This is a genomic window from Amycolatopsis cynarae, from assembly GCF_026802195.1.
Taxonomy (GTDB): domain Bacteria; phylum Actinomycetota; class Actinomycetes; order Mycobacteriales; family Pseudonocardiaceae; genus Amycolatopsis_E; species Amycolatopsis_E rhizosphaerae.
The window spans coordinates 5,939,467-5,993,407 of record NZ_CP113836.1; the positions used below are offsets into that span (position 1 = coordinate 5,939,467).

At 70.5% G+C, this 53,941-nt stretch carries 61 protein-coding genes (2 of these 61 running past the window's edge); 20 read left to right on the forward strand and 41 right to left on the reverse strand.

Features of this window, described 5'->3' with window-relative positions:
* Together ORV05_RS28490 and ORV05_RS28495 are read right to left on the reverse strand one after the other, a co-directional pair.
* Positions 1-548, reverse strand: the 5' portion of a protein-coding gene (locus tag ORV05_RS28490) for an alpha/beta fold hydrolase (RefSeq protein WP_268755067.1). The gene continues 376 nt to the left of window position 1, outside the view; 548 of the gene's 924 nt are visible here — the first part of the coding sequence; its start codon is at positions 546-548; the stop codon falls past the left edge of the window.
* On the reverse strand, positions 545-1,450 hold the full coding sequence (locus ORV05_RS28495) for an AurF N-oxygenase family protein (protein WP_268755068.1): 906 nt from the start codon (positions 1,448-1,450) through the stop codon (positions 545-547). The genes ORV05_RS28490 and ORV05_RS28495 overlap by 4 nt, the downstream gene beginning before the upstream one ends.
* Positions 1,451-1,499: 49 nt before the next feature.
* Between ORV05_RS28495 and ORV05_RS28500 the strand changes: the two genes are divergently transcribed.
* Together ORV05_RS28500 and ORV05_RS28505 are read left to right on the forward strand one after the other, a co-directional pair.
* Positions 1,500-2,261 (forward strand): TetR/AcrR family transcriptional regulator, encoded by a 762-nt coding sequence (locus ORV05_RS28500; RefSeq protein WP_268755069.1) that lies wholly within the window; start codon positions 1,500-1,502, stop codon positions 2,259-2,261.
* Positions 2,251-2,571 (forward strand): DUF4873 domain-containing protein, encoded by a 321-nt coding sequence (locus ORV05_RS28505; protein WP_268755071.1) that lies wholly within the window; start codon positions 2,251-2,253, stop codon positions 2,569-2,571. Before ORV05_RS28500 ends, ORV05_RS28505 begins: the two co-directional genes overlap by 11 nt.
* Before the next feature lie 138 nt (positions 2,572-2,709).
* Here the strand turns inward: ORV05_RS28505 and ORV05_RS28510 are convergent, their stop codons facing one another.
* Positions 2,710-2,940, reverse strand: a complete 231-nt coding sequence (locus ORV05_RS28510; RefSeq protein ID WP_144589421.1) for a DUF3107 domain-containing protein — start codon at positions 2,938-2,940, stop codon at positions 2,710-2,712.
* A 47-nt stretch (positions 2,941-2,987) separates the two neighbouring features.
* Positions 2,988-3,635 carry a ferritin-like fold-containing protein gene (locus ORV05_RS28515; RefSeq protein WP_268755072.1) on the reverse strand — a complete coding sequence of 216 codons (648 nt, stop codon included), beginning with the start codon at positions 3,633-3,635 and terminating at the stop codon, positions 2,988-2,990.
* Between the two features lie 407 nt (positions 3,636-4,042).
* On the opposite strand from ORV05_RS28515, the gene ORV05_RS28520 reads away from it, so the two are divergent.
* Genes ORV05_RS28520 through ORV05_RS28530 form a run of 3 tightly spaced genes read left to right on the forward strand, consistent with a single transcriptional unit; the run spans position 4,043 to position 7,954 of the window.
* Positions 4,043-5,641, forward strand: a complete 1,599-nt coding sequence (locus tag ORV05_RS28520; protein WP_268755073.1) for a DEAD/DEAH box helicase — start codon at positions 4,043-4,045, stop codon at positions 5,639-5,641.
* 31 nt (positions 5,642-5,672) lie between these two features.
* Positions 5,673-7,082: an Rv3212 family protein gene (locus ORV05_RS28525; protein ID WP_268755074.1), complete on the forward strand. Its 1,410-nt coding sequence runs from the start codon at positions 5,673-5,675 to the stop codon at positions 7,080-7,082.
* On the forward strand, positions 7,079-7,954 hold the full coding sequence (locus tag ORV05_RS28530) for an alpha/beta fold hydrolase (protein ID WP_268755075.1): 876 nt from the start codon (positions 7,079-7,081) through the stop codon (positions 7,952-7,954). The genes ORV05_RS28525 and ORV05_RS28530 overlap by 4 nt, the downstream gene beginning before the upstream one ends.
* A 9-nt stretch (positions 7,955-7,963) precedes the next feature.
* Here the strand turns inward: ORV05_RS28530 and ORV05_RS28535 are convergent, their stop codons facing one another.
* The 6 genes from ORV05_RS28535 to ORV05_RS28560 all read right to left on the reverse strand — a co-directional run bounded on the left by ORV05_RS28535 (position 7,964) and on the right by ORV05_RS28560 (position 11,504).
* The gene (locus ORV05_RS28535; RefSeq protein ID WP_326938095.1) at positions 7,964-8,311 is read right to left on the reverse strand and encodes a hypothetical protein; all 348 of its coding nucleotides are present in this window, start codon (positions 8,309-8,311) and stop codon (positions 7,964-7,966) included.
* Positions 8,308-9,165: a RecB family exonuclease gene (locus ORV05_RS28540; RefSeq protein ID WP_268759938.1), complete on the reverse strand. Its 858-nt coding sequence runs from the start codon at positions 9,163-9,165 to the stop codon at positions 8,308-8,310. The genes ORV05_RS28535 and ORV05_RS28540 overlap by 4 nt, the downstream gene beginning before the upstream one ends.
* A gap of 19 nt (positions 9,166-9,184) precedes the next feature.
* On the reverse strand, positions 9,185-9,775 hold the full coding sequence (locus ORV05_RS28545; RefSeq protein WP_268759939.1) for a MarC family protein: 591 nt from the start codon (positions 9,773-9,775) through the stop codon (positions 9,185-9,187).
* Between the two features lie 34 nt (positions 9,776-9,809).
* The gene (locus ORV05_RS28550) at positions 9,810-10,670 is read right to left on the reverse strand and encodes a PHP domain-containing protein (RefSeq protein WP_456062011.1); all 861 of its coding nucleotides are present in this window, start codon (positions 10,668-10,670) and stop codon (positions 9,810-9,812) included.
* A gap of 99 nt (positions 10,671-10,769) precedes the next feature.
* Positions 10,770-11,330 (reverse strand): PH domain-containing protein, encoded by a 561-nt coding sequence (locus tag ORV05_RS28555; protein ID WP_144589412.1) that lies wholly within the window; start codon positions 11,328-11,330, stop codon positions 10,770-10,772.
* A 9-nt stretch (positions 11,331-11,339) separates the two neighbouring features.
* Entirely contained in the window at positions 11,340-11,504 is a 165-nt protein-coding gene (locus tag ORV05_RS28560; RefSeq protein WP_268755077.1) for a hypothetical protein, read from the reverse strand.
* A 183-nt stretch (positions 11,505-11,687) separates the two neighbouring features.
* Here ORV05_RS28560 and ORV05_RS28565 point away from each other — a divergent pair, with 183 nt between their 5' ends.
* Positions 11,688-12,089, forward strand: coding sequence for an NUDIX hydrolase (locus ORV05_RS28565; RefSeq protein WP_268755078.1), 402 nt, complete (start codon positions 11,688-11,690; stop codon positions 12,087-12,089).
* Positions 12,090-12,116: 27 nt separating this feature from the next.
* On the opposite strand, the gene ORV05_RS28570 is transcribed toward ORV05_RS28565, so the two are convergent.
* The 3 genes from ORV05_RS28570 to ORV05_RS28580 are packed head-to-tail and all read right to left on the reverse strand — an operon-like array spanning position 12,117 to position 15,408.
* Positions 12,117-13,736, reverse strand: a complete 1,620-nt coding sequence (locus ORV05_RS28570; protein ID WP_268755079.1) for an acyl--CoA ligase family protein — start codon at positions 13,734-13,736, stop codon at positions 12,117-12,119.
* 39 nt (positions 13,737-13,775) lie between these two features.
* Positions 13,776-14,885: a DUF2332 domain-containing protein gene (locus tag ORV05_RS28575; protein WP_268755080.1), complete on the reverse strand. Its 1,110-nt coding sequence runs from the start codon at positions 14,883-14,885 to the stop codon at positions 13,776-13,778.
* Positions 14,886-14,904: 19 nt separating this feature from the next.
* Complete coding sequence (locus ORV05_RS28580; RefSeq protein WP_144593021.1) at positions 14,905-15,408, reverse strand: MaoC family dehydratase; 504 nt, start codon at positions 15,406-15,408, stop codon at positions 14,905-14,907.
* Between the two features lie 307 nt (positions 15,409-15,715).
* Between ORV05_RS28580 and corA the strand changes: the two genes are divergently transcribed.
* The gene (gene corA / locus ORV05_RS28585) at positions 15,716-16,822 is read left to right on the forward strand and encodes a magnesium/cobalt transporter CorA (protein WP_268755081.1); all 1,107 of its coding nucleotides are present in this window, start codon (positions 15,716-15,718) and stop codon (positions 16,820-16,822) included.
* 234 nt (positions 16,823-17,056) lie between these two features.
* On the opposite strand, the gene ORV05_RS28590 is transcribed toward corA, so the two are convergent.
* The 3 genes from ORV05_RS28590 to ORV05_RS28600 all read right to left on the reverse strand — a co-directional run bounded on the left by ORV05_RS28590 (position 17,057) and on the right by ORV05_RS28600 (position 20,889).
* Positions 17,057-17,881, reverse strand: a complete 825-nt coding sequence (locus ORV05_RS28590; RefSeq protein WP_268755082.1) for an alpha/beta fold hydrolase — start codon at positions 17,879-17,881, stop codon at positions 17,057-17,059.
* Between the two features lie 117 nt (positions 17,882-17,998).
* A complete protein-coding gene (locus ORV05_RS28595; RefSeq protein ID WP_268755083.1) occupies positions 17,999-19,276 on the reverse strand; it encodes an alpha/beta hydrolase family protein in 1,278 nt (425 codons plus the stop codon).
* Between the two features lie 116 nt (positions 19,277-19,392).
* On the reverse strand, positions 19,393-20,889 hold the full coding sequence (locus ORV05_RS28600) for an MFS transporter (protein ID WP_268755084.1): 1,497 nt from the start codon (positions 20,887-20,889) through the stop codon (positions 19,393-19,395).
* A 99-nt stretch (positions 20,890-20,988) separates the two neighbouring features.
* On the opposite strand from ORV05_RS28600, the gene ORV05_RS28605 reads away from it, so the two are divergent.
* Positions 20,989-21,666, forward strand: coding sequence for a TetR/AcrR family transcriptional regulator (locus ORV05_RS28605; protein ID WP_407652582.1), 678 nt, complete (start codon positions 20,989-20,991; stop codon positions 21,664-21,666).
* Positions 21,667-21,729: 63 nt separating this feature from the next.
* Here the strand turns inward: ORV05_RS28605 and ORV05_RS28610 are convergent, their stop codons facing one another.
* The 7 genes from ORV05_RS28610 to ORV05_RS28640 form a co-directional block, all read right to left on the reverse strand.
* Positions 21,730-22,911, reverse strand: a complete 1,182-nt coding sequence (locus ORV05_RS28610) for an ABC transporter ATP-binding protein (protein WP_268755086.1) — start codon at positions 22,909-22,911, stop codon at positions 21,730-21,732.
* 4 nt (positions 22,912-22,915) lie between these two features.
* Positions 22,916-23,758: a carbohydrate ABC transporter permease gene (locus ORV05_RS28615; RefSeq protein ID WP_268755087.1), complete on the reverse strand. Its 843-nt coding sequence runs from the start codon at positions 23,756-23,758 to the stop codon at positions 22,916-22,918.
* On the reverse strand, positions 23,758-24,708 hold the full coding sequence (locus tag ORV05_RS28620) for a carbohydrate ABC transporter permease (protein ID WP_407652802.1): 951 nt from the start codon (positions 24,706-24,708) through the stop codon (positions 23,758-23,760). The genes ORV05_RS28615 and ORV05_RS28620 overlap by 1 nt, the downstream gene beginning before the upstream one ends.
* Positions 24,709-24,713: 5 nt before the next feature.
* Positions 24,714-26,024, reverse strand: coding sequence for an ABC transporter substrate-binding protein (locus ORV05_RS28625; RefSeq protein WP_407652584.1), 1,311 nt, complete (start codon positions 26,022-26,024; stop codon positions 24,714-24,716).
* 125 nt (positions 26,025-26,149) lie between these two features.
* Positions 26,150-26,683, reverse strand: coding sequence for a general stress protein (locus tag ORV05_RS28630; protein WP_144589954.1), 534 nt, complete (start codon positions 26,681-26,683; stop codon positions 26,150-26,152).
* Between the two features lie 134 nt (positions 26,684-26,817).
* Positions 26,818-28,014: an acyl-CoA dehydrogenase family protein gene (locus tag ORV05_RS28635; protein WP_144589949.1), complete on the reverse strand. Its 1,197-nt coding sequence runs from the start codon at positions 28,012-28,014 to the stop codon at positions 26,818-26,820.
* 79 nt (positions 28,015-28,093) lie between these two features.
* The gene (locus ORV05_RS28640) at positions 28,094-28,954 is read right to left on the reverse strand and encodes an SPFH domain-containing protein (RefSeq protein ID WP_268755089.1); all 861 of its coding nucleotides are present in this window, start codon (positions 28,952-28,954) and stop codon (positions 28,094-28,096) included.
* 209 nt (positions 28,955-29,163) lie between these two features.
* Here ORV05_RS28640 and ORV05_RS28645 point away from each other — a divergent pair, with 209 nt between their 5' ends.
* Genes ORV05_RS28645 through ORV05_RS28655 form a run of 3 tightly spaced genes read left to right on the forward strand, consistent with a single transcriptional unit; the run spans position 29,164 to position 32,185 of the window.
* Positions 29,164-30,444 (forward strand): magnesium transporter MgtE N-terminal domain-containing protein, encoded by a 1,281-nt coding sequence (locus ORV05_RS28645; RefSeq protein WP_268755090.1) that lies wholly within the window; start codon positions 29,164-29,166, stop codon positions 30,442-30,444.
* Between the two features lie 18 nt (positions 30,445-30,462).
* Complete coding sequence (locus tag ORV05_RS28650) at positions 30,463-30,984, forward strand: DUF1003 domain-containing protein (protein WP_268755091.1); 522 nt, start codon at positions 30,463-30,465, stop codon at positions 30,982-30,984.
* 55 nt (positions 30,985-31,039) lie between these two features.
* The gene (locus ORV05_RS28655; RefSeq protein ID WP_268755093.1) at positions 31,040-32,185 is read left to right on the forward strand and encodes an Mrp/NBP35 family ATP-binding protein; all 1,146 of its coding nucleotides are present in this window, start codon (positions 31,040-31,042) and stop codon (positions 32,183-32,185) included.
* 26 nt (positions 32,186-32,211) lie between these two features.
* On the opposite strand, the gene ORV05_RS28660 is transcribed toward ORV05_RS28655, so the two are convergent.
* The 6 genes from ORV05_RS28660 to sigE form a co-directional block, all read right to left on the reverse strand.
* Positions 32,212-32,775 (reverse strand): signal peptidase I, encoded by a 564-nt coding sequence (locus ORV05_RS28660; RefSeq protein ID WP_268755094.1) that lies wholly within the window; start codon positions 32,773-32,775, stop codon positions 32,212-32,214.
* Positions 32,772-33,359 carry a hypothetical protein gene (locus ORV05_RS28665; RefSeq protein ID WP_268755095.1) on the reverse strand — a complete coding sequence of 196 codons (588 nt, stop codon included), beginning with the start codon at positions 33,357-33,359 and terminating at the stop codon, positions 32,772-32,774. The genes ORV05_RS28660 and ORV05_RS28665 overlap by 4 nt, the downstream gene beginning before the upstream one ends.
* Positions 33,360-33,519: 160 nt before the next feature.
* Positions 33,520-33,921: a Sec-independent protein translocase protein TatB gene (gene tatB / locus ORV05_RS28670; RefSeq protein ID WP_268755096.1), complete on the reverse strand. Its 402-nt coding sequence runs from the start codon at positions 33,919-33,921 to the stop codon at positions 33,520-33,522.
* Positions 33,922-33,968: 47 nt separating this feature from the next.
* Positions 33,969-35,498 carry a S1C family serine protease gene (locus tag ORV05_RS28675; protein WP_268755097.1) on the reverse strand — a complete coding sequence of 510 codons (1,530 nt, stop codon included), beginning with the start codon at positions 35,496-35,498 and terminating at the stop codon, positions 33,969-33,971.
* Between the two features lie 81 nt (positions 35,499-35,579).
* Entirely contained in the window at positions 35,580-36,236 is a 657-nt protein-coding gene (locus ORV05_RS28680) for a zf-HC2 domain-containing protein (RefSeq protein WP_268755098.1), read from the reverse strand.
* The gene (gene sigE, locus ORV05_RS28685) at positions 36,233-36,856 is read right to left on the reverse strand and encodes an RNA polymerase sigma factor SigE (RefSeq protein WP_144592877.1); all 624 of its coding nucleotides are present in this window, start codon (positions 36,854-36,856) and stop codon (positions 36,233-36,235) included. The genes ORV05_RS28680 and sigE overlap by 4 nt, the downstream gene beginning before the upstream one ends.
* Before the next feature lie 177 nt (positions 36,857-37,033).
* Between sigE and ORV05_RS28690 the strand changes: the two genes are divergently transcribed.
* Positions 37,034-37,687: an O-methyltransferase gene (locus tag ORV05_RS28690; protein ID WP_268755099.1), complete on the forward strand. Its 654-nt coding sequence runs from the start codon at positions 37,034-37,036 to the stop codon at positions 37,685-37,687.
* A 27-nt stretch (positions 37,688-37,714) separates the two neighbouring features.
* A complete protein-coding gene (locus ORV05_RS28695; RefSeq protein ID WP_268755100.1) occupies positions 37,715-38,503 on the forward strand; it encodes a helix-turn-helix transcriptional regulator in 789 nt (262 codons plus the stop codon).
* Between the two features lie 34 nt (positions 38,504-38,537).
* Here ORV05_RS28695 and ORV05_RS28700 read toward each other — a convergent pair whose 3' ends face one another.
* Entirely contained in the window at positions 38,538-39,797 is a 1,260-nt protein-coding gene (locus ORV05_RS28700) for an MFS transporter (RefSeq protein WP_268755101.1), read from the reverse strand.
* Between the two features lie 63 nt (positions 39,798-39,860).
* Between ORV05_RS28700 and ORV05_RS28705 the strand changes: the two genes are divergently transcribed.
* Positions 39,861-40,796 carry a LysR family transcriptional regulator gene (locus ORV05_RS28705; RefSeq protein ID WP_268755102.1) on the forward strand — a complete coding sequence of 312 codons (936 nt, stop codon included), beginning with the start codon at positions 39,861-39,863 and terminating at the stop codon, positions 40,794-40,796.
* On the opposite strand, the gene ORV05_RS28710 is transcribed toward ORV05_RS28705, so the two are convergent.
* Positions 40,787-42,223, reverse strand: a complete 1,437-nt coding sequence (locus ORV05_RS28710) for a leucyl aminopeptidase family protein (RefSeq protein ID WP_268755103.1) — start codon at positions 42,221-42,223, stop codon at positions 40,787-40,789. The genes ORV05_RS28705 and ORV05_RS28710 overlap by 10 nt on opposite strands.
* Positions 42,224-42,317: 94 nt before the next feature.
* Positions 42,318-42,485 carry a DUF3117 domain-containing protein gene (locus tag ORV05_RS28715; RefSeq protein ID WP_081617745.1) on the reverse strand — a complete coding sequence of 56 codons (168 nt, stop codon included), beginning with the start codon at positions 42,483-42,485 and terminating at the stop codon, positions 42,318-42,320.
* 173 nt (positions 42,486-42,658) lie between these two features.
* Between ORV05_RS28715 and ORV05_RS28720 the strand changes: the two genes are divergently transcribed.
* Positions 42,659-43,453, forward strand: coding sequence for an enoyl-CoA hydratase-related protein (locus tag ORV05_RS28720; RefSeq protein ID WP_268755104.1), 795 nt, complete (start codon positions 42,659-42,661; stop codon positions 43,451-43,453).
* 1 nt (position 43,454) lies between these two features.
* On the opposite strand, the gene ORV05_RS28725 is transcribed toward ORV05_RS28720, so the two are convergent.
* Positions 43,455-44,063, reverse strand: coding sequence for a response regulator transcription factor (locus ORV05_RS28725; RefSeq protein ID WP_268755105.1), 609 nt, complete (start codon positions 44,061-44,063; stop codon positions 43,455-43,457).
* A gap of 23 nt (positions 44,064-44,086) precedes the next feature.
* Between ORV05_RS28725 and ORV05_RS28730 the strand changes: the two genes are divergently transcribed.
* The gene (locus ORV05_RS28730; RefSeq protein ID WP_268755106.1) at positions 44,087-45,091 is read left to right on the forward strand and encodes a sensor histidine kinase; all 1,005 of its coding nucleotides are present in this window, start codon (positions 44,087-44,089) and stop codon (positions 45,089-45,091) included.
* On the opposite strand, the gene ORV05_RS28735 is transcribed toward ORV05_RS28730, so the two are convergent.
* The 4 genes from ORV05_RS28735 to ORV05_RS28750 all read right to left on the reverse strand — a co-directional run bounded on the left by ORV05_RS28735 (position 45,027) and on the right by ORV05_RS28750 (position 47,168).
* Positions 45,027-45,776, reverse strand: a complete 750-nt coding sequence (locus tag ORV05_RS28735) for a polysaccharide deacetylase family protein (RefSeq protein WP_268755107.1) — start codon at positions 45,774-45,776, stop codon at positions 45,027-45,029. The genes ORV05_RS28730 and ORV05_RS28735 overlap by 65 nt on opposite strands.
* Before the next feature lie 74 nt (positions 45,777-45,850).
* Positions 45,851-46,417 (reverse strand): DNA-3-methyladenine glycosylase I, encoded by a 567-nt coding sequence (locus ORV05_RS28740; protein WP_268755108.1) that lies wholly within the window; start codon positions 46,415-46,417, stop codon positions 45,851-45,853.
* On the reverse strand, positions 46,414-46,869 hold the full coding sequence (locus ORV05_RS28745; protein WP_268755109.1) for an SRPBCC family protein: 456 nt from the start codon (positions 46,867-46,869) through the stop codon (positions 46,414-46,416). Before ORV05_RS28745 ends, ORV05_RS28740 begins: the two co-directional genes overlap by 4 nt.
* Positions 46,866-47,168: a DivIVA domain-containing protein gene (locus ORV05_RS28750; RefSeq protein WP_144591120.1), complete on the reverse strand. Its 303-nt coding sequence runs from the start codon at positions 47,166-47,168 to the stop codon at positions 46,866-46,868. Before ORV05_RS28750 ends, ORV05_RS28745 begins: the two co-directional genes overlap by 4 nt.
* Positions 47,169-47,389: 221 nt before the next feature.
* Here ORV05_RS28750 and ORV05_RS28755 point away from each other — a divergent pair, with 221 nt between their 5' ends.
* Positions 47,390-48,061, forward strand: a complete 672-nt coding sequence (locus ORV05_RS28755) for a lysophospholipid acyltransferase family protein (RefSeq protein WP_268755110.1) — start codon at positions 47,390-47,392, stop codon at positions 48,059-48,061.
* 42 nt (positions 48,062-48,103) lie between these two features.
* Here the strand turns inward: ORV05_RS28755 and ORV05_RS28760 are convergent, their stop codons facing one another.
* The 3 genes from ORV05_RS28760 to dapE are packed head-to-tail and all read right to left on the reverse strand — an operon-like array spanning position 48,104 to position 50,530.
* Positions 48,104-48,673 (reverse strand): LOG family protein, encoded by a 570-nt coding sequence (locus tag ORV05_RS28760; RefSeq protein WP_268755111.1) that lies wholly within the window; start codon positions 48,671-48,673, stop codon positions 48,104-48,106.
* Entirely contained in the window at positions 48,673-49,452 is a 780-nt protein-coding gene (locus tag ORV05_RS28765) for an LOG family protein (protein ID WP_144591278.1), read from the reverse strand. The genes ORV05_RS28760 and ORV05_RS28765 overlap by 1 nt, the downstream gene beginning before the upstream one ends.
* Positions 49,453-49,468: 16 nt before the next feature.
* Positions 49,469-50,530 carry a succinyl-diaminopimelate desuccinylase gene (gene dapE / locus ORV05_RS28770; protein ID WP_268755112.1) on the reverse strand — a complete coding sequence of 354 codons (1,062 nt, stop codon included), beginning with the start codon at positions 50,528-50,530 and terminating at the stop codon, positions 49,469-49,471.
* A 56-nt stretch (positions 50,531-50,586) separates the two neighbouring features.
* Between dapE and ORV05_RS28775 the strand changes: the two genes are divergently transcribed.
* Together ORV05_RS28775 and dapD are read left to right on the forward strand one after the other, a co-directional pair.
* Positions 50,587-51,015 carry a hypothetical protein gene (locus ORV05_RS28775; RefSeq protein WP_268755113.1) on the forward strand — a complete coding sequence of 143 codons (429 nt, stop codon included), beginning with the start codon at positions 50,587-50,589 and terminating at the stop codon, positions 51,013-51,015.
* Between the two features lie 27 nt (positions 51,016-51,042).
* Complete coding sequence (dapD, locus tag ORV05_RS28780) at positions 51,043-52,026, forward strand: 2,3,4,5-tetrahydropyridine-2,6-dicarboxylate N-succinyltransferase (RefSeq protein WP_268755114.1); 984 nt, start codon at positions 51,043-51,045, stop codon at positions 52,024-52,026.
* On the opposite strand, the gene ORV05_RS28785 is transcribed toward dapD, so the two are convergent.
* Positions 51,998-53,404 carry an FAD-dependent monooxygenase gene (locus tag ORV05_RS28785; RefSeq protein WP_268755115.1) on the reverse strand — a complete coding sequence of 469 codons (1,407 nt, stop codon included), beginning with the start codon at positions 53,402-53,404 and terminating at the stop codon, positions 51,998-52,000. The genes dapD and ORV05_RS28785 overlap by 29 nt on opposite strands.
* Before the next feature lie 68 nt (positions 53,405-53,472).
* On the opposite strand from ORV05_RS28785, the gene ORV05_RS28790 reads away from it, so the two are divergent.
* A protein-coding gene (locus tag ORV05_RS28790; RefSeq protein ID WP_268755116.1) for a TetR/AcrR family transcriptional regulator crosses the window boundary here: on the forward strand, positions 53,473-53,941 show its 5' portion. 107 nt of this gene lie beyond the right edge of the window; the window shows 469 of its 576 coding nt (coding positions 1-469); it begins with the start codon at positions 53,473-53,475; the stop codon falls past the right edge of the window.

Here is a 53,941-nt window from a genome sequence, read left to right on the forward strand (position 1 = left end):
AATTCCTTGGCGTAACGGGACAGCCGCCGGGCCAGCGCGCGGTCCACGCGCGCCGCGACCCGGCCCGCCACCCCCGGCAGCCCCAGCGTGAGCCGGTCCATGTCGGAACACGACGTGGCGATGAGGGCCACCCCGGCCACCCGCAGGCGCACCAGCTCCGGATGCCGTTCGGCGAGGGCCATCACCGTCATCCCGCCCATCGAGTGCCCGGCCAGCACCACGCGCCCGGACGGCACCCGCTCGGCGATCAGCTCGGCGAGGTCGTCGGCGAGCTGCGCGACGGTGGCCGTGCCCGGGCGGGCCGGGGCCGACCCGCCGTGGCCGCGGTGGTCGTAGCGCAGCACCCTGACCTGCGGCGGGAGCAGCGGCAGCACCGGATCCCATTCCGTGTGGTCCTGGGTCCAGGCATGCGCCAGCACCAGGGTGACGGCCGCGTCCTCGGGCCCGGTGGCCCGCACGTGCAGCGCGGTGCCGTCACCGGTGAGGAAACGGTGACCGAACCCCCTGCGGCCGGTCACCGTCGTCCGGCCGCGCACCTGGCTGGTCACCGCCGCGCCACCAGGAACGAGCGGCGCCACAGCTGCATACCCGGCGCCCCGACCAGCCCGGCCTCGTCCAGGAAGGCCATGATCCGCTCGCCGGACCAGCGGATGGTCTCCTGGAAGTGCGGGTTGTTCATCGCCGTCTTCCAGGCTTCCAACGGGTTGAGCCCCACCGCGCGGTAGACCCGGGGGTTGATCAGGCTGCGGGTGATACCGAGGCTCACCGAGGCCAGCAGCCACCGCTGGTAGACCAGTTCGGCCTTCGACAGCTTCGCCACCCCCCGGGTGACCTCCTCGCGGGCGAAGGTGACGTGCCGTGCCTCCTCCAGCACGTGGATGCGGTTGACCATGCGCACGAGCGGCTGGATGTCCTCGTCGGCCATGCTTTCGCGCTGGAGCCGGTCGAGGATCTCTTCGGCCACCAGGATCGAGCCGTACAGCGCCGGGCCGTAGCCGATCACCGGCAGCAGTTTGCCGAGCGCGTGCACGATCTTGACCGGACCGTAGGCGGGGGCGCCCACGCGTTCGACGAATCGCGCGAACATCGTCGAGTGCCGGCACTCGTCGGCGATCTCGGTGAGCGCGTACTGGACGTGGCGCGTGGTCGGATCGGTGTTGTAGACCACCTTGAGCAGCATCTGCATCAGGAGCACCTCGAAGAAGATGCCGTTGCTGGCGATGCTGGCGATCTCGTGCTTGCCCAGCTCGATCCGCTGTTCGGGAGTCAGCCGGTCCCACAGGTGCGTGCCGTACAGCGAGGACCGGTGTTCGGGCAGGTAGGGATGGCCATCAGGCAGCGGTGCCGACCAGTCGATGTCGACTTCGGGGTCGTAGAACTTGCTCGCCGACGATTTGAGCAGCCGTTCCGCGGTCTTCTCCCGGCCCGGCTCCCTGAGTGTCCGCGTCATCTCGCCTCCCAGTTGTGTGTAACCTGCGGTAACAGTTACCTTTGGTAGCATGAGGCGCGTGACGGATCGTGTCAAGCAGCATCCGAAGGCCGGTGAGGCCGCGACGGGTGACGCGCGCCGGGACCGCTGGCGCAAGCACCGGGTCGCGCGGCGAGCCGAGTTCGTGGAGGCCGCCCTGCGCGCCCTCGACGAGCACGGGCCCGACCTCGCGATGGAAGACGTGGCCACGGCCGCCGGGGTCACCAAACCGGTGCTCTACCGGCATTTCGCGGACAAGGCGGACCTCTACCTCGCGCTCGGCCAGCGCGGCACGGAACTGCTGTTCTCGCGGCTCGTGCCCGCCATCAACGCCGAACTCGCACCGGTCCCCCGCATCCGGACGGCGCTCGACGCGTTCTTCGGCGTGATCGAGGAGCACCCGAACCTCTACCGGCTGCTGGCCCGCCGCTCGTTCAGCGGAAAACCGGTCCAGGCGGACGTGGTCGCCGAGGACAAGGAGCTCATCGCCACCGCGCTCACCGCGCTGCTCGGGGACTACATGCGGATGCTCGGCCTCGATTCCGGGGCGGCCGAGCCCTGGGCGTACGGGATCGTCGGCATGGTGCAGAACACCGGCGAATGGTGGCTGGAACGGCGCTCGATGAGCCGCGACAGCGTGGTGGAGTACCTGACCCGGATCATCTGGGCCGCGATCGACGGGCTGACCCGCCAGCAGGGGGTCGTGATCGACCCCGACCAGCCACTGGAAGCGAACAAGGTCGTCCGGCTCGCGGCGGCCTCGAACAGGGAGGAGATCTCGGATGCCGGTTGACGGCGAAGACGGCTACCGCGGCCCGGCCACCCTCGTGGTCGACGGCACCGAACTGACGGTGGAGGTGGAACTGCGCGGACACTTCCAGCCGATCGACGGCTACTACCGCTGGTACGGCCGCATCACCCGGGACGAACGCCTCCACACGCTGCTCGGGGGACGCAAGAAGCCCGGGGAGCTGCGCACGCCCGAAGGCGAGGCGCGCTGCGAGGTGTCCGACCCGGACCCGTGGGGCCGCTACCGCCTCCTCGGCACCAGCACACCCCCGTTCACCGTGCCGAAGACCCTGGCCGGGCTCGCCGCGGAGTGAGCCGGGGATCCGTAGCAAACATTCATTGCTCCACCCCCGCGGTGCCGTGAGGGGACCCCTCACAGCCCGGAACCAGCCCCGCGCCCGGAAAGACGAAGGGAGCCCCGGTCCGCGACCGGGGCTCCCTTCGAACAGGTCTCACGCGCCGACGGCGAAACCGACCTTGCGCACATCGGAGGGGGCGATCTCGACGTAGGCGATCCGGTCGGAGGGCACCAGGAACTTGCGGCCCTTTTCGTCGGTGAGGCGGAACACGCCGTCATCACTCTTCAGCGCTTCGGTGACCAGCTTCTCGACCTCATCGGCAGACTGGCCACTGGACACCACCAGTTCCCGAGGGGTGTCCTTGATGCCGATCTTGACCTCCACAGGTGACCTCCGCCTAGTTTCTTCTCACGTTGTCCTGCGCTTTCAGGCTAGCCGAGTCCGAGCCTCTGCATCCGCCTGGCGTGCCCCTGCTGCAACCTCCGGAAGAGCGCCGCGATTCCCGACAGATCCCCCGAGCCGGAAATGATCAATTCGGCCAGCCCGTCCCGCTCGGCCACCACGTACTGGGCCTGCGTGAGCGCCTCGCCCAGCAGCCGCCGCCCCCACAGGGCGAGCCGGTCGCGGGTCTTCGGGTCGGCCTCGATCCCCGCGGCGACTTCGCGTTCGGCGAACGCGGAGTGGCCGGTGTCGGCGAGCACGGTGAGTACGAGGTCCTTGGTCTCCGGGTCCAGCCAGGTACCGACCTCGCGGTACAGATCGGCCGCCAGCCCGTCCCCGACATAGGCCTTGACCAGCGATTCCAGCCAGGACTTGGGTGCGGTCGAGGCGTGCCAGGCGTTGATGTGGTCGACGAAGGGTGCCATCGCGTCCTCTACGGCGACCCCGCGCGCGGCCAGGAAGGCCGACAACTGCTGGTAGTGCCCGATCTCCGCGGCGGCCATCGATGCGAGCGCCGCGCGCCCTGCCAGCGTGGGGGCGCTGCGGGCGTCCTCGGCCATCCGGTCGAACGCGGAAAGCTCCCCGTAGGCGAGGACGCCGAGCAGGTCCACCACGCCTTCACTGATCTCTCGTGTCACAGCCGTGAGCGTAGCCGCTACGAGAAAGAGACCAATCCCACGCGGACACGCCGAGGGGAAATGCCGAGGCCAGGCCGGGTGCCGTTACACTGGAAAACGTATCGACGAAAGCTTCCGCTCCGTTGACAGTGCGTCCCACCCTGAGGCACAGTGCCTCTCACCTGGGAGAACGGAAAGATCCGGACGCCGCTGAAGGGGCGGATGACGAGCCGGACGGGAATTCCCGGCACGGTTCGCGAACCGACACAGTGTGCGTGCACGCCTTTGCGGCATTCCCGCGACAGCGATTCCGCGGTCGAGTGCCGAGAACGGACCAGGCCGTGCGCGCTGGTACGAGAGAGGCGATCACACTGACCGCAAGCACTTCCGACAACCGAACAGAAACCCTCGAACACAGCGAAAGCGGCGTGCCCGGCACGGACACGTCGCATCCGTTGCAGGCCGACACCCCGGCCAAGCCGGAAAACCCGACCTTCGCCGAGTGCGAGGTGCGCCCCGAGATCGTGCGGGCGCTGGGCGAGGCCGGTATCGAGCGGACCTTCGCCATCCAGGCGCTGACCCTGCCGCTCGCGCTGGCCGGGGAGGACGTCATCGGCCAGGCTCGCACCGGGACCGGCAAGACACTGGGCTTCGGCGTCCCGCTGCTCCAGCGTCTCACCGTACCGGGTGACGGCACCCCGCAGGCCCTGGTGGTCGTGCCCACCCGCGAACTGTGCCTTCAGGTGGCCCACGACCTGACCGAAGCGGGTAAGTACCTCGGCGTGCGCACGCTGGCCATCTACGGCGGCCGCCCCTACGAGCAGCAGATCGAGTCCCTGCGCGCCGGGGTGGACCTGGTCATCGGCACCCCGGGCCGCCTGCTGGACCTGGCCGAGCAGCGCCACCTGGTGCTGGGCAAGGTCGGCGCGCTGGTGCTCGACGAGGCCGACGAGATGCTCGACCTCGGCTTCCTGCCCGACATCGAGCGCATCCTCGGCATGGTGCCCGAGCAGCGCCAGACCATGCTGTTCTCGGCGACCATGCCCGGGCCGATCATCACGCTGGCCCGCACCTTCCTGAACCGGCCCACGCACATCCGGGCCGAGGAGAACGACGCGGGCGCGATCCACGAGCGCACCAGGCAGCTGGTCTACCGGGCCCATTCGCTGGACAAGCCCGAGCTGCTCGCCCGCGCACTGCAGGCTCGCGACCGCGGGCTGACCATGATCTTCGCCCGCACCAAGCGCACGGTGCAGAAGGTCGCCGACGATCTCGCCGAGCGCGGCTTCGCCGCCGCCGCCGTCCACGGCGACCTGGGCCAGGGCGCCCGTGAGCAGGCGCTGCGCGCCTTCCGCTCCGGCAAGATCGACGTGCTGGTCGCCACCGACGTGGCCGCCCGCGGGATCGACGTGGACGACGTCACGCACGTGATCAACTACCAGACCCCCGAGGACGAGAAGACCTACGTCCACCGCATCGGCCGCACCGGCCGCGCGGGCAAGACCGGGGTGGCCATCACCCTGGTCGACTGGGACGAGGAAGCGCGCTGGCGGTTCATCTCCGACACGCTGGGCCTGGACATCCCGGAGCCCGTCGAGACGTACTCGACCTCCCGCCACCTGTTCGCCGATCTGGACATCCCCGAGGACGCGACCGGCAGGCTTCCGCTGAGCCAGCGGACCAGGGCCGGGCTGGCCGCCGAGCCCGAGGAGAAGATGGGCGGCCGGCGTCGTCGTGGCGACACGGCGGCGGCCAAGCCGGCCCGCAAGCGCCGCCGCACGCGGGGTGGCGCCGCGGCAGCCGAGGCGATCGAAGCGGCGGACGCCGCGGTGAAGGCCGCCCCCAGGGCCGGGGCCGAAGCCGCAGGCGACGAGGAGCGTCCGCGCCGCCGCCGCACCCGCGGCGGGGAGACCGCTCCCCCCGCCGAACGCGAGAACGGGGAGAACCCGGAGCGTCCGGCACGCCGCCGGAGGCGTCGCAGGCTGAACACCGCCAACATTTCTGATACACCCGCTTCGGCAGACTGAGCGCGAAACAGCCGAATCTCGGGGAGCACAGGTGAGCGAGCCCGTCCAGGGAGCGTCGGACAGCAACGAGGGCCCGGAGCCGCCCGTTCACGGCCGGCACCGGCGCCCCGCCGCGGGCGACCCCGAGGCCACCCAGGTCATCGGGGTCGAGGACGTGCTGGCGGGGACCGTGCTGCACGAGCATCCGCCCCGCAGGCACACCCCGACCCGCCGCGACCGTCCGTCGCCCTGGAAGCACCCCCGCGACCGGGTCATCGCGGCGGCCATCGCCGTGGTGACGGTGGCCGCGGGCGTGCTGGTGTGGGCCGGAAGCGAAAGCCACGCCACGGTGTCGGAGATCGCCACGTCCCCACCCGCGCTCCCCGCCGCCCCGGAGAACGTGCCGGGCAGCCTGACCGAACTGTGGCAGGCCCCCAGCGGAGCCGCCCCGGTTCCGCTCGCCGAGGGCTCCACCGCGATCACCGCCTCCGGGGGCGAGGTCGCCGGCCGCGACCCCCTCACCGGCCAGGTGCGCTGGCGCTACTCCCGCGACCTGACACTCTGCACCGTGGGCAAGGCGTGGTCCCGTGCCGTGGCGGTCTACCGCAAGGACGGCGTCAACAACGAGAGCGGGTGCAGCGAGGTCGTCGCGCTCGACCCGGACAGCGGGCACCGGGCGGCGCAGCGCACCGGCAACGCCCAGCTCGGCACGCGCCTGGTCACCGACGGCTCCTACGTCACCGCCTTCGGCCCCACCCTGCTCACTACCTGGCGCGACGATCTGGTCCAGACCGTCGAGTACGGCCGGGTGCCCGCACTGGTCAACCCGGACAAGCAGCCGCGCACGAACTGCACCTACGGTTCGGTGGCGGCGGCGTCGAGCCGGATCGGCGTGATCGAGCGGTGCCCCGGCGATCCCGGCGACCGGCTCAGCGTGTACCGGGCGGTGCCCAAGGACGCGGACCAGCCCCAGGTGTCCTACAGCCAGATCCTGCCCGGCGTGACGGGCCGGATGGTGGCGATGTCCGGCGAGTACGCGGCCGTCGCGCTGGCCGACCAGCACCAGCTCGTCTGCTACGGCAGCGACGGCGACGTCGCCGCCACCTATCCCCTCGACCTGCCCGCGAACGACCTCGCGCACGATCCGGCGGGCGGGGTGCCCGCCACCTCGTCCACCGGGTCGGGCATCTACTGGTTCACCGGTTCCCGGCTGATGGCCCTCTCTCGCGACACGCTCGCTCCGAAGTGGACACTGAACACCGCGCTCGGCCCCGGGGTGGAGTTCGACCACCAGTTCGTGGTCCCCATCGACGGGGGTTTGGCCGTGCTGAACGAGGACAACGGCTCGGCCATCCGCACCATCGCGGTGAACCGGCACGGCTACACCGGTCCGGTGCGGCTGACCGCACTCGGCCCGGTTCTGCTTGAACAGCGTGGGGACACGGTGGTGGCGCTGCGATGATCGCCCAGCTGACCGCCCATTCGGCCACACGAATCGACCTGCCCGGCCCGTTCAGCCCCCTCGCCGCGCTCGGCACCGCCGGCCCGGCCGAGAAGGTGGTGCTGCTCGTCCCCGGCTACACCGGGTCCAAAGAGGACTTCGCGCCGTTGCTCGACGGCATCGCCGCCGCGGGTTTCCGCGCGGTGGCGGTCGACCTGCCCGGCCAGTTCGAATCGCCGGGCCCGGACGACCAGTCGGCCTACCTGCCCGCCGCACTGGGCAAGATCGTCGCCGATCTCGCGGTTTTCCTTGCCGAGCAAGGAAAACCGGTTCTGCTGCTCGGGCATTCCTATGGTGGTCTCGTCGCCCGCGCCGCGGTGCTGGCCGGAGCACCGGTGGCCGGGCTGACACTGCTCGGCAGCGGGCCCGGTGCCCTGCCGGAGGGTCCACGGCGGGAGGCGCTCGGCCTCGGTGAACCGCTGCTGCGCGACGGGGGCGTCGTCGCGGCCTACGCGGTCCGCGAGGCGATGAACGCCCGGTTCCCGTCGTGGGTGGCGCTGCCCGCCGAGCTGAAGGACTTCTACCGGCACCGGTTCACCTCGTCCAGCCCCTTCGCCCTGCTCGGCATGGCCGAGGGGTTGCGGTCGGAACCGGATCTGGTGCCGGACCTGGCCGACACCCTGCGGCAACGTCGGGTGCCCTCACTGGTGGTGGCGGGCGAAGGCGACGACGCGTGGAGTGTGCCCTCCCAGCGGGAAATGGCCGGACGGCTGGGCGCGCCCTTCGTGACCGTGCCGCACGCCGGTCATTCCCCGAACACCGAGAACCCCACCGCCCTGCTCGACGTCCTGCTGCCCGCTTGGCACTCCTGGGGGGATCGCACTTTCAGGTAGAAGTGCGGCCTACGACCACCAGAGGAGCCACAGGGTGGCGGCCACGTCCACCAGCACCACGGCGCCGGCGAGGACGGCGGGCCGCCCCTGGCGGCGGTCGGCGACCCGCTGCGCGGCCAGCGCGACGACGGCGGCGACCGGATGCCCGATCAGCGAAGCGGCCCCCGGCCCGGGGGCGTGGACGATCAGCGACAGCACGCCCGCGCCCAGCACGATGACGGCGAGGCCGGCCATCCCGGCCGCGAACGAGCCGGTCACCCCGCGCCACCAGCGGCCGCGCCGCACCCGCATCTCCACCGGCGCGGGGCGCGGCAGCTCCTCGGTCGCCCCTTCGGCGTTCCCTGTTTCCGGACTCACGGTGCCAGCAACTCCCACGGCTTGGCTTCCGGCGATGCCTGCTTCCCCTGTGCACAGCTTGGGCGGAAATCGCACCACGCGCACCTCGGCCCGACCCGCGCCGGGAAGAGTTCCTCGCTGTCTCCACCCGCGGCCAGGGAATCGGTCGCGGTGCGCAGGTCCTCGGCCGTCTCTTCGGCACGGGTCAGATGCCGCCGCAGGCTGTCTTCGGTGTGGTCGGCGGCGGCGACCGTGCCGGTGGGCAGGTGGTGCAGCTCGACCCGGTGGCAGGGGCGGCGGAGTGTTCGCGACGCAGCCACCGCGTACAGGGCGAGCGCCTGGGACCCGCGTGCCTCGTCCTCACCGGGCGCGCGGCGGCCCGTCTTGTAGTCCACGATCACCAGTTCGCCGTCACGCTCGTCGATGCGGTCCGCCCGGCCCTCGATGATCATCGACGCGGGGCGGCCCGGCTCGGTACTCACCGTCGCCGAGACCCACCGCTCCAGCCCGACGGGGAAACCGGACACGTCGTGGTGCTCGACGTAGTCCATCACCCACCCCGTCGCGCGTTCCCGGTAGACGGCGGCCTGCGCGGCGTCGGCGAACCCCCCGCTCTGCCACTGCTCCGCCAGCAGTGCGGCCGCGCGCACGGGCGTGCGACGCTGCGGCGGCAGGTCGAACAGTGCGCGCAGGGCGTTGTGCACCACCGCGCCGAGGGTGCTGTGAGCCCACGGCCCGGTCCGCGTCGGCGTCGGCCGGTCGAGATAGCTCATCCGGTAGCGGCGCGGGCAGTCCGCGAAGGTCGCCAGCCGCGCCGGGCTCACCTTCGTCAGCCGCTTCGGCTGGACCTCGAACTCGAACCCCAGTTGTTCCACCACGCCCCCACCGTACGCATCATCCGCCCGCGATGAATCCGCGCACCGAGTTGGCGACGAGTTCGACCGCGATGGCGGCGAGCAGCAGACCGGCGATCTTCGCGAGCAGCGTGATGCCACTTTCCCTGATCAGCCGGATGACCAGGCCCGAATACCGCATGGACAGGTAGATGAGCAGGTGCACGACGATGATCGCGGCCGCCAGCGCGGTGTAGGCGCCGAAGTGGCCGGACGCCTCGCGCACGAACACGATGGTCGCCGCGATCGCCCCCGGCCCGGCCAGCAGCGGGGTACCGAGCGGCACCAGTGCGACGTTGACGTCCTCGACCACTTCCGGCTCGCTGCCGCCCCGGCCGGTGAGCAGGTCGAGCGCGATGAGCAGCAGGAGCAGCCCGCCGGCGCCCTGCAGGGCGGGGATGCCGATGCCGAGGTAGGCGAGGATCGCCTGCCCTGCGATCGCGAACAGGGAGATGACCAGCAGGGAGACCAGTGTGGCCTGGCGGGCGGCGCGTGCCCTGGCGAGCGGGGGCTTGCGACCGACGAGGCTCAGGAACACCGGCACCGTGCCCGGCGGGTCCATGATCACGACGAGGGTGATCGTCGCCTCCATGAACACGTTCGGGTCGAAATAGGCGGGGATCACCTCAGCCCACCGCGAGCTGCGCGCCGGACGCCTTCGCCACCAGCGCCTCGAACGCCTCGGGGTCGGTCGTCTCCGCCCCGATGGGGGTGGTCTTGTTCGTGCCGTGGTAGTCGCTGGAGCCGGTCTGGACCAGGTCCAGCTCGCGGGCGAGGCCCCTTAGTTCGGCGCGGGTGCGCTCGTCGTGGTTCGGGTGATCGACCTCGAGCCCGGTGAGCCCCTGCTCGGCCAGTTCGGCGATGGTGTCGGCGGAGACGACCCGCCCGCGGCTGCGGGCGAAGGGATGCGCGAACACCGTCACCCCGCCCGCCGCGGCGATCATGCGGATCGCGTCACCCACCGGCGTGTCCTGGCGCGGCACGAGGTAGCCGTGCCCGTTGCCCAGGTATTCGGCGAACGCCTGGTCGACCGTGGAGACCAGGCCGGCGCGGACGAGTGCCTGCGCCAGGTGCGGGCGCCCCGCCGGCGAATCCGGCGGCAGCAGGCCCAGGATCTCCTCGGGGTCGACCGGCAACCCGTCGTCGGCCATCCGGGCGGCTATCGCCCGCAGCCTCCTCCGCCGCGCGTCGCGCAGCCGCCGCTGTTCCTCGATGATCGCCGGGGAATCCGGGTCGAACAGGTAGGCCAGCAGGTGGACGCTGATCCCCCGCTCGCCGTCGTGCTCGCTGACGCACGAGAGTTCGGCACCGGGCACGAGGGTGAGCCCCGGCGGCAGGGCCTCGGTGGCGGCGGCCCAGCCCGCGGTGGTGTCGTGGTCGGTCAGCGCGACCACGTCCAGCCCGGCCCGGGCCGCGGTGTGCACCAGTTCGGCCGGGGTGTCGGTACCGTCGGAGACCAGGGAATGGGTGTGCAGATCGATGCGCATCGAACCCATTCTGACTCATCACCCGACCGTGATCACCAGTCCGGGTGGTACGACACAGGCCGTGAGGGCACCCTCACGGGTTGTCTGAACGAGGGCGGTTCAGCCCACCATCTTCTTGCCCCGCGCCAGGCGCTGGGCCTTGATCATGGAGAAGCGCTCGCTCTGCTTCTGCTTGTCGCCGAAGACGAGTTCGGAGATCGTGTCGTAGAACTCCTCCGGACGGGGCAGGAAATCGATCCGGTTCAGGGCCTGGATCTGCCCCGCCGACTCGACGATCACCGTCCCGTAGCCGAGCATCCGGCCCCAGGCGGTGCGCTCGTAGGTCAGGTCGGTGACCTTGCTGATCGGCATCATGGCCACCTTCGTGGTGAACACGCCGCTGGTCAGCACGAATCTCTTGTCCGTGACCACGAGCCGCTCGACCCACCACTCCATCACCTTGAAGGCGAAGTAGAGCACGACGAAGAACGCGGCGTACCAGAGCACGTTCTGCACGATGTACAGCGAGGGCGGCAACAGGTAGGACACCATGACGCAGATCGCCAGCAGGGCGATGGCCTCGAAGGTCTCCCACGCCAGCACCGCCCAGTGCCTGCGGATCCGCACCACGCGCCGTTCGGTGTCAAGCAGGTACTCGTCCGGATCGCGAGGAGCGAACATCGCGCGCCGCTACGAGTTGAACACGTTGCTGACGAAGGTGATCACCGCTTCTGCCGAGTTGCGAAGGAAACCGACGCCGTTGTTGACCATGCCAGCGGCGTGCCCCGGCTGCGCGATCACGAAGAACAAGACCAACGCGATAGCTGCCAACCCGACAATCTTCTTCGTGTTCACTGCGATCAATCCCGTCTCTTACTCCGGCATCGGTCTAGCAAGCTCACCAGTTACGTTGTACCGCACTGCGCACCTTTACGGGAGGTAAGTCCCGCGCTTGGGTCAGTGTCCGGAGTCGATCTTACCGTACGGCTACTCTCCGTGTACACCTTCGCGCGAAGGTCCTGGGCTACCCTTCCCCTCATGCGGGCACCCGATCACGGTTCCGTCCGGTGCGTCGGCGGGATCCTGCACGACGCGACGGGCCGGCTGCTGGTCATCCGCCGCGGCCACGATCCGGGCCGCGGCCTGTGGTCCCTGCCGGGCGGCCGGGTCGAGGCGGGCGAGACCGACGCCGAGGCCGTGGCACGGGAAATCCGCGAGGAGACCGGGCTCGTGGTGCGCCCGGGCAGGCTCGCCGGGATGGTGGTGCGCGGCCGGTACGCCATCTACGACTACGTCTGCGAGGTCGAGGGCGGCACGCTGCACGCCGGGGACGACGCCGACGAAGCTCGATGGGTGGACGGCAACGCCCTTTCCACGCTCGACCTCACCGAGGGCCTCGCCGAAACCCTCCGCGGCTGGGACGCCCTCCCCCGCTGCTAACGCTTACCGGCCGCGCCGCGAGCCTGGTCAGCCCTGGATGCGCGACTCGTGGCCCGCCCAGTCGCGTTCGCGCAGCTGGAACTTCTGGATCTTGCCCGTCGAGGTCTTGGGCAGCTCCGTGACGAACTCGACCTGGTCCGGCACCTTGTACCGGGCGATCTCGCCGCGCACGTGCTCGAGCAGTTCGCCGGTCGTCAGCGACCGGCCCGGCCGCAGCACCACGTAGGCCTTCGGGCGCTCGCCCCACTTCTCGTCGGGCACCCCGACCACCGCGACCTCCAGCACCGCCGGATGCGAGTCGATGGCGGCCTCGACCTCGATGGTCGAGATGTTCTCGCCGCCCGAGACGATGATGTCCTTGGCGCGGTCCCGCAGCTGGATGTACCCGTCGGGGTGCCACACCCCGAGGTCACCGGAGTGGAACCAGCCGCCGCGGAAAGCGTTCTCCGTCGCCTCCGGGTCCTGGAAGTACCCGGCCATCACGTTGTTGCCGCGCATCACGACCTCGCCCATGGTCACACCGTCGCGGGGCACGTCGTTCATGTCGTCGTCGACCACGCGCACGCCGTCGGTGACGATCATGCCGACCCCCTGGCGCGACTGCAGCCTGCTGCGCTCGGCGAGGTCGAGCTTGAGCCAGCCCTCCTGGGCCTCGCACACGGTGTACGGGCCGTAGGTCTCGGTGAGGCCGTAGACGTGCGTCAGGCGCGCACCGAGTTCGGACATGCGGCGGATCACAGTGGGGCTCGGCGGGGCGCCCGCGGTGGTGACCACGACCTCGTGCGGGAGCGGGTGGGCCTGCGGGTGGCCCGCGATGGTGACCAGGACGGTGGGTGCGCCGTTGAGGTGGGTGATGCCCTCGGTGTCGAGCAGCCGCCAGATCTCGGCGGCGTCCACCGCGCGCAGGCAGACGTGGGTTCCCCCGATCGCGGTCACCGCCCAGGTGGTGCACCAGCCGTTGCAGTGGAACATCGGCAGTGTCCACAGGTACCGCGACCGGGGGGTGTGCTGCGAGTGGATGATCTCGGCGAGTGAGTTCAGGTACGCCCCGCGGTGGTGGTACATCACACCCTTGGGGCGCCCGGTCGTGCCGGAGGTGTAGTTGATCGAGATCGTGCCGCGCTCGTCCGTCACGCTCCACGGCAGCGGCGTGTCCTCCCCGCGGTCCAGCAGCTCACCGTAGGAGATCCCGCCGATCGCCGGATCGGGCGAAGCGCCCGACGCCGGGTCGGTGACGGTGACGATTTCGCTCACCGCCAGCTCACCGAGGACGGGGGCGATCGAGGGGTGCAGGGCCGCGTCGACGACCAGTACCTTGACCCCCGAATGGTCGAGGATGTAGCGGATCTCGGCGGGGGCGAGCCGGGTGTTGATGGCGACCAGCACGGCGCCGGCCAGCGGCACCGCGAAATGCGCGACGAGCATCTCCGGGATGTTCGGCATCAGGTAGGCGACCCGGTCCCCCGGTGCCACCCCGGCCGCGCGCAGGGCGTGGGCCACCCTGGTCGCTTCGGCGGCGAACTCCCGATAGGTGGTGCGGCGCTCGCCGTAGACGATCGCTTCCTTGTCCGGGAAGACCTCGGCCGCGCGCTCCAGGAACGCGAGCGGGGTCAGCGGTGTGTACCAGGTGTCCTCGGTGACTGCCATGCGCACATCCTCACCAGCGGGCCGCCCCGCGACAAGGCGTCATGAGGACAGCCACGTCATCCGGTGCCCGTATCGAGACGTCCTGGCCAGCGCCCGGGCCGCTACGGACCCGTCGTTCCACGTGGTGAGACCGAGCGTGCACCGGGCGTCGCCGTCGAAGAAGTTCAGGTCGTCCCGTCCGGGCAGCACGTGGGCCAGGCCTGCTTCGTAGGGCTCGTCGCTGATCCACCACAGCGGCCTGCTCCCGGCTAGGCCGGCGAGCGCGTCGACGAACTCACGGCGCCGCGGCGGGGGGAGGTGCGCGAGCATCCGGACGGTCAGCACGACCAGCGGCCCGTCCCCGGCCTGCCCGGCCGCCTCCGCCAGATCGTCCACCGCGTCCCCGCGCACCAGTTGCGGCGGATCCTTGCGCTGCGCCGCCGCGGCCACCCGCAGCTGCCGGATGCGGTCCAGCTGGTCGGCCCAGACACAGGCCTCCAGCCAGGCGAGCTCCTCTTCGTCCGAGGAGTCGACGGGCTCGCTGTCCAGGCCCACCTTGGCGGTCACGGCGAGCTTCTTCGGCAGCTTCGGCAGTACCGCGCCGGGCGCGAGGTCCAGCGCGCAGTGCAGCCCGACGGCCGCCTTCGCCGGGCCCGCGACGAGTTGCTCACCGCCGTCGCACTGGTAGCGGTAGCCGAAGCGGTCGAGACCGAGCAGCAGGCCCGCGGCACAGCCCGCCTCGAGCAGCGCGACCTTGCCGCCGGCCTGCTTGGCCGCGGCCGCGACGGCGGGATAGATCCCCGCCGCGCGGCCCACTTCGTTCGTTTCGACCCGGCGGGTGGCGATGATCTCGCGCGCCCGGTCCGCGCGCTCGAGCAGGAATTCGCGGAACAGCGGCCACGTCGCCCCGTCGACGCCGTCGAACCCGCCGAGCGAGGGGTAATAGCGGGACAGCGGGTGGACCGGGTCGGCCTGGACGAGCCGGTGCGCCGCGGCCAGCAGCAGCGGCGCGCCGGCGTGCTCGTCCGGCGCGGCCAGCAGCAGCCCGGCGACCTCGTCGTCCCCGGCCGCGCTCGCGGCCAGGTGCTCGTAGAGCGGTGAGACTCCGGCTGCCTGGTCGGCGGCGAAGGTGCCCAGCCGCCGCTTGAGTTCGTCCAGTCCGACGGTCACGCGCTACTCCTCCTCGTGCCTACGCGTGGGGAACCGGCCTCCCGGGCTGCTCACCGCCACGGGTCTCGCCGTAGGAACGCTTCGGCACCATCACCTTACGGCGGAAAACGCACACGATGGTGCCGTCCTGCTTGTAGCCCCGCGTTTCGACGTAGACCACGCCACGGTCGTCCTTGGACTTCGACGGGGTCTTGTCGAGCACCTCGGTCTCGCCGTAAATGGTGTCGCCGTGGAAGGTCGGCTTCACGTGCTTGAGGGATTCGACTTCCAGATTGGCGATCGCCTTGCCCGAAACGTCCGGCACGGACATGCCCAGCAGCAGCGAGTAGATGTAGTTGCCGACGACGACGTTCTTGCCGAAATCGGTGGTCTCGCCCGCGTAGTGCGCGTCCATGTGCAGCGGGTGGTGATTCATGGTGAGCAGGCAGAACAGGTGGTCGTCGTACTCGGTCACCGTCTTGCCGGGCCAGTGCTTGTAGACCGCACCCACCTCGAACTCCTCGAAGTACCGCCCGAATTGCACCGTGGAACCTCCTTGTTGCGCGTAACGCCACACCGGGCTGGAGCGACGTGATTGATGTTGAGGAGTACCCTCAACCAACGGAGCCAGTCGCGTCAACGCGACCACCGGCACACTGCCCCCCGGCCCGAGGAGGTGAGGAACGCGCGATGAGTAGTGGCGATAGTCCGCTCCCTAGCAGTCCCAGCGTTCCCCCGTCGTCCGGGCCGATCTCCGGACGGTAGCCACTTCCCGGGTAACGCTGGCCTTAGCCGGGCGGACAGATTCCGCTCCGGCTGTCGTAGCACGTTCTACGTAGCCAGGAGACCCCATGCCTGCGATTCCTTCCCTCGGCGGCCTGCGGGGCCGGGGCAACCCCCGTAACGGCGCCCGCGGCAACGGCCGCAACCGGGTGCAGCCGCCCATTCCGGTGCCGTTGTCGGCCTACATCGTCGACTGCGCCGTGTACGTCGACGGTGTACGACTGCCCGGTCGCCGGACACACGCCGAGGCGATCAAGGAGGTCCGGCGGCGGCGGGAAGGATTCGTCTGGATCGGCCTGCACGAACCCGACCAGGAGCAGATCCAGGGCATCGCGGAGATGTACGGGCTGCACGAGCTCGCCGTGGAGGACGCCGTCCAGGCGCACCAGCGGCCGAAGCTCGAACGCTACGACGACACGCTGTTCATGGTGCTCAAGACGCTGCGCTACGTCGAGCACGAATCCCCGACCGCGGCCAGCGAGATCGTCGAGACCGGTGAACTGATGGCCTTCCTCGGCCTGGACTTCATCATCACCGTCCGGCACGGCGCCCATTCGGGCCTCGGCAAGCTGCGGCAGGACCTCGACCAGGAGCCGGAGCGCCTGAAGGCGGGCCCGGCCGCGGTGCTGCACGCCGTCACCGACCACGTGGTCGACCACTACCTCGAGGTGACCAGCGCGGTCGAGGACGACATCGAGGAGATGGAGACCCGCGTCTTCGCCCCGCGCACCATGGTCAGCGCCGAGCAGATCTACCTGATGAAGCGCGAGGTGCTGGAACTGCGCCGCGCGGTGATGCCGCTGGCCACCCCGGTTCGCCGCCTCGCGGAGGGGTTCACGCGACTGGTCCCCGAGGAGGTCCGCTCCTACTTCCGGGACGTCGACGACCACCTCACCACGGTCTCCGAACGGGTGGCCAACTTCGACGAACTGCTGACCACTCTGGTGGACGCGACCGTGGCGAAGATCTCGCTGCAGCAGAACACCGACATGCGCAAGATCACCGCCTGGGCGGCGATGATCACGGTGCCCACGATGATCGCCGGCATCTACGGCATGAACTTCGACTACATGCCCGAACTGCACTGGAAGTTCGGCTATCCGCTGGTGCTGGTCGTGATTCTGGGCATCTGCCTGCTCCTCTACCGAATATTCAGAAGGAATGACTGGCTGTAAACCTTTTGATCCGGCAAGGAGTTCCCGATGAGCCGTCTGCTGACCAACCTCAAGTTCTGGGCCCTGGCCCTGTGTCTACTGTGGATCGTCGCGGTGGCCATGTTCATCGCCGATTACCCCGATCTGGCACGCGCAGGCCACTGAAAGCGCTGCGCGATGCCGTGAAGGGTCCCTTCACAGTCACATCGACCGTGAAGGGACCCTTCACGGCCCGGCCGCTCACGGCCGGGGAGGTCAGGACTTGATGAAGTCCAGCAGGTCGGCGTTGAACCGCGCCTCGAAGGAGCTGCCGACGATGCCGTGCGGACCGCCCTCGTACACCTTGAGGGTCGCGTCCTTGACCAGCTTCGCGGTCTTGAGGGCCGCGGCGGCGATCGGCACGATCTGGTCGTCGTCGCCGTGCACGACCAGGGTCGGGACGTCGATCCGCGCGAGGTCGTCGTGGAAGTCGCTCTCCGAGAACTCGTGGATGCAGTCGTACGCGGCCTTGAGACCGGCCTGCATGCTGAGCAGCCAGAAGAACTCCCTGGTGCCCTCCGAGATGTTCGAACCCTCGCGGTTGGCCCCGTAGAAGGGCACGCTCAGGTCCTTGTAGAACTGCGAGCGGTCGCCCGCGACACCGGCGCGGATGTCGTCGAAGGCGGACAGCGGCGTGCCCTCGGGGTTGCTGTCCGACTGGAGCATGATCGGCGGGATGGCGCCGAGCAGCACCACCTTGGCGACCCGGTCGGAGCCGTGCCTGCCGATGTAGCGGGTCACCTCGCCACCGCCGGTGGAGTGCCCGACCAGGACGACGTCGCGCAGGTCGAGCGTCTCGATCAGGGCGGCGAGGTCGTCGGCGTAGGTGTCCATGTCGTTGCCGGTCCAGGACTGCGAAGAGCGGCCGTGGCCGCGGCGGTCGTGCGCGATGCCGCGGTAGCCGTTGTCCGCGACGAGCTTCAGCTGGGCGTCCCAGGCGTCGGCGTTCAGCGGCCAGCCGTGGCTGAAGACGACCGGACGGCCGGTGCCCCAGTCCTTGTAGAAGATCTCCGTGCGGTCCGGTGTGGTGAATACGGGCATCGGCGTGTTCCTCGTTCCGGGAATCGTGGCGGTCCGACGCGTTGTCGGCTGTCGTCCATGCTTGTCGCACACCACCGGCGACGCATCCGACGTTTGACTGCTGTCGCCCCGACGAGGTCACCGATGCGCTGTGCTCGCGCCGCCCTCACCGACGAAGGCCATGGCCGGGTACGCGGGCGAGGGGCCGTCCAGCAGGTGATCGTCCCGGTCGCGGAGCCAGCGGTCGAAGAAGGCGGCGACGTAGGCCTCCTGGGTCCGGATGGCGGTGCGCGGCTCGATCGTGCCGATGTCGGCCTCGCGCACGGCGGGGTCGAGGCCGAGCTGCGGCAGCAACGCTTCCGCGTCGGTGAACGAAGCGTGCTGCGAGCCGCGCAGCAGGAGTTGCCGGGCCCAGCCCTTGGTGTTCGAGAGGAACGTGGTCCAGCCGGGGCCGGTGTCGGTCTTCCCGTCCTTGCCCACGAGCAGGAACGGCCGGTCGAGCCCGTTTTCGGCCACCGGGATCGGCGTTCCGTCGAAGTGGGTGAGGTTGCCGTCGAGGTTGACGCCCGCGGCGATCCGGGGCTCGGCCGCCATGGTCACCGCCGCGGCGGTGCCGCCCATCGAATGCCCGAACATGCCCACCCTGGTCAGGTCGAGCGTCCCGGCGAGGCCCGGTGGCAGCCGCAGGCCGTCCGCGTCCGGACTCCGCCCGGAATCCAGCAGCGCCAGCTGGTCCAGCACGAAACGGGTGTCGTCGGTGCGCACGGAGAGCGCCTTGGAGAGGAAGCCGTCCGGGTCTCCCGGTGCCACCATGGTCGCCAGCGAGCCGTCCGGGAACTGGACCTCCGGGGACTCGTAGGTGTGGTCCACCGTGACGACCACGTAGCCGCGGCTCGCCAGATCCTCGACGAGAGTGGTGCCCCAAGTCCTCGGCTCGCCGAGCCCCGGGGAGTAGATCAAGACCGGCAGGCCGCGCCCCGTGACCGGCACGGCAGGCGCGGCGGTCACGGCGTGCGTGACGGCCCCCGCCCAGTCCGCCTGCCCCGTCGGCAGCCGCAGCCCCAGGAAGTCGTTGACGGTCACCGCGTCGAAGTGCGCGGCGGCGGCGGGGAGCATGTACGGCGCCGCGGGCCGGTCACCCGGGCGCGGCGACGGGTAGAACACGCTCACCATCAGTTCCCGCGACGCCTTGCCCGGTCGCCACGGGTCGGGCCGGGACGGGTCGACGAGGTGCAGCGCGACCGACCCGACGGCGAACCGCCCACCCGGTTCGGGCAGGCTCAGCCGGGTCTGGAGCGGATGGGGCGCGGTGGCCGCTTCGGCCGGGAGCGCGGTGAGCGTGGTGAGCGCAGTGCCGGCCGCGAAGGCCGCGCACACGGCGGCGGTGCGCCGGAGGATCGAGTGCCTTTTCGTCATACGTCGATCCTGATCTTTCCCGGCCCCGTGCCCTATCCGGAAATCCCCCGACTTGATCTCCGGCTACCCCGCCCCACCGGGTGCCGCGAGGGCTCGCGGCACCCGGTGGCCAGGTCTCAGGCGTGGATCGCGGCCTCGCCCAGCTCGGGCACGCCCGGCTTGAGCAGCAGGCCGCAGAGGACCGCGCCGATCACGAAGATCGCCGCACCCCAGGTGAACGCGGTGGTGTAGCTGTGTACCGCGGCCTCCACCATCAGCGCGGGTGTGGGCTGCTTGCCCGCGATGAACGAGGTGGCGGCGTTCGCGGCGACCGAACTGAGCATCGCGGTGCCGATGGAACCACCGATCTGCTGGGCGGTGTTCACGGTGGCCGACGCGACCCCGGCGTCCTCGGCCTCCACCCCGGAGGTGGCCACGTTCATCGACGGCGCCATGGACAGGCCGATGCCGATGCCGGTGACCATCAACGGGAACAGCACGCCGTTGGCGTAGGTGCTGCCGACACCGAGCCCCGACAGCCACCACAGGCCGGCGGCCGCGATCAGCATGCCCAGTGCGACCAGCGGTTTCGGCCCGAACCGGGGCAGCAGCACGCTCGTCGCGGCGGTGGCGCTGACCATCAGGGTGCCGACCATGGGCAGGAAGGCCAGTCCCGAGCGGATCGGTGAGAAACCGAGGTTCTGCTGCAGGTAGTAGGTCAGGAACAGGAAGATCCCGAACATCCCGATGCCCAGCATGAACACGGCGAGATAGGCGCCGCCGCGGTTGCGGTCGAGCACCACGCGCAGCGGCAGCAGCGGATGCGGCACGCGGGTTTCCAGTGCCACGAACACGGCCAGCAGCACGGCACCGGCGGCGAGGAAGCCCCAGACCGACGTGGCGGACCAGTCGTGCGTCTCGGCGTTGGAGAAGCCGTAGACCACCGCGAACAGTCCGGCGGAGGCGGTCAGCGTGCCGGGGATGTCGAGCTTCGGGCGGTGTGCGGAGCGCCGGTGGTGCAGCAGCGCCAGCCCGCCGAGCAGGGCGAGGACGGCGAAGATGATGTTCACGAACATGCACCAGCGCCAGTCGAGGTACTGGGTCAGCACGCCGCCGAGCAGCAGGCCGACGGCGGCACCCCCGCCGGCGATCGCGCCGAAGATGCCGAACGCGCGACCGCGTTCCTTGGCGTCGGTGAACGTGGTGGTGAGCAGGGACAGGGTGGCGGGGGCGAGCAGCGCGCCGAACACCCCCTGCGCGGCGCGCGCGATGACGAGCATCTCGAGCCCGTTCGCGGCCCCGCCGACCGCGGAGGCGGCGGCGAATCCGGCGAGCCCGATCAGGAAGGCCCGCTTGCGGCCGAACAGGTCGGCGACGCGGCCGCCGAGCAGCAGCAGGCTGCCGAAGGCCAGTGCGTAGGCGGTGACGACCCACTGGCGGTCGTCAGGGGAAAAGCCCAGCTCGTGCTGGGCGGTGGGCAGGGCGATGTTCACGATGGTCGCGTCGAGCACGACCATCAGCTGGGCCAGGCTGATGACGACGAGGATCGGCCAGCGTCGGGCGTGGTGCGGATCGGCGGGCGGGGCCGTGCCTCTGGACGGCTCCGCGACCGCTGTCATGGCGGACTCGGACATGCGCTTCCCCTCATGGATGTGGAGTAGGGACCTCCCCTTACACGCCAACGGTACAGAAAGCGGAGATGGTTCCTCGACTTGTTGGGTAGGATGGATTTCATGACGCGGGACACACCGCGGACCGCGACGACGCGTCCGCTCCGGCGCGATGCCGAACGCAACCGCCAGCGCATCATCGCCGCCGCCAGGGAGGTTTTCCGCGAGCGCGGGTTCGAGACGACCCTCGACGACGTCGCACACCACGCCGGGCTCGGCGTCGGCACGGTCTACCGCCGCTTCCCCAACAAGGAACACCTCGTCGAGGCGATGCTCGCCGAACGGCTGGACCAGGTCGCCGAGCTCGCCGGGAAGGCGAAGCAGGACGCGGACGCCTGGACGGCCTTCCAGGAATTCCTGTGGCAGGCGGCGGAACTGCTCACCGGCGACCGCGGGCTGCACGACGTGCTGCTGAGCACGCAGTTCGGGCACGACCGCGTCGCGCAGGCGAGGGACAGACTGATCCCGGTCATCCGGGACCTCGTCCAGCGCGCCAAGGAAACCGGCAGCCTGCGCGCGGACTTCGAACCCGAGGACCTGCCCCTGCTGTTCAAGATGATCGGCGCGGTCGCGGAGTACACCCACGCCGTCGCACCCGAGGCCTGGCGCCGCTACGTGGGCCTGCTGATGGACAGCCTGCGCGCGGCACCGGGGCCGCCCACACCACTGCCCGTACCCGCGCTGGACATCGACGCCCTGCAGTGCGCCATGGACCAGCCGTGCCGCACCCGCGTGCCCTGACGCCGGGCCATGGTCGTGAGGGACCCCCTCACGGCCGTATTGGCCGTGAGGGGGTCCACGGCGTTACCCCTCGTGGGTGAGGTTCGCGCCCGTGGAGGGGTCGAACAACTGGAGCTTGTTCATGTCGAACCAGACCTCGGCCGGCGCGCCCTCGGCGACCGCCGAGGCCGAAGACAGCCGGGTGACGATGCTCGCTCCGCCGCCCGGAACGTCGTCCGCGCCGGTGTCGGCCGCCAGTTCGGCGAGCTCGGAGGTGCTCGCGCGCGCACCTTCGAGGGTGAAGTAGGCGTACTTCTCCGAGCCCATCGATTCCAGTACGTCCACGTGCGCGGTGAAGGTCACGCCGCCGCGCTTCGCGGCCTCGTCGACCAGCGCGGCGTCCTCGAAGTGTTCCGGCCGCACCCCGGCGATCACGTCCCGCGGCGCGTTGGCCGCCTCGGCCAGCCGCCGCACCCGGTCCGGCAGCGGGAACGAGCCGAGCGGGCTCTCGAGCCGCCCCTCGGCCAGCGTCGCGGGCAGGAAGTTCATCGACGGCGAGCCGATGAACCCGGCCACGAACAGGTTCGCCGGGTGGTCGTAGAGGAACTGCGGGCTGCCGATCTGTTGTACGTACCCGGCCCGCAGCACCACCACCCGGTCGCCCAGGGTCATCGCCTCGGTCTGGTCGTGGGTGACGTAGAGCGTCGTCGTGCCGAGCTGCTTCTGCAGTTTCGACACCGAGGTGCGCATCTGCCCGCGCAGCTTGGCGTCCAGATTGGACAGCGGTTCGTCCATGAGGAACGCCTTGGGGCTGCGGACGATCGCGCGGCCCATCGCCACGCGCTGCCGCTGCCCGCCGGAAAGGTTGGCCGGTTTGCGGTCCAGGTGCCGGGTCAGGTCCAGGATCCGCGCGGCCTCCTCCACCTTCTGCCGCACCGCCGAGTCGTCCATCTTCGCCAGCCGCAACGGGAACTCCATGTTCTCCCGGACCGTCATGTGCGGGTACAGCGCGTAGGACTGGAACACCATCGCGATGTCCCGGTCCTTCGGCGCCTTCTCGTTCATCCGCACGCCGTCGATGCGCAACTCGCCCGAGGTGATGTCCTCCAGGCCCGCCACCATGTTCAACGTGGTCGACTTTCCGCAGCCCGAGGGGCCGACCAGGATGATGAACTCCCCGTCCGCGATCTGGAGGTCCACTTCGGACACGGCGAGCGAACCGTCGGGATACCGCTTGGTCACCTTGTCCAGCACGATTTCAGCCATGCCCCTACCCCTTCACGGCACCGGAGGTCAGCCCCGCGACGATGCGGCGCTGGAAGAACAACACGAACAGGATGATCGGGATGGTGATCACCACGGCCGCCGCGGAGATCGTCCCGGTCGGATCCTCGAACTGCGAGGACCCGGTGAAGAACGACAGCGCCGCCGGCACCGTCCGCGACGCGTTCGTCGAGGTCAGCGAGATGGCGAACAGGAAGTCGTTCCAGCAGAAGATGAACACCAGTATCGCGGTGGTGAACACACCGGGCGCGGCCAGCGGCGCGATCACCCGGCGGAACGCCTGCCCCGGCGTGGCCCCGTCCATCTTCGCCGCCTTCTCCAGCTCCCACGGGATTTCCCGGAAGAACGCCGACAGCGTGTAGATCGCCAGCGGCAGGCCGAAGGTGATGTACGGGATGATCAGGCCGGGCCAGGTGTCGAACAGGCCGAGCACCCGCTCGATGTTGAACAGCGGGGTCACCAGGGAGACCTGCGGGAACATCGCGATCAGCAGCGAAACCCCGATCAGGAACCGTTTGCCGGGAAAGTCCAGCCGCGCGATCGCGTAGGCCGCCATGGTGCCCAGCACCACCGCGATCACGGTGGCGATGAGCGCGATGCCGATCGAGTTGACCAGCGCCCGGATGAAGTCGTCGGTGGCGAAGATGTCCACGTAGTTCTGGAAGGTCCACGAGCGCGGGATGAAGTTCCCGTCGTCGAGGGTGTCCTTCGTCTTGAACGACAGGGACAGGATCCACAGCACCGGGAACAGCGCGTAGATCACCACCACGATGTTGACCAGCGTCCACCGGGTCCGGCGCCCGGTGGTCGGTGCGCCCTGCATCGCCATCAGCGCTTCCCTTCCGTGTCGGAACCGGGCGCGGCCGTGCCGAACAGCTTGATGAACACGAACGCGATGATCGCCACGGTGAGGAAGATCAGCACCGCCATGGTCGACCCGATGCCCAGGTTCAGCCCCTTGAGCAGGTTGTTGTAGGTCTGCATGGACACCGAGGACGTGTCGTTGGCCCCGCCGGTGAGCACGAAGATGTTGTCGAAGATGCGGAACGCGTCCAGTGTCCGGAACAGCAGCGCCACCAGGATCGCCGGTTTCATCACCGGCACCATCACCTTCGTGAACCGCTGCCAGGCGTTCGCCCCGTCCATCGCGGCGGCCTTGAGCAGATCGTCCGGCACCAGCGCCAGCCCCGCCATCAGCAGCAGCGCCATGAACGGCGTCGTCTTCCACACCTCGGCCAGGATGATGATCAGCAGTGAGGGCGCGAACTGGGTCAGTGGCGCGGCGTCCGCCCCCAGCAGGTTCGCCAGGTAGCCGGTGCCCGGTGTCCAGGCGTAGTACCACGAGAACGCGGCGACCACCGTGACGATCCCGTACGGGATGAGCGCGACGGTGCGCACCAGCCCCCGCCCCACCAGTGTGCGGTGCATGATCAGCGCGAGCAGCATGCCCAGCACCAGCTCGATCGCCACCGAGACGACGGTGATCAGCAGGGTCACCCCGAACGCCGTCCACCAGTAGGAGTTGGTGAGCACGGCGATGTAGTTGCCGAGCCCGATGAACGTGCGCTGTGCCGGGAACCGGAGGTCGTAGCGCTGCAGGGAAAGCCAGATCGAGTACACGATCGGCCAGCCGGTCACCGCGATCATCACGATCGCGGCCGGGGCGCACAGCAGCAGCCCGAGCCTCCGTTCCGCTCGTTTGCCTTCGCTCAGCACGGGTTTCACCCGCTTTCCCGTGTTCGTGGCGACCTGGGCCGGCAGCCCGGCGGCGGCCTCGATCTCGCTCACGGGATCACCCCTTTCGATTGGAGTGCGTCGGTGAGCTGCTTGCGCAGCTCGTTCGCGGTCGCCTGCGGATCGATGTCCGACGGGGGCGAAAGGATCTTCGAGATCACCGTGGACAGGCTCTGGTAGGCCGGGGTGAGCGGCCGGACCGCCGCGTCCCGCACCGCCGCCAGGATCGAGTCCCGCATCGGGTAGGCCGTGGCCATACTCGGATTGCCCTTGGGGTCGACCGGTTTCGCAGGGTCCAGACCACTGTCGTCGTGGTAGATCGACTCGATGGTCGGCGGGACACCGTCCTTGAGCGCGGAGAACTTCTGGTTTTCCTTGCTGCGCAAGCACAATGCCGCCTCGAACGCCTCCGGCTTGTGCTGGGAGTAGGAACTGACCGCGAGGTCGTAACCGCCGATCGTCGTCTTCGCCGGCCGCCCGGGGATCACCGACGGGTAGGTGGCCCACTTGAAATGCGGGAGATCGCCGGGCTTTTCCTTGGCGTAAGAGGCGTAGACGAACGGCCAGTTCAGCTCGAAGGCACCGCCGCCGCGCTGGAACGCCTGCCGGACCTGGTCTTCCTTGGAGTTGGTCAGCGAGGGATCGGTGATCCCGGTGGTGGTGACCTTCTTGAGGATCTCCAGCGCGCGCACCGCGCCCTCGTCCATCACGACGGACTTCCCGTCGTCGGAAAGGATGTGCCCGCCCGCGGAGGCGACCAGGGTGTTGTAGATGACGACCAGGCCCTCGTACTGGGCACCGGTGAACAGCACCGCGTCCGGTTTGCCCGCCGCCTTGAGCGCGTAGGCCTGGTCCATCATCTCGTCCCAGGTCTGCGGCGGCTTCGGGGTGATCCGGTCGTCGTACCAGAGCAACTGGACGTTGGTGTTCTTCGTGGCGGCGTAGAGCCTGCCGTTCCAGGTCGCGGTGGCCAGCGGCCCCGGCAGGACCCCGTCCTCGGCGGCCGCCTTGTCCGCACCGGTCCATTCCTCGGCCCAGCCCGCCTCGGCGAACTCCGGCACCCAGGTGACGTCGAGCCCCAGGATGTCCAGACCGGTGTCCCCGGCCGCCAGCCGCCGCACCAGTTGCTGTCGCTGGTCGTCCGCGCCGCGCGGCAGTTTGTTGTAGACGATGTGGTAGCGGCCGGCCGCCTGCGCGTTGCAATTGTCCACCACGCTCTGGAAACTGTCCTCGGGCGCGTAGTAGATGTTGACCGTCGTACCGTTGCCGGAGGTGCACGCGGTCAGCGCTCCGGCGGCCAGCATTCCGGCTCCGAGTGCGGCCGCGGCCCTCCGTTTGGGCCGAGCCCTCCCCTTACCCATCAGGCCTCCTTACCCGACGCGCACGTCGACGGGAGACCACACCCGCACTACGACGTGCCTGTGGATCGGTGGGGACCCAACCTATTCCTGGAGATCATCGGCCGCAACCACCCCCGGAAACCGGCTCAGCCGGTTGGCCCGGATGGCCGCATGGCCAGCTTGGCAAGAAGATCACGGCCTTGCTCCGCGTTGCGCGGCTGGCAGAGCACGTCGTAGCGGCCGGCCACGAGCTGGCTGGCCGAGGAGAAGTCGCGGCGGCCGCGCGTGGACGCGTAACTGATCGCGGCGAACACCAGCCCGAACAGCATTCCGGACACCAGCCCGACCAGCACCGGCTGGTAGGTGACCCCGGCGCCGGAGGAGAACAGGCTGAGCAGGATTCCCACGAAGAGCCCGAACCACGCGCCGGACACCGCGCCGGTGCCGAGCACCTTGCCCCACGAGAGCCGTCCGATCACCCGCTCCACGAGCATCAGGTCGACGCCGACGATGGTGACGTCCTCGACGGCGAAGTCGTGGTCCGCGAGATGTTCGACCGCGCGTTGCGCCTCGGAGTAGGTCGAGTAGGAGCCGATGGGCCAGCCGCTGGGGGGCGTCGGCAGCCGCGGCAGCCCCTGAGCGGGACGTCCTGGGGAGGAAAACGGGCCGGTCACGGTCATCACCTGTGTCGTCTACTCGGATGGGGCTTCCATCGTGCCAATGCCCAGGAAACCACGCGAACCCGGCAGGGGGTGCACCGCGACCGGCCCCGGTCGCCGATTCTTTATCTTCGCCCCGCACCTGGCGTCGGGGTTCAGCCCTTGGCGCGGTACTCCCGCAGCAGGCCGCGGCTGATGATGGTCTTCTGGATCTCGCTGGTGCCCTCGCCGATGAGCAGGAACGGCGCCTCCCGCATCAGGCGCTCGATCTCGTACTCCTTCGAGTAGCCGTAGCCGCCGTGGATGCGGAACGCCTCCTGGGTGACCTCGGCGCAGTACTCGCTCGCGATCAGCTTCGCCATCCCGGCCGCCACGTCGTTGCGCTCGCCGGTGTCCTTCAGCCGGGCCGCGTTGACCATCATCAGGTGCGCGGCCTCCACCTTGGTGGCCATCTCGGCCAGCTTGAAGGCGATGGCCTGGTGCTCGGCGATCGGCTTGCCGAAGGTCTTGCGCTGCTGCGCGTACTCGATCGCCAGCTCGAAGGAGCGGATGGCGATGCCGCAGGCGCGGGCCGCCACGTTGACCCGGCCGACCTCGACCCCGTCCATCATGAACGAGAAGCCCTTGCCGGGGGCGCCGCCCAGCACCTTGTCGGCGCCGATGCGGAAGCCGTCGAACACCGCCTCGGTGGTGTCGACGCCCTTGTAGCCCATCTTGTCGATCTTGCCAGGGATGGTCAGGCCGGGCAGGACCTCACCGAAGCCCTCCGGCTTCTCCACCAGGAACGTGGTGAGGTTCTGGTGGGCCTTCTCCGCCCCCTCGTCCGTCCGCGCCAGCAGTGCGATCAGGTTCGAGGAGCCGCCGTTGGTCAGCCACATCTTCGCGCCGTTGATCACGTAGGAGTCGCCCTCGCGCTGGGCGCGGGTCTTGATCGCGGCCACGTCGGAACCGAGGTCGGGCTCGGACATGGAGAAGGAACCGCGCACCTCGCCGGTGGCCATCCGGGGCAGGAAGTGGCGCTTCTGCTCCTCGGTGCCGTGGCGGCTGATCATGTGCGCCACGATGAAGTGGGTGTTGATGACCCCGGAGACGCTCATCCAGCCGCGGGCGATCTCCTCCACCACCAGCGCATAGGTGAGCAGCGACTCTCCGAGCCCGCCGTACTCCTCCGGGATCGTGATCCCGAACAGGCCCATCTCCTTCATGCCCTCGACGATGTCCGCCGGGTACGCATCCGCGTGCTCCAGTTCCTGGGCGTGCGGAATGATCTCCTTGTCCACGAACGAACGAACGGTGGACAGGATCTCGGACTGGACCTCGGTGAGGCCGGCTGTCTGCGCCAGGCGGGCCATGCTGGGGACTCCTGTGTCTTCGCGGCTAGTACCCGTGAGTATGACGCGGCCTCAAGCTCCCCGCCTATGAACAACCTCACTAGGGAGCCCGGTCGGCCGCCACCCCCGAGGAGTCGTCCTCCGCGATCCGGGGCTGCGGGGCCTGCTGCCCGTTCGAGCGCGGCTCGGGCGCGGCCGGCTCTTCCGGGTGCCGGACATGCTGGTCGACGAACCGCAGGAGCTCGACCGGGAACGGCAGCACCAGCGTCGAGTTCTTCTCCGCCGACACCTGCACGACCGTTTCCAGCAGCCGCAGCTGCAGCGCCGAGGGCGTCTCGGCCATGGCGGCCGCGGCCTGGGCCAGTTTCGTCGAAGCCTGCAGTTCACCGTCGGCGGAGATGACCCGTGCGCGGCGCTCCCGCTCGGCCTCCGCCTGCCGCGACATGGACCGCTTCATCGCCTCGGGCAGCGCGACGTCCTTGATCTCCACCCGGTCGATGTGCACGCCCCAGTCCAGCGCGGGGCTGTCGATCATCAGCTCCAGGCCCTGGTTGAGCCGCTCCCGGTTCGACAGGAGGTCGTCGAGATCGCTCTTGCCGATGATGGAGCGCAGCGAGGTCTGCGCGACCTGCCCCACCGCGAACCGGTAGTCCTGCACGTTGATCGCCGCCACCGCCGGATCGATCACCTTGAAGTAGACGACCGCGTCCACCCGGACCGTGACGTTGTCCCTGGTGATGCCCTCCTGCGCGGGCACCGGCAGGGTCACGATCTGCATGTTGACCTTCTGCAGCCGGTCGGCGAAGGGCACCAGCATCGCCAGCCCCGGCTCGCGCAGCCTGGGCAGTACCCGGCCGAACCGGTACACCAGGCCGCGCTCGTACTGTTTGATCACGCGAACGCTGGCGGCGAGCCACGCGACTCCCGCCACGGCGAGCGCGGAGACGAGTTCCACCAACATGGCAGCTCCCCGGCTAGCTTGTGTTTCAGATGTTACTCCCGTCACAGCCCCCGGGGGGTGGCGGCGAGGGCGGCCACACTGTCCACTCGGCACAGCAGGAATCCATTGTGGACAGCGAACGCGCCGCCACGGCGGCCGTCCCGCCGTGCCGCGCTCGCCGGACATCACCTGGTGGGCGGCCGATTCCAAGTGCGGCTAGCCTTGGCTGCATGGCCCCCGTGAACAGGGTTTTTGCTGCCCAGCTTGCCGGTTTGCCGGTATTCGGCCCCGATGGCGAGTCCATCGGAAAGGTCCGGGATCTCGTCGCCGGACTCCGGCTGGACCAGCAACCGCCCCGGGTGCTCGGTCTCGTCGTCGAACTGGGCACGCGCCACCGGGTGTTCGTCCCGATGCTGCGCGTGACCTCGATCGAACCGAACGCGGTCACGCTGGCCACCGGAACGGTCAACATGCGCCGGTTCCACCGCCGCCCCAACGAGGTACTCGTGCTCGGCCAGCTCACCGACGCGCACGCCTACCTCCGTGAAACCGGCACCCGGCTGAACGTGGTCGACGCCGCGATGGAACCGACCAGGACCCGGGACTGGCTGCTCACCAAGGTCGCGGTGCGCGAGCGCACCGGCCGCATCGGCCTGGCCCGACGCTCCTCGCTGCGGATCCTGCCGTGGAACGACATCGCCGGGCTCGGCCTCACCGACGTCAGCGGCCAGCCGCAGGGGGCGGGCCAGCTGCTCATGCTGTTCGACACGATGCGCCCGGTCGACATCGCCGCCACGGTCCGGGACCTGCCGGTCAAGCGGCGGCACGAGGTCGCCGAGTCGATGGACGACGAACGGCTCGCCGACGTGCTCGAAGAGCTGCCCGAGGACGACCAGAAGGAGCTGCTCGCGCACCTGCCGGAGGAACGGGCCGCGGACATCCTCGAAGCGATGAACCCGGACGACGCCGCCGACCTGCTCGCCGAACTGGCCCCCGCCGACCGGCGCCGGCTGCTGGAACTGATGGAGCCCGAGGAGTCCGAACCCCTCCGAAGGCTGCTGACCTACTCGTCCGACACCGCGGGCGGGCTGATGACGCCCGAACCGGTGGTGCTCACGCCGGACGCCACGGTCGCCGAGGCACTGGCCCACATCCGCAACACCGACCTGCCCGCCGCGCTCGCCACGATGGTGTTCATCTGCCGCCCGCCGACGGCCACCCCGACCGGCCGTTACGTCGGCTGCGTGCACTTCCAGCGCCTGCTGCGCGAGCCCCCCGCCGAGCTGGTGGCCGGCGTGGTGGACACCGATCTGCCCGCGCTGCGGCCGTCCGCCCCGCTGAGCGAGGTGGCGCGGTACTTCGCCGCGTACAACCTCGCCTGCGGGCCGGTGGTGGACGCGGAGGACCATCTCCTCGGTGCGGTCACCGTGGACGACGTCCTCGACCATCTCCTGCCGGAAGACTGGCGGGAGACGGGCCTGCACGACCTGGCCGCCAACGAGGCGCCGTGACGAACATGGAGGTGGAGCGTGCCTGAGCTGATCGCCAGGCGGCGGCTGGACCAGCCCCGCGCCAAGGCACGGCGGTTTATCACCATCGATCCGGACACCTTCGGCAGGCTGTCGGAACGGCTGGCCCGGTTCCTCGGCACGGGCAAGTACCTGTTCTGGCAGACGCTCATCGTCGTGGTGTGGATCGGCCTGAACCTCTTCGCGGTGAGCCTGCAGTGGGACCCGTACCCGTTCATCCTGCTCAACCTGGCCTTCTCCACCCAGGCGGCCTACGCGGCCCCGCTGATCCTGCTCGCACAGAACCGGCAGGACGACCGGGACCGGGTCTCGCTCGAGGAGGACCGCAACCGCGCCTCCCAGACGAAGGCCGACACCGAGTACCTGGCGCGCGAACTGGCCGCGCTGCGCCTGGCCATCGGCGAGGTCACCACCCGGGACTACCTGCGTGGCGAGATCGACCGGCTGCGCGACGACCTCGTCACCAAACCGAAGAAGTCCAAGTCCGCCAGCGCGGGCACCGCCACCCAGCACCTCGGCTGATCCACGCGAGGGTGGGTGCCCGCGCAGGCCCGTTACCGATACGTAGCATGGAGCCATGACCAGCACGCAGCAGATCCCCAGCGTCGAGGACGTCCGCGCGGCGCTCGCGAACGTCCAGGATCCGGAGATCCGGAAACCGATCACCGACCTGGGCATGGTCAAGGACGTCACGGTGGGCGAGGACGGCGTCGTGACCGTCGCGGTCTACCTGACGGTCGCGGGCTGCCCGCTGAAGGACACCATCACGCGGGACACCAAGGCCGCGGTGGGCAAGCTCACCGGGGTGAGCGACGTGCGGGTCGAACTCGACGTGATGAGCGACGAGCAACGCACCGAACTGCGCCGGTCACTGCGCGGGGACGCGGCGGAGCCGGTCATCCCGTTCGCCCAGCCCGGCTCGCTGACCCGCGTGTACTGCGTCGCGTCCGGCAAGGGCGGGGTCGGCAAGTCCAGCGTCACGGTGAACCTCGCGGTGGCCATGGCCCAGCGCGGGCTGTCCGTGGGTGTGGTGGACGCCGACATCTACGGCCACTCGGTGCCCCGCATGCTCGGTGCGCGGGACAAGCCCACCAAGGTCGACACGATGATCATGCCGCCGCAGGCGCACGGCGTGAAGGTCATCTCGATCGGCATGTTCACCCCGGGCAACACCCCGGTGGTCTGGCGCGGCCCGATGCTGCACCGCGCGCTGCAGCAGTTCCTGGCCGACGTGTTCTGGGGCGATCTGGACATCCTGCTGCTGGACCTGCCGCCGGGCACCGGCGACATCGCCATCTCGGTCGCCCAGCTGATCCCGAACGCGGAGATCCTCGTGGTGACCACCCCGCAGCAGGCCGCCGCGGAGGTCGCGGAACGGGCCGGTGCGATCGCGATGCAGACGCGGCAGCGGCTGGCAGGCGTGATCGAGAACATGTCGTGGCTCGAGATGCCCGACGGCAGCCGGATGGAGATCTTCGGGGCCGGCGGCGGCCAGACCGTGGCGGATTCGCTGTCGAAGTCCACCGGAGCCGACGTGCCGCTGCTGGGTCAGGTGCCGCTCGACCCGCGCCTGCGCGAGCAGGGCGACGCCGGAACGCCGATCGTGCTCGCCGAACCCGAGGCCCCCGCCGCCGCGGTGCTGCGCGACGTCGCCTCGAAACTGTCGGTCCGCGCCCGCGGCCTCGCCGGCATGATGCTCAACGTCACCCCGAAGGGCCGCTGACACCGGGCCCGTCGAGCCCGCCGGGACTACCCGGGCCTGCTGCGGCTGTGCGGTGGCAGAGCAGCAAGCGCCAGCAGCACGGCAAGCCCGAGCAGCACAATCGCGGCGGGCACCGGCCGCCGGGCACGCCAGAGCTGGACCGGTAGCCCGATCCAGGGCACGCGCAGACGTGCCACGCCTCGGACATCCGCGGGCCGTACCGGGGTGGAGTCCGGTGTGGAGTTGGCATCCCCCTTGGTGATCAGGTTGTTGTCGGGAAGCACCTGGTAGACCCGGTGGGTGAGCAGATGGCCGGGCCGGGTGCGGTCCTGGACCAGCAGGATCTGGCCCACCGCCGGGGTGCGGTCGCGCAGCGGCTGGTAGAGGACGACGTCGCCCGGGACGAGGGCGGAACGCATGGAGCCGGACTGCACCACCTCCGCCGTCCAGCCCAGCGCCGCCACCGGCAGTTGCGCCCATACCAGCAGGCCGCTCAGCGAGCCGAGCACGGTGCGCGAGAGGACCGAGGTGATCAAGCGGACCCGGTAGCCGGCGCTCGTGGCCGTGGTTCGGCCGGGTGCGCCGACGGCCACGTCACTCCGAGGAGTCACTCGTGTTCCCGCGCTTCCCAGGTGAAGGTCGCCTCCTCGGTGGCCATGTTTTGTGAGCTGTTGGGCGCTTTCGGACTGAAACTCCACGCGAAGCGGAAGCTCAGCGCGTTGGGTGGCTTGCCGGGCAGTTTCCACGGACCGATGCCGTTGCGGAAGTCGGTGTGCAGCGCGACGAACTGGTCGAGGGTGCCGTCGAACGCGGTCGCGTGCGGGGTGAAGCCGGTGCAGTCGCCGAAGGTGCCGCCGCTGCCCACCTCGATTCTGAGGTTGATGAAGGACTGGAAGTTGCTGGGCCAGTTCGTCGAGTTGCTGTACAGCTTGAGCGCGGTGGGGGAGTCGGCGTTCGACTTGATCCTGATGCAGTTGGAGCCCGTATCACCGGGCCGCATGTCTTCGATGCGGAACATGGGCACCCTGCTGTCGTTGGCCAGGCCCACCGAGCCCGCGGCCCACGTGTTGCCGCTGTTGCTGGTGCTCCCGCTCCAGTCGGCATCGGTGGCACCCCAGACCAGAGCACCACTGAGCAGCAACCCGAGCGGAACGGGTACCACCCGTGCCAGCACATTCAGCCGAGGACGCTTCACCGCCAACTCCGTTCACAAGCCGTCACTGGGCATGGTTTCCCATGGGCGGCCGAGTCGCTCCGTGCGGAGAGGCTGGTCTACTCGGTCGAGTGTGCTGAATGACCCTTCTGTGGGGCGCCGCGGACGCCTACGGCCCGCGCGGGATCCGACTCGACCGGGATCAGGTGGCGTCCGGGTCGACGGGAGGCTTCTCCCCGGGCTTGAGCGGAGTCGACTCGGGCTTGGCCGGGGCTGCGGGGTAGCCGTTGGGCTTGCTGCTGCCACCACTGGTCCCGTTCAGGCCCAACGGGTCGGGATCGCCGTCGAAAAGGTGGTTGGTGATCGCCTTGCGCGGGTCGAAATTCCGCAGTTGGCGCAGGTCCTCCAGTGGTTTGCGGAACTCGTCGAACTCCGGGCCCATCTCGTCGCGCAACTGCTGCCGGGCCCCGTTGGCGAATTCGCGCACCTTGCGCATGGTCTTGCCGACCCAGGCCGCGGCATCGGGCAGCCGCTCGGGGCCGAGGATGAACAAGCCGGCGACGATGAGGACGAGGATCTCGCCCCAGCCCACGCTTTCGAACACCAGTCAACCTCCGGCCTTGTACTGCCCGACGCGGCCAGCGTACCTGCCTAATCGGAACCCAGGGTTACGTCGACGACAAGAGGACGCCCCTGCCGGACCAATCGGACAGGCACGACCTCGCCCACGTTGTGGGCGCGCACCGCGACGGTGAGTTCGGCGGCGTTGCGGACCATACGGTCGCCGACCTTGGTGATGACGTCGCCCTCGGCGATCCCGGCGCGCGCGGCGGGACCGCCGTCGGCGACGTTGACCACCTGCGCGCCCTCCGAGGTCTCCGCCGCCACCGAAGCCGCGTTGATGCCGATGTCGGCGTGCTTGACCTGGCCGTTGCTGATCAGCACGCGGGCAATGCGGATGGCGTCGTCCGAGGGGATGGCGAATCCGATGCCGATGCTGCCACCCTGCCCCGATTCGCCGCCGTCGGTCCGGATCGCGGAGTTGATGCCGATCAGCGCCCCGGTCGAATCGACCAGCGCCCCGCCCGAGTTGCCCCGGTTGATCGGGGCGTCGGTCTGGATGGCGTCGTAGGTGACCGGCGGTTCGCCGTTCTCCCCCTGCGCGGTGACCGGCCGGTGCAGCGCACTGACGATGCCCGCGGTCACCGTGTTCTGCAGGCCCAGCGGCGAGCCGACGGCGATCACCGAATCACCGGGCTGCATGTTCGCGGAGTTGCCGATCTGGATCACGGTGGGATTGGACACCGCCACCTTGATCACCGCCAGGTCGGTCTTCGGATCGGTGCCGACCACCTTCGCCGCGGTGCGCGTGCCGTCGTAGAACACCGCGGTGATCTTCGCCTGACGGTCGCTGGTGGCCAGCGAGACGACGTGGTTGTTGGTGATCACGTAGCCCTGAGGGTCGATCATCACGCCCGAGCCGACGCTGCCGGACTCGCCGGAGACCACCTCGATCGAGATCACCGCCGGGGACACCCGGCGCGCGATCTCGGCCACCGAGCCCGGGGCGCGTTCCTTGCCCGCGGTGGCTTCGGCGATGGTGGCGCTGCCCGTCAGCGAGTCCCCCGTCCGGGCAGCGAACCAGCCCACGACCCCACCGACCGCACCGATCAGCAGGCAGATCGCCCCGAGCAGACCCAGCGCGACCGGCTTGACCCGCCGGCCGAACAGCACCTCGGGCAGGGACAGCAGGGCGCCGCGCCGACGCTCCTCGTCCTCGTCTTCGTCTTCGCCCGGGGACAGCGCCGGACCGCCCAGCACCGCGGCGGCCGACGGATCGCGCCACGGATCACCGGCAGACGACCACAGCGGGGGTTCCGGCTGCTCCACCGGCCGTCCGCCCGGGTCGCCGTCGGGGCGCTGCAGGAGCACGTTCTCGGCCCCGGGCGGGCGCCCGAAGGCCTCGGCCAGCGATTCCGGGGCCGGAGGCCGGGCGACGATCGGGCCGCCGTTGCGGGAAGCGGGTGCGTAAAGCTTGTCGAAGGCGCCCTCGACGCCTCGCGGGCGGCCGAAGGCCGCGGCCTGCACGGGGTCGACCGCGGGGCGGTCCAGCGGCCGGGGTGCGAGCCGCGGCTCGCGCGGCGCGCCGGAGTTGTCCGCTGGCGTGTTCGGCTGGCTCATCGTTCCCCGGGATAGACGGTTGAAGACTCGGCGCGACCATACGCCACCACCGATTGTCCCGTCGGGATGGTGAAACGCGCGTCAGCGAGCGTGCACGGCCGGCCTCGCCGGAATGGTGGTCGTGACGGGGGTGACGTGCTGCTGGCCACCCATCTGTGCGCGCAGCACCCCCGGATTGGGGCCGGACTGCGGATTCACCTGAGCGGTACCCCCACCGCCACCGGAAGTGGCGACCAGGGCGAGCGCACTGAGCACGATCCCCGACACCACCACGCCCGCACCCTGCGCGGCTCGCCGCCGCACCGTGCTGGAACGCTGGGAACCGAGCACCGAGGAACCGCTGCCGAGCGGGGTCGACGAGCCCAGCGGGGCGCCCGAACCCAGTGCGGTCTGCATGTCCCGCAAGCCGGCGACCCGGTCGGGCCGCTGGATGGCGACGAGTTGACCGTCCTCGGTCACGGCCAGGTTGTCGGGGGTGGTGGGCAGGTCGGTGTGCTCCGGGATCGCCCGCAGGCTCGCCAGGAAACCGGCGGACATGCTGGGCGCGCTCGCGCGCTTGACCGCCGCCCGGGCCTGCCGCTGAGCCGCCACGTCGGCCGCGCAGCCCGGGCATCGGGTGATGTGCGAAGCGGCCCGGTCCCTGGCACCCAGCGACAGCTCACCGTCGACGAAGGCGACGATCGCGTCGGGCAGAAGATGCGACTCGGGAAACAGACTCCAACCTCGCGGATCGCTCATACCGAAGCCTCCACGGATTCCCCGGTCAGCGCGCGGCGGCGCTCCAGCGAGGCACGCAGCGCCTGCCGGCCACGGTGGATCCGGCTGCGCACGGTACCCAGCTTGACGCCGAGCGTCGCGCCGATCTCCTCGTACGACAGACCTTCGACATCGCAGAGCACGACCGCGGCCCGGAACTCCGGCGGCAGTTCGTCCAGCGCCGCCTGCAGGTCCGGGTCGAGGTGGGTGTCGCTGTAGACCTGCTCGGGGCTCGGGTCGTCGCCCACGATGCGGTCGGTGTCCTCGGGCAGGCCCTCCATCCGCACGCGGGCGCGGCGGCGGGCCATGTCGAGGAAGAGGTTGGTGGTGATGCGGTGCAGCCAGCCCTCGAAGGTGCCGGGCTTGTACGCAGCGAGGGAGCGGAAGACCCGGATGAAGGTCTCCTGGGTCAGGTCCTCGGCGTCGTGGGAGTTGCCGGTGAGGCGGTATGCCAGCCGGTAGACCCGGTCGGCGTGCTCCCGCACGACCTCGTCCCAGGACGGCGGCGTCCACGAGGACTCGTCCACGGTCACCGGGCGGGCCTCGGTGGCGAGCTGCTCGTTCGTCGGGGTCGTCTGCATCGTCGGGGAAGGCACCTCCATCAGGCTGTTCTCCCTACTGCTTGCTCCAACGCGGATACTCCGCGCGGTGTTCCCGTCTCCTGGGTCCCAGCTTGGCCGGTCTACTTAGGTGCGTGGTGAGATCGGTCTAAGAGATGCCTGAGAGAACTGTTGCACGTCTTGCACGATTTCCATCCCGGCCGCCGCTAATCTTTGCCGGTGACCTCCGAGACGCACGCGGGTGTCGGTGACAGCGTCGCTAACCATGTCGAGAGCTACCTGCCCGACGAGCGCAACGACACCGCCCTGCTCCTCGCCCGCACCCGGGCGGAGGAGTTCGGCTGTGCGCCACTCGGAGCACTGGCCGGGGCCGCGCTGTGCTTCCTGGCGACGAGTCTGCGGGCGCGGGCGGTCGTGGAGATCGGCACCGGCACCGGGGTCAGCGGCCTCTACCTGCTGCGCGGCATGGCGCCCGAGGGCGTGCTGACCTCGATCGACATCGAGCCCGAGTACCACCGGGTGGCCCGCAAAACCTTCGTCGAGGCGGGCTTCCCGTCCGGACGTACCCGCCTGATCATGGGCAGGGCGTTGGACGTGCTGCCCCGGCTGACCAGCGGCGGCTACGACCTGCTGTTCGTCGACGCCGCCCGCACCGAGTACCCGGGCTACTACGAGCTCGGGGTCGATTTGCTGCGGCCCGGCGGGGTACTCGCCTTCCACGGGGTGCTGCCGCCCCGCGCCGATCCGTCACGGCGTGATCCCGGTGCGCTGGCGGCTCGCGAACTGGCCCGCGCGCTGCGCGAGGACGACCGGCTGGTGCCCTGTTTACTCCCGGTCGGCGGCGGGCTGCTCGTCGCGGCGGTGCGAGCCTGACAAGGACGCTGGGAGGTGGGCGCCGAGATGCGGGAAGCAGTGATCGAAGCCGCTCGCTTCCTGGCCGGTCGCTGCGGTGAACCGATCACCCTCGGCGATGTGGCCGACCATGTCGGCTACAGCCCGTTCCACCTGTCCAGGTCCTTCGAGCGGCTGCTCGGGCAGCCACCGGGACAGTTCCTCGCCGCGCACCGGTTCCAGCGGGCGAAGCGGCTGCTGCTGTCGACCGACGAGCGGGTTATCGACGTGTGCCACGAGGTGGGGTTCACCTCGGTGGGCACCTTCACCAAGCGGTTCACCGCGGTCGTGGGGCATTCGCCGGTGGAGTTCCGGCGGCTTCCGGACGTCCTCGCGGACTTCCCGCCCCGGCCGGTGCTCGTGCCGGGCGCCGACCGCGACGGCGGCGTGGTGACCGGAAGCGCCCAGCTGACACCGGCCGCGAGGGCACTCCTGGGTGGCGCGGCGGCGGTGTACGTGGGGCTGTTCCCGAGGCGGTCGGCCCGGGGATGCCCGGTGAGCGGGACGTTGCTGGGCGAGTCGGCGGGCTTCCTGCTGACCGCGGTGCCGCCGGGCACGTACTGGCTGCTGGCCTCGGCGCTGCCCGCCGCGGGCGGCGCGCTGGCCCAGCTGGTGCCCGGGCGGATCGTGGCGGGTACGGCGGCGGAGCCGGTGCGGGTGAGCAGGCAGGCCCCGCTGCACCACCGTGACGTGTGGCTCGACGTGCACGCCGACTGGACGGTCCCGGTGCTGGTCGCCCTTCCCCCGCTGGCCTCGGCCCGGACGCGCCGCACCGGCCCCTCGGTCCCCGTGCCCTGAGCCGGTTCGCGCTCTCTCACGGGCTGCACCGGGGTTACGCGGGGCTGGGCACCGAAGCGGTCCGGCGTGCGGCGGCGAGGGCGACCACGACGGTCGCGAGCACCAGCCAGCCGACCGTGGTGAAGGCGAGCCAGCCCCACCCCGCATCCGCGTAGATCACGCTGCCCGCCGTGCCGCCCACGCTGCTGCCCAGGTAGTACATGAGCGTGTACAGGCCCGATGCCTGACCGCGGGCGCCTTCGGGGGCCTCGGCCGCGGTCCAGCCGTTGGCCACCGCGTGCGCGGCGAAGAACCCGCCCGTCAGCACGAGGAATCCCAGCACGACCAGTACCAGCGAATCCGGCACGGTCAGCGCGATCCCCGCCGCGGTGAGGAGGAGCGCGCCCACCGCCGACCGCGTGCGGCCGAAGCGGCCGACCAGCCTGCCCACGGTCGCCGAGGAAACGGAGCCGATCGCGTAGGACAGGAACACCAGTGACGCGGTCGCGGGCGAGAGGTCGAGCGGACGGCCGGTGAGCCGGAATCCCGCGGCGTTGTACATCGCGACGAACGCCCCCATGGCCAGCAGCGCGACCGCGTACTGCGCGAGCAGGACCGGTTTGCCCAGTGCCGCCCCCAGCCCGTCCAGCACGTTCCGTAACCGGGATGGCACTACGGTGGCGGGAGCAAGGGATGTTTGCTCCAGTTTTTCCGTAGCAAACGTTCTTTGCTGCCGAACCCCCGGCAGCGTCAGCACGGTGAGTAGCGAGAACACCAGGCCCAGCCCACCCGCCACGGTGAGCGCGCCGTGGTAGCCCAATCCCCCTGCCGTGAAACCGGTCGACAGGCGGCCGAGCATGCCGCCGACCGAGTTGCCCGCGATCATGGCGCCGACGGCGGAGGCGACACCGCGCTTGCCGAGCTGTTCGACGAGGTAGGCCGCGGCGACTCCGGGGAAGCCCGCGATCGCGACGCCCTGCAGTGCCCGGAGCACGAGGAGCACCGGGTACGACGGGGCGAGCGGGAGCAGCAGGCCGAGTACGGCGGAGGCGATCACCGACGTGAGGATCACCGGCCGCCGCCCGATGACTTCCGACAGCGTGGCGATCGGGAGCACACCGATCGCCAGTGCCGCGGTGGCGACACTGATCGCGAGTGAGGCCGCTCCGGCGTCGAGGTGGTACTGCGCGGCGAGCTGGGGCAGCACCGCCTGCGGCGCGTACAGCAGCGCGAAGGACGAGATGCCCGCGGCGGCCACGGCGAGTTTGACGCGCCGGGTGTCCACCCGGTCGGGAACGAGCAGGTCAGCGGTCACCCAACCGACGCTAAGCTGAGCTAAACAATGCGTCTAATACGTCAAACCGGGGTGATTCATACGATGACGAATGACTTCCGGGAAGAACTCGCTGACCAGCGGCTCGCCGCCCGGCTCGCCCCCGAACTGGCCCTGCTGGCGGCGCTGAGTGAAACCGGCAACATCACCCGGGCGGCCGAGCGGCTGGGCGTGCCGCAGCCGACCGCGAGCCGCCGTCTCGCCACCCTCGCCGAGACCGTCGGCGCGCCGCTGGTCGAGCCCGCGGGCCGGGGCATCCGCCTGACCAGGGTCGGCGCGATCCTCGCCGGTACCGCGGCCAGGGCACTGACCACGGTCACCGCGGGCGCCCGCCAGGCACGCGAAGAACTCGAGCCGGACAGCGGCCACGTCGTGCTCGGCTTCCTGCACCTGCTCGGTCGCTGGCTGGTGCCGAACCTGCTGCGCGACTTCCGCGCCGGGCACCGCGGCGTCCGGTTCACCCTGGTCCAGGGCTCGCGACAGCGGATCATGGACCAGTTGACCGCGGGTGAAGTGGACCTCGCACTGGTCGCCCCGCTGCCCACCGGCGATCCCGCCTTCGGCGGCACGCTGCTCACCGAACAGGAACTCCTGCTGTCCGTGCCCCGGGGCCACCGGCTGGCCGGGCGGCAGCGGATCCGGTTCGCCGAGCTGGCCGACGAGGAGTTCGTCACGCTGGAACCGGGCTACGGCCTCCGCCAGATCGCGGATGCCCTGTGCGCCGAGGCCGGCTTCGAACCCAGGATCGCGTTCGAGGGCCAGGAATCCGACACCGTGCGCGGACTGGTCGCGGCCGGGCTCGGCGTCGCGCTGCTCCCCCGCTTCGGGGCGGGCCATCCCGCCGGAGTCGTGGAGATCCCGCTGTGGCCCAAGGTCACCCGGACCATCGGTCTGGTGTGGCCGGCGGGCGAGCATTTCACCCCCGCCGTCCGCGCCTTCCGCGACCACGTGCGAGACACTCGCTCGCCCAGTCAGGCGTAGGACGCGGCGAACTCCACCAGGGTGCGGGCGGCGAAGCCGGTGGCGCCGGGCACCACGTCCGCGTAGGCCTGTTCGGCCCGGGCCGGACCCGCGATGTCGAGGTGCGCCCACGGCACGTCGCCGACGAACTCGCGCAGGAACAGGGCCGCGGTGATGCCGCCGGGTCCCGTGGGGGTCTGGCGTACGTCGGCCAGCTCGCCGCGTACCGCGTCGGCGTGCTCGTCCAGCAGCGGCATCCGCCACCACGCCTCACCGACCCGGCCACCGGCGTCGGCCAGGCGCCGGGCCAGCTCGTCCTCGGTGGCGAACAGGCCACCGGTCCGCAGCCCGAGTGCCACCTTCATCGCCCCGGTCAGGGTCGCCACGTCGACCACGGCGTCGGGCCGGAACCGGCGGATGCCGTAGACCAGCGCGTCGGCCAGGACCATGCGGCCCTCGGCGTCGGTGTTGCCGACCTCGGTGGTGGTCCCGCCGTAATGCCGCACCACGTCGCCCGGACGGTACGAGCTGCCCGAGACGTGGTTCTCCGCGGCGGGCACGAGCGCGGTGACGCGCACACCCAGCCGCAGCGAGGCGATCGCGCGGATCGCCGCGATCACCGCGCCGCCACCGGACATGTCGGTGCGCATGAGGTGCATCCCGTCGGCGGGCTTGATGGACAGGCCACCGGTGTCGAAGGTGATGCCCTTGCCGACCAGCAGCAGATGCCGCGCGGCTCCGCGCGGGCGGTAGGCCAGCTCGATCAGCCGCGGCGGGCTGGCGGAACCCCCGCCCACCGCCAGTATCCCGCCGAAGCCCTGTTCGGCGAGCCACTGCTCGTCCCGGACGGTGGCGCTCAGCCCGGGCACCGCCGCGGCCAGCCGCTCGGCGGTCTCCGCCAGCCAGGCCGGATTCTTGATGTTCGACGGCGTGTTCGCCAGGTCACGGGCCAGCGTGGCGGCTTCGGCCAGCACCCGCACCCGTTCGAGTTGTTCCGTGTAGGCGGAGACGGCCCGCTCGTGGCGGGTCAGCAGCCGCAGGACCGGCAGCGCGGGCCCGGTGTCGGTGGTGACCTTGAACCGGTAGCCGCCGAGCAGTGCCCCGGTGGCGAGCGCCGCGACCTGCCCGCCGGTGACGTCCGCCCCCAGCTCCACCTGCACCGTCTTCAGCGGCGGGCCGTCGGTGACGGCCTGTCGCACCGTGCGGGCGAAGGCGGCACCGGCGGCTCGCCAGTCCTTGTCCTCGCCCTCGCCGACACCGATCGCCCAGCGGAGCGTCCCGCCCGCGACCTCGCGGATCTCACCGGCCTTGCCGGAGTGGCGCACCCCCTCGAACTCCGCCCCCTCGGCCGGGACCAGGACCGCGGTCGGCGCACCGCGGCGGGCGGTGTCGGCGACCTCGACGTCGATCAGCCGACTGGGCAGGGCTGGCAGGGGAAATCGCGCCATCGAGTGACCTCCCGGAGGGGACGGCGAAAGCCGGCGGACGGGACGTCGGCCGGTGTGAGTGGTGCTCGGGTGCTGCGGGTGGGCCGCCGGAAGCTCAGCTGGTGGCCTCCTGCAGGGCGACGCCCAGGTCCTTGGCCTCCTCGGCGGACAGTTCGACGACGAGTCGACCACCACCCTCGAGCGGAACGCGCATCACGAGGCCCCGCCCCTCCTTAGTCACCTCGAGGGGACCATCTCCGGTCCGGGGCTTCATGGCCGCCATAGCGTGCTCCCTCCGTCTCAACCGGCGCGCCCGGGTCGCGCTTGTCTAAGCCAACCGGGTGTCATCTGCCATTCTCCCTCATCAACATGGGCGCGCGAACGCGGACCGATCTTTTCGTGTTTGCATAGGTGCTGGTATGCGGCTCGCGAGCCCCCATCGGCAGGAGGACATCAGTGACCACCGAGGACGTTCTGCTCACCGTCGACGCGGACGGTGTCCGCACCCTCACGCTCAACCGGCCCAAGGCCTACAACTCCCTGACGGTCGAACTCAAGGAGCGCCTGCTGACGGCACTGCGCGAGGCCGCGGACGCGCCGGAGGTGCGGGCCGTGGTGCTCACCGGCGCGGGCAAGGCGTTCTGCGCGGGGCAGGACCTCAAGGAGCACGTCGCGCTGCTGCAGGCGAACGACCCCCGGCCGCTGCGGACGGTGGCCGAGCACTACAACCCGATCGTGCGCACGATCGTGGAGATGCCGAAGCCCGTGGTGGCCGCGGTCAACGGCCCGGCCGCCGGTGCGGGCGCCTCCCTGGCCTACGCCTGCGACCTGCGGATTTCAGCCGGTTCGGCGAACTTCCTGATGGCCTTCGCCAACGTGGGACTCGGCCCGGACTCGGGCGCGTCGTGGACGCTGCAGCGCCTGGTCGGCTACGGCCGCGCGTCCGAACTGATGCTGCTGGCCCGCACGGTCGACTCCGCCGAGGCGCTGCGGCTCGGCCTGGTCTCCGAGGTCGTACTGGACGAGGAACTGGCCATGCGCGCCCACGCGGTGGCCGCGAAGCTCGCCGCCGGGCCGACCGTCTGCTACGCCAAGATCAAGGAAGTGCTGAGCACCGCCGCGGAAAGCACCCTCGACGAGGCACTGGCGGCCGAGGACGCCGCACAGGCCGTTCTCGGGGCGACCGCCGACCACCGGGAAGCGGTCGAGGCCTTCGTCGAGAAGCGCAAGCCCACCTTCCAGGGCAAGTAGTTCACCTCCGCGAGGGGCCTTCCGCCCTGGCGAGCAGGGCCGCCTGGGTGCGGGTCGAGACGCCGAGCTTGGCGAGCAGGTTGCCCACGTGCACCTTGACCGTGCGCTCGGCCAGCCGCAGCCTGCCCGCGATCTCCCGGTTGGACAGTCCCTCCCCGAGGAGCCGCAGCACGTCGCGTTCGCGCGGGGTCAGCGGTTCCTCGGGGGCACCGGTCAGCGCGGCCGTCGCCGAGGCGCTCATCGCCGTGAGCCCGTCGGCCGCCGCCCGCACCGCCGCCACCAGTTCGTCCCCGGTGGAATCCTTGAGCACGAACCCGTCGGCCCCCGCGGCCAGTGCCTGGCGGATCTCGTGCTGCCTGCCGACGGTGGTCAGCATCAGCACCCGGGGGCGCCGCCCCGGGCTCCGCCGGAGCCTGCGCAGCACCTCGAGCCCGTCGATTCCCGGCAGGTACAGGTCGAGGAGCACGACGTCCACGTCGGTGTCCTGCCGGAGGAGGTCCTCACCGCACCCGTACTGTTCGGTCACCTCGATACCGGGCCGGGTGCCGAGGATGAGCGCCAGCCCCTCCCGGACGAGCGCCTGGTCATCGACGACGGCGACCGTGATCACGGACGCACTCTACTGTCGGGTCCATGCGCCAAGTTTTCGTCACGGCGGTGATCGTGACCGCGGTCTTCCTGGCCGGTGGGGCCTGGTCGCCCCAGCTGGGCTGGCAGGCCGCGCTGCTCAGCGCCGCTCAACTGGCCCCGCTGCTCGGCCGCCACCGGTGGCCGTCGGCGGCACTGGCTCTGGTGGCCGCCGCCACCGTGGCCCGGCTCCTGCTGGCACCGCACAACAACCTGGTGTACCTGCCCGTGCTCGTCGCGCTGTACGGCGTGGCCGGCGTGGTGCGGACCGAACTGTGCCTGCTGGTCGTGGCGGCCGTCGCCGCCGCGGTCTTCCCTTCGAAGGGCCTCCTCGACGGCTCCGTGCTCGCCGCGAGTACCGGGATCCTGGCCTGGTTGCTGGGCCTGGAACGCTGGCGGCAGTTCGCCGAGCGGACCGACCGGGTGGCCCGCCGCCTGCACGACACGCTGGCCCGGAGCACGGCGGTGATGCTGGTGCAGGCCGAAGCGCTGCGCGCGGCCGGTGAACTCAACGAAACCGACCGGCAGCGCGTCGACACGCTGCTTTCGGCGGGCCGTGGCGCGCTGACCCTGGTCCGCCGCACCCTGACGAGCCTGCACGAAGATCACGAGGAACCCCCGGACCTCCCCGAGGTCCTCGCCCGGCTCCGCACCGCCGGACTGCTGCTGGACCGCGACCCCGACCTGACCGCGCTGCCCCGGCCCGTCCGGACCCTCGCCGAACGGGTGGTGGCCGAGGCCGCGGCCAACGCGCTCCGGCACAACGGCGCGGGGGTGCGGCTCCAGGTCGAGGTATGCGAGGGCGACGACCTCGTCACCGTGACCGTCCGCAACGCCGCGAAGGTTTCCACCGCACGGCCCGGCTTCGGCCTGTCCGGTCTCGCCGCGCAGGTGCGGGACGCGGGCGGCACGATCCGCTTCGGCCCGCGGGAAGGGGAATGGCTGGTCAGCGCGACCCTGCCGATGACAGCAGCTGCGACACGGTCACGAACCGGTACCCGCGCTGCCTGAGCCCGTCGATGATCGGGCCCAGCGCGTCCCGGGTCTGCTGCCGCCCCGCGTACATCGCGTGCAGCACGACGATCGAACCGGGGCGCACGTGCTCGAGGGTGTAGTTCGCGGTGGCGGTGGCGCTCGCGTCCACTTCGGGATAGGAGTTGGGCTCCACATCCCACATGATCGTCTTGCGCTGGTGCCCGGCCAGGTAGTGCGGCAGGGCGAACAGTTTCTTGCCGTTCGGTGGCCGGAAGAGGATCTCGCCCGCGTACCCGGTCTGGCGGATCAGCGCGTCGGTCGCCTCGATCTCGTCGGCGACGAATCCCGGAGTCACTAGAACCATCCGCTGGTGGGAAAAGGTGTGGTTGCCGAGCTCGTGCCCGGCCGCGGCGATCTGCCTGCCGAGCTCAGAGTGGGCGGCCAGCTCACGGCCGATCAGGAAGAACGTGGCGGGCACCCCGCGGGCCGCGAGGGTATCCAGGACGGGACGGGTGCCCGCCGGGTCGGGGCCGTCGTCGAAGGTCAGCGCGACCACCTTCTCGGTGGTGTCCACGTGATCGACGATTTCCCCGAAGAACTGGAAGCTCCGCGCATCGGCGACCTTCAGCAGGGCGACCCCGGACCCGAGCACCACGACCAGCGCGGTGACCGCGGCGATCAGCAGGCCGCGTGCCCGCCGGGAAAGCAGGATTCGACGCATGGCGCGAACCCTGCCGTGCGGGGAGTCCGGCCGGAAGCCGCGAAGGTACTAGGACCTTCGGCCGAACCCGGCGCTCAGCCCGCCCGGAAACAGCCCTCGAGGTGGTCGTCGACCATGCCGGTGGCCTGCATGAGCGCGTAACAGGTGGTGGGCCCGAGGAACGCGAAGCCCCGCTTCTTCAGCTCGCGCGCCATCGCCTTCGACTCCGGGGTGATGGCCGGGACCTCGGCCATCGTGGCCGGCCGCGTCCTCGGTCCCGCCGGGGCGAACGACCACAGCAACTCGTCCAGCGGCCGGTCCAGTTCCGCGATCGCCCGCGCGTTGTTGATGGCGGCGAGGATCTTCGCCCGGTTTCGCACGATCGAGGCGTCGGCGAGAAGCCGGGCCACGTCCTCGTCGCCGAACTCGGCGACCTTTTCCGGCACGAACCCGGCGAAGGCGCGGCGGAAACCGTCCCGCTTCCGCAGGATGGTCAGCCACGACAGGCCGGACTGGAAGGCCTCCAGGCACAACCGCTCGTACAGCTCGTCCTGGCCACGGAGCGGCACACCCCACTCCGAGTCGTGGTAGGCCGCGTAGTCGGGCGCGGAATTGCCCCACGGGCACCGGGCGACCCCGTCGGAACCCAGCAGGCCGGTCATCTCTCCCCCATCGAATAGTTCTCCGCGAACGCCGCGAACCGGCGCAGCGACTCGCGCAGGCCGAGCCTGAACGCGGGCTTCACCGCGGGCCAGCCGAGCTTGCCGAGCGGCCCGAACGGCAGGACCAGGCTCTCCGACCACACGAACACCGACTCCTGCGGCCCCTTGGCGTGCACGTGGAAGGCGCCGCTTCCCCGCACGACCCGGCCGAGGTGACGGACCGTGCACCGCACCGGCGGCTCCCAGGTGGTGATCTCCATCGTGTCGGTGAACCCGATGCCCCGGACACCGGTGAACGCGGCGATGCGCGACCCCACGCTCCGCCCGTCCCCCGACACCACGCGGACGTCCGTGCCGAGCATCCACTCGTGCTGGCGCGGCCAGTCGGTGAGCGCGAGCCAGGTCGTCCCCGCGGGTGCGGCGACCTCGACGGAAACCACCAGATCGGTCATCTCGACCTCTCGCGCTCGTCCTCCAGTTCCCGCACCCGGGCACGGAGGGTGTCGATCTCACCACCGAGCCGCCGTATCACCCAGTCCACTTCGGACATCTTGTAGCCGCGCAGCACGAGCTGGAACTTCACCGCCTGCACGTCCTCCCCGGTGATGTCACGCACGGGCAGTCTCGTGGGCGAGCTGCCCGGCGGCAGCGGGGCGAGCTCTTCACCGCGCCCGAACACGACGGCGGCCAGCAGGAACACCACCGCCGCCACGAGCAGCATGACTACGAGGTAGATGAGCGCGGTCGTCACGCGACGATCGTGACACACGACGGCGTGCCGCGTCCGTCAAGCACGGCGAGTCGCGTGGCGCGGCACCCGGTGCCACTTCCGGCGGCGGAACCGGAGCGTACCGTCGTTGGCGCGACCCGGGGGTCCCGCCAGGTCACCACTTCGTGGCGGTCTCCCGGTACCCCTGGAGCGGCCGGGCGCGGAAGTGCCATGCTGGGGACGAGATCGGGACTGGAGGAGTCTTGCTACACCTGTTGATCCGGCTGGTACTCGCGCCGCTGGCGCGCTTCGTCTACCGACCGGAGGTCCACGGCGCGGAGAAGGTGCCGAGGACCGGGCCGGTCATCCTGGCGGCCAACCACCGCGCGGCGGTGGACACCTTCGTGATCCCCATCGCCACCCCCCGCCCGGTGTCGTTCCTCGGCAAGGCCGAGTACTTCACCGGACGCGGCCTGAAGGCCCGGTTCGTGGCGGCCTTCCTGAGCGCACTGGGCTACGTCCCGGTGGAGCGCGGCAACGCGATGGCCGGGCTGGCCGCGCTCGAAGCCGCCCGCAAGGTGCTCGACAAGGGCGGCGTGTTCGGCATCTACCCGGAGGGCACCCGCTCGCTCGACGGGCGGCTCCACCGCGGGCACACCGGGGTCGGCGCGCTCGCGCTGGCCACCGGGGCCAAGGTGGTGCCGGTGGCGCTCACCGGCACCGACAAGATGCTGCCGATCGGCAAGAAGGTGCCCCGGCTGGCGAAGGTCTCGGTGCGCTTCGGCGATCCGCTCGACTTCTCCCGCTACGACGGTCTCGAGTCCTCTCCGGCGATCCGCCGCGCGGTGACGGACGAGATCATGTACGCCATCCTCGAACTGTCCGAGCAGGAGTACGTCGACAAGTACCACAAGCGCCCCGGCGAAGCCGCCTGAGTCGCTGCCGTGAAGGGTCCCTTCACGGCCCGCGCCCGGGTGTCAGCCGATCCACTTGGCGACGGTGGGTGGTTCGTAGGACTCGAACGCGTCGAGCAGGGCCACCGGATCGGGGTCGATGAAGATCAGATCGCGGTGCTGCGGCCGCAGGAAACCCTCGGCCACCATGTGGTCGGCGAACTCCCGCAGCGGCCGGTAGTAGTCCGCCACGTCCACCAGCCCGATCGGCTTGTGGTGCAGACCGAGCTGGGCCCACGTCCACACCTCGGCCAGTTCCTCGAGCGTGCCCGCACCGCCAGGCAGGGCCAGGAATCCGTCCGACAGCTCCGCCATCTTGGCCTTGCGCTCGTGCATCCCGGCGGTCACGTGCAGTTCGGTCAGGTCGGCGTGCGCGATCTCCACCCGCATCAGGTGCTTCGGGATGACCCCGATCACCTCACCGCCCGCGGCCAGTGCCGCGTCCGCGACCACGCCCATGATGCCGACGCTCGCACCGCCGTAGACCAGGCCGATGCCGCGTTCGGCGAGCAGTTTGCCCAGCGCGGCGGCCTGCTCGGCGTAGACCGGGTCGTTGCCCGACGACGAGCCGCAGAACACGCAGATCCGGCGCATCAGTGGGTCTCCTCCCATGCCTTGTACGCCTCCCGCACCACGCGCACCGCGTCCTCGACGTCGTCGGTGAGGTGGAGCAGGGCCAGGTCCTTCTCGCCGATCTTGCCCTCGCCGTGGACCGACTCGCGCACCCAGTCGTACAGCCCACCCCAGTAGGACCGTCCGAAGAGGACGACCGGGAACTTCGTCACCTTCTTGGTCTGCACCAGAGTGAGCGCCTCGAACAACTCGTCAAGGGTGCCGAACCCACCGGGCAGGCAGATGAACGCCTGGGCGTACTTGATGAACATCGTCTTGCGGGCGAAGAAATACCGGAAGTTCACGCCGAGATCGACCCAGGGGTTCAGCCCCTGCTCGAACGGCAGCTCGATGCCCAGCCCCACCGACAGCCCACCTGCCTCGGAGGCGCCGCGGTTGACCGCCTCCATGGAGCCGGGTCCACCGCCGGTGATCACCGCGAAACCCGCTTCCGCCAGCGCCGACCCGATCTTGCGGCCGAGTTCGTATTCGGGGTGGTCGCGTTGTGTGCGGGCGGAGCCGAACACGGTGACCGCGCGCGGAACCTCGGCGAGCGCGCCGAACCCTTCGACGAACTCGGCCTGGATGCGCAGCACGCGCCACGGGTCGGTGTGCACCCAGTCCGTCGGCCCGCGCGAATCCAGCAGCCGCTGGTCGGTGGTGCTCGCCTCGACCCGCCTGCCCCGCCGGAGCACGACCGGCCCCCGGTGCTTCTCCAGCGGGTGTTCGGGATAGTCGGCGACTTCGTCCGTCTCGTCCATCGTCACCCCCGCGAGCTTAACGACCCGACAGGAAATCCCGCAGTACCCCGGCGACCTGCCGGATCTCCCCGGCCCACACGTGCTCCTGGCGGGTGTGCGCCAGCGTCGGGTCGCCGGGGCCGAAGTTGACCGCGGGCATACCCAGCGCGGCGAACCGCGCCACGTCGGTCCAGCCGAGTTTCGCCGCGGCCTTCCCGCCCGCCGCGCGCACCAGTTCGGCCGCGGCCGGTGCGGTCAGCCCGGGCAGTGCGCCCGCGGAGACGTCCACAACGGACAGATCGAAGCCGTCGAAAACCTCGCGCAGGTGGGCTTCCGCCTGTTCCGGGCTGCGGTCGGGCGCGAACCGGAAGTTGACCGCGAGCACCGCCTCGTCGGGGACGACGTTGCCCGCCACCCCGCCGGACACCCGGACCGCCTGCAGGCCCTCCCGGTAGGTGAGGCCGTCGATCTCCACGTCGCGCGGCCGGTACCCGGCGAGCCTGCGCAGCGGTTCGACGAGCGCGTGGATCGCGTTTTCCCCCATCCAGGCCCGCGCCGTGTGCGCGCGGCGCCCGGCCAGCCGCAGCTCGACCCGCATGGTGCCCTGACAGCCCGCCTCGATCACCGCGTTGGACGGTTCGCCGACGATCGCCAGCTCGCCCGCCAGCCATTCGGGCAGCTCCCGCTGGATCCGGCCCAGCCCGTTGCGGACCGCCTCGACCTCTTCGCAGTCGTAGAACACGAAGGTCAGGTCGTGGCGCGGCTCGGTGACCGTCGCCGCCAGGTGCAGGAACACCGCGTCCCCGCCCTTCATGTCCACCGTGCCGAGGCCGTGCAGCACCTCCCCGTCCCGCCGGACGGGCAGGTTCTCGTTCACCGGAACGGTGTCCAGGTGCCCGGCGAGCACGACCCGCGACGCCCGGCCCAGGTTCGTCCTGGCGAGCACCGCGTCGCCGTTGCGGACGACCTCGAGGTGTCCCAGCCCCTCCAGCGCGGCCTGCACGGCGTCGGCGATCGCCGCTTCCGAGCCCGAGACGCTCGGGATGTCCACCAACGCGCAGGTCAGATCGACGGGATCGGCGTGCAGGTCCAGAGTCATGACCTGGAGACTAGCCTCGGCGCGACTGCGGTGACGCTGCGCGTACGGTGGCAGGCGTGCGCACGCGAATGATCCTGGCCGTCCTTGCCACGGCACTCGTGGTGGCCGCCTGCGGCACCGACACCGGCACGAAACCGAGCAGCACCGGGCAGGTCGTCAGCCCGAGCGTGCTGGCCGTCAAGCTCCGCGCGTTGTCCGCCGACGACTGCTTCACGTCCCCGGCCACCCAGGCCCCCAAGGGGTGTGAGAAGTACGTCACCGAGATCGCCAGCACGGTCGGCATGGTGCGGCAGCTCGCGGGCCCGAAGCTCTCCGGGCTCAACCCGCTCGCGGACACCCTCGACCGCAGCGTCGCGTCCTACCGCACAGCGCACTGCGAGACGGTCACCGCACCCGGCGACCCGTGCACCGCGGCGCTGACGACGATCTCGACGACCCTGCGTGACGTCAAGGGCGTCGTCGAGACTCAGGCCACCACGGGCTGACCGCCCCCGCCGGTTACCGTAGGGGCTGTGAGCGAACAGACCCCGAATCCCGAGACCACCGGCGCCCACGGCGTCGGCTTGGCGACCGTCTCCGAAGACGGCACCGTGCTGGACACCTGGTTCCCGCATCCGAAGCTGGACGAGCCGGGGACCGCCGGGACGGAACGGCTCACCCGGGAACAGGTCGTCGAGGTGCTGGGTGAGGCGGCGGCGGCGCTGCTCGGCCCGGATCCGGCGCGCGGGGTCGAGGTGATCGCGGTCCGCACCCGGATCAGCAGGCTCGCCGAGGCACCCGCCGACGCGCACGACGTCTACCTGCGCCTGCACCTGCTTTCCCATCGGCTGGTGCGCCCGCACGGGCAGAACCTCGACGGGATCTTCGGCCTGCTCGCCAACGTCGTGTGGACCAACCACGGCCCGTGCCCCGTCGACGGCTTCGAGGCGGCCCGGATGCGGCTGCGGTCCCGGGGGACGGTGACCGTGTACAGCGTGGACAAGTTCCCCCGGATGGTCGACTACGTGCTGCCGACCGGGGTGCGGATCGGCGACGCGGACCGCGTGCGCCTCGGCGCGCACCTGTCGGCGGGCACGACCGTGATGCACGAAGGCTTCGTGAACTTCAACGCGGGCACGCTCGGCGCTTCGATGATCGAGGGCCGGGTTTCCGCGGGCGTGGTCGTGGGCGACGGCACCGACGTCGGCGGCGGCGCCTCGATCATGGGCACGCTCTCCGGTGGCGGCAAGGAAGTGATCTCCCTCGGCGAGCGCTGCCTGATCGGCGCGAACGGCGGGGTGGGCATCTCGCTCGGCGACGACTCGGTGGTCGAGGCCGGGCTGTACATCACGGCGGGCACGAAGGTGCTCGTCGAGGGCCGCTCGGTGAAGGCGCGCGAGCTCTCCGGTATCTCCAACGCGCTGTTCCGCCGCAACTCGGCCACGGGCGCGGTCGAGGTGGTCCCGCGCGCCGGCGCCACCGTCGAACTCAACGCGGCCCTCCACGCCAACGACTGATCGCACCGAGGTGTCCGTCGGGGCGGATCAGGAATTCCGTCCCGTCGGTGGCGTGATAGGCGGCGAAGGCGTGTCCCTCGGCGTCCACCACCGACAGTCCCGCGACCCGCTGCCCGGGGCGCAGCACCGCGTACACGTGCGGCGTCCCGGGCGTGGCCTCGGCTCCGAACACCAGGCGGGTGGCGTGCGGACCGCGGAACAGGTCGAACAGCCGTAACCGCTTGCCGTTCCCGTCCACGACGGGCGCGTCCGGCGCCCGGTCCCCCGTCACCAGGTCCCCCGGGCCCGTCCGGTAGCTGATGTCCAGCTGCCAGGTGTCCTCCCCCCGTTCGAGGGCGTCCTCCGCCCCCTCGACGTGCTTTCGCAGCAGTCGGGTGCTGACCTCCAGGACCCGGATCGCGACCGCGCGCCGCTCGGTCTCGTAGCTGTCGAGCAGCGCGGGATCGCCGTCGGCCAGCTTCCAGCCGAGGTTGTAGGCGTCCTGCACGCCCGTGTTCAGGCCCTGGCCACCGGTGGGCGGATGGACGTGTGCCGCGTCCCCGGCAAGGAAGACCCGCCCATCGCGGAAGCGCTCCGCAAGTCGCACGTTCGGGCGCCAGATGGTGGACCAGGCGAGCCCGTCCAGGCGCACTCCCGCACCCAGCGCGTCGAGTTGGGACTGCAGGGTTTCCAGCGACGCCGAGGTCTCGCCCTCGGGTAGCGGCGCACCGAACTGGAACAGTCCGGTGCCCGGCAGCGGGCTCAGCATCACCCCGGACATCGGCTCCCCCGCCCGCGCGAACCAGTACCCGTATGACGGGTCCAGGTCCGGCACGGCGACGTCTCCGAGCAGCATCCTGATCGATTCGTCGGTGCTTCCCTCGAACGCGATGCCCAGCGTCTTCCGCACGAAGCTCTTGCCGCCGTCCGCGCCCACCAGGTAGTCGGCGCGCACCTCGTCGCCGGTGGACAGCATCGCGGTCACGCCGCCGCCGTCCTGGCGGAAGGCCACCAGTTCGGTGCCCAGTTCGACCTGGACGCCGTACTCGGCGAGGCGGTCCCGCAGCAGCCCTTCGGTCTGGGACTGGCCGAGCACCCACCCGTTCGGGTAGGGCACCGCGGGCGTGGGCTCGCGAAACGGGCTCATCCGCCGTTCCCCGGCGAAGGCTCCGTCGAGGTGAACCCGGAAGGTGGCCTGCGGCGCGCCCGCGGCCAGCACCGCGTCGACGACGCCGAGATCGTCGAACACCTCCAGGGTGCGGGGCTGGATGCCGTCCCCGCGCGATCCGGCGAAGTACTCCGTCGCCTTGTCGATGATGCGCACACCGACACCCCGGCGCGCGAGGTCGATGGCCAGGGTGAGCCCGGTCGGCCCGGCTCCCGCGATCAGTACCCGCATGGTGAACTCCAATTCAGTGAATTAAGGTTCATAATCACCCTGCTAGCGTTCCCCGTCAAGGAGGTGCGGTGAAACGCAAGGAACGGGCGGCCGAGACCGAGGCCGCGCTGAAGGCGGCCGCGAAGCGGCTGTTCGCCACTCGCGGGTATCTGAACACCAAGATCACCGACATCACGGCGGAAGCGGGCCGGGCGGCGGGATCGTTCTACAACCACTTCGCCGGTAAGGAAGAACTACTCGAGGCGCTTCTCGCGGACCTCGCGGAGGCGAGCGACGAGGCGGTAGCCGAGGACGCACACAGCGCCGACTTCTCGGATCCGGCGGCGGTGCGCTTCCACGTGGCCGCCTACTGGCGGTTCTTCCGCGAGAACCGGGCCACCATGCTCGCCCTCCAGCAGGCAGCACTGGTCAACGAAGCCTTCGTCGGCAAGCTGGACGAGTTCGCCAGGGCCCAGGCCGACGAGATCGCCGACCACCTCGACCACGTGGCCCGCCCGCCCGCCGAGCGCGGCGTGAGCATCGCGATGATGTACGCGC

Excerpts from the sequence above, each read along its gene's own strand:
- ORV05_RS28730 (WP_268755106.1), top strand. The coding sequence starts at position 44,087 with ATGCGCCAAGTTTTCGTCACGGCGGTGATCGTGACCGCGGTCTTCCTG.
- ORV05_RS28705 (WP_268755102.1), top strand. The coding sequence starts at position 39,861 with ATGACGAATGACTTCCGGGAAGAACTCGCTGACCAGCGGCTCGCCGCC.
- ORV05_RS28765 (WP_144591278.1), bottom strand. The coding sequence starts at position 49,452 with ATGGACGAGACGGACGAAGTCGCCGACTATCCCGAACACCCGCTGGAG.
- ORV05_RS28785 (WP_268755115.1), bottom strand. The coding sequence starts at position 53,404 with ATGCGGGTACTGATCGCGGGAGCCGGGCCGACCGGGCTCACCCTGGCC.
- ORV05_RS28595 (WP_268755083.1), bottom strand. The coding sequence starts at position 19,276 with ATGACGAAAAGGCACTCGATCCTCCGGCGCACCGCCGCCGTGTGCGCG.
- ORV05_RS28555 (WP_144589412.1), bottom strand. The coding sequence starts at position 11,330 with ATGTTCGCTCCTCGCGATCCGGACGAGTACCTGCTTGACACCGAACGG.
- ORV05_RS28530 (WP_268755075.1), top strand. The coding sequence starts at position 7,079 with ATGATCGCCCAGCTGACCGCCCATTCGGCCACACGAATCGACCTGCCC.
- ORV05_RS28675 (WP_268755097.1), bottom strand. The coding sequence starts at position 35,498 with ATGAGCCAGCCGAACACGCCAGCGGACAACTCCGGCGCGCCGCGCGAG.
- ORV05_RS28505 (WP_268755071.1), top strand. The coding sequence starts at position 2,251 with ATGCCGGTTGACGGCGAAGACGGCTACCGCGGCCCGGCCACCCTCGTG.
- ORV05_RS28605 (WP_407652582.1), top strand. The coding sequence starts at position 20,989 with ATGACGCGGGACACACCGCGGACCGCGACGACGCGTCCGCTCCGGCGC.
- ORV05_RS28610 (WP_268755086.1), bottom strand. The coding sequence starts at position 22,911 with ATGGCTGAAATCGTGCTGGACAAGGTGACCAAGCGGTATCCCGACGGT.
- corA (WP_268755081.1), top strand. The coding sequence starts at position 15,716 with ATGCCTGCGATTCCTTCCCTCGGCGGCCTGCGGGGCCGGGGCAACCCC.
- ORV05_RS28550 (WP_456062011.1), bottom strand. The coding sequence starts at position 10,670 with ATGCGCATCGATCTGCACACCCATTCCCTGGTCTCCGACGGTACCGAC.
- ORV05_RS28635 (WP_144589949.1), bottom strand. The coding sequence starts at position 28,014 with ATGGCCCGCCTGGCGCAGACAGCCGGCCTCACCGAGGTCCAGTCCGAG.
- ORV05_RS28545 (WP_268759939.1), bottom strand. The coding sequence starts at position 9,775 with ATGGAGGCGACGATCACCCTCGTCGTGATCATGGACCCGCCGGGCACG.
- ORV05_RS28625 (WP_407652584.1), bottom strand. The coding sequence starts at position 26,024 with ATGGGTAAGGGGAGGGCTCGGCCCAAACGGAGGGCCGCGGCCGCACTC.
- ORV05_RS28760 (WP_268755111.1), bottom strand. The coding sequence starts at position 48,673 with ATGCGCCGGATCTGCGTGTTCTGCGGCTCGTCGTCGGGCAACGACCCG.
- ORV05_RS28630 (WP_144589954.1), bottom strand. The coding sequence starts at position 26,683 with ATGACCGTGACCGGCCCGTTTTCCTCCCCAGGACGTCCCGCTCAGGGG.
- ORV05_RS28655 (WP_268755093.1), top strand. The coding sequence starts at position 31,040 with ATGACCAGCACGCAGCAGATCCCCAGCGTCGAGGACGTCCGCGCGGCG.
- ORV05_RS28640 (WP_268755089.1), bottom strand. The coding sequence starts at position 28,954 with ATGTTGGTGGAACTCGTCTCCGCGCTCGCCGTGGCGGGAGTCGCGTGG.
- ORV05_RS28715 (WP_081617745.1), bottom strand. The coding sequence starts at position 42,485 with ATGGCGGCCATGAAGCCCCGGACCGGAGATGGTCCCCTCGAGGTGACT.
- ORV05_RS28565 (WP_268755078.1), top strand. The coding sequence starts at position 11,688 with ATGCGGGCACCCGATCACGGTTCCGTCCGGTGCGTCGGCGGGATCCTG.
- ORV05_RS28570 (WP_268755079.1), bottom strand. The coding sequence starts at position 13,736 with ATGGCAGTCACCGAGGACACCTGGTACACACCGCTGACCCCGCTCGCG.
- ORV05_RS28600 (WP_268755084.1), bottom strand. The coding sequence starts at position 20,889 with ATGTCCGAGTCCGCCATGACAGCGGTCGCGGAGCCGTCCAGAGGCACG.
- ORV05_RS28500 (WP_268755069.1), top strand. The coding sequence starts at position 1,500 with ATGAGGCGCGTGACGGATCGTGTCAAGCAGCATCCGAAGGCCGGTGAG.
- sigE (WP_144592877.1), bottom strand. The coding sequence starts at position 36,856 with ATGGAGGTGCCTTCCCCGACGATGCAGACGACCCCGACGAACGAGCAG.
- ORV05_RS28590 (WP_268755082.1), bottom strand. The coding sequence starts at position 17,881 with ATGCCCGTATTCACCACACCGGACCGCACGGAGATCTTCTACAAGGAC.
- ORV05_RS28615 (WP_268755087.1), bottom strand. The coding sequence starts at position 23,758 with ATGGCGATGCAGGGCGCACCGACCACCGGGCGCCGGACCCGGTGGACG.
- dapE (WP_268755112.1), bottom strand. The coding sequence starts at position 50,530 with ATGACTCTGGACCTGCACGCCGATCCCGTCGATCTGACCTGCGCGTTG.
- ORV05_RS28695 (WP_268755100.1), top strand. The coding sequence starts at position 37,715 with ATGCGGGAAGCAGTGATCGAAGCCGCTCGCTTCCTGGCCGGTCGCTGC.
- ORV05_RS28495 (WP_268755068.1), bottom strand. The coding sequence starts at position 1,450 with ATGACGCGGACACTCAGGGAGCCGGGCCGGGAGAAGACCGCGGAACGG.
- ORV05_RS28740 (WP_268755108.1), bottom strand. The coding sequence starts at position 46,417 with ATGACCGGCCTGCTGGGTTCCGACGGGGTCGCCCGGTGCCCGTGGGGC.
- ORV05_RS28745 (WP_268755109.1), bottom strand. The coding sequence starts at position 46,869 with ATGACCGATCTGGTGGTTTCCGTCGAGGTCGCCGCACCCGCGGGGACG.
- ORV05_RS28735 (WP_268755107.1), bottom strand. The coding sequence starts at position 45,776 with ATGCGTCGAATCCTGCTTTCCCGGCGGGCACGCGGCCTGCTGATCGCC.
- ORV05_RS28710 (WP_268755103.1), bottom strand. The coding sequence starts at position 42,223 with ATGGCGCGATTTCCCCTGCCAGCCCTGCCCAGTCGGCTGATCGACGTC.
- ORV05_RS28645 (WP_268755090.1), top strand. The coding sequence starts at position 29,164 with ATGGCCCCCGTGAACAGGGTTTTTGCTGCCCAGCTTGCCGGTTTGCCG.
- ORV05_RS28680 (WP_268755098.1), bottom strand. The coding sequence starts at position 36,236 with ATGAGCGATCCGCGAGGTTGGAGTCTGTTTCCCGAGTCGCATCTTCTG.